39 protein-coding genes are annotated in these 43,131 nt (G+C 71.1%); 14 read left to right on the plus strand and 25 right to left on the minus strand.

Translation table 11 applies throughout. From position 1 onward, the window contains the following. Positions 1 to 24: 24 nt before the first annotated feature. The 3 genes from VLF38_RS12515 to VLF38_RS12525 are packed head-to-tail and all read right to left on the minus strand — an operon-like array spanning position 25 to position 3,815. Complete coding sequence (locus tag VLF38_RS12515; RefSeq protein ID WP_325271578.1) at positions 25 to 1,224, minus strand: ABC transporter substrate-binding protein; 1,200 nt, start codon at positions 1,222 to 1,224, stop codon at positions 25 to 27. Positions 1,225 to 1,254: 30 nt separating this feature from the next. After that, positions 1,255 to 2,331: an ABC transporter ATP-binding protein gene (locus tag VLF38_RS12520; RefSeq protein WP_325271579.1), complete on the minus strand. Its 1,077-nt coding sequence runs from the start codon at positions 2,329 to 2,331 to the stop codon at positions 1,255 to 1,257. A gap of 32 nt (positions 2,332 to 2,363) precedes the next feature. After that, positions 2,364 to 3,815 carry a gamma-aminobutyraldehyde dehydrogenase gene (locus VLF38_RS12525; protein WP_325271580.1) on the minus strand — a complete coding sequence of 484 codons (1,452 nt, stop codon included), beginning with the start codon at positions 3,813 to 3,815 and terminating at the stop codon, positions 2,364 to 2,366. 133 nt (positions 3,816 to 3,948) lie between these two features. Here VLF38_RS12525 and VLF38_RS12530 point away from each other — a divergent pair, with 133 nt between their 5' ends. Together VLF38_RS12530 and VLF38_RS12535 are read left to right on the plus strand one after the other, a co-directional pair. Further along, positions 3,949 to 4,695, plus strand: a complete 747-nt coding sequence (locus VLF38_RS12530; RefSeq protein WP_325271581.1) for a FadR/GntR family transcriptional regulator — start codon at positions 3,949 to 3,951, stop codon at positions 4,693 to 4,695. Further along, positions 4,692 to 5,432, plus strand: a complete 741-nt coding sequence (locus VLF38_RS12535; protein ID WP_325271582.1) for a cache domain-containing protein — start codon at positions 4,692 to 4,694, stop codon at positions 5,430 to 5,432. Before VLF38_RS12530 ends, VLF38_RS12535 begins: the two co-directional genes overlap by 4 nt. 4 nt (positions 5,433 to 5,436) lie before the next feature. Here VLF38_RS12535 and hrpA read toward each other — a convergent pair whose 3' ends face one another. Beyond that, a complete protein-coding gene (gene hrpA, locus VLF38_RS12540; RefSeq protein WP_325271583.1) occupies positions 5,437 to 9,408 on the minus strand; it encodes an ATP-dependent RNA helicase HrpA in 3,972 nt (1,323 codons plus the stop codon). Between the two features lie 97 nt (positions 9,409 to 9,505). Between hrpA and VLF38_RS12545 the strand changes: the two genes are divergently transcribed. Further along, positions 9,506 to 10,954, plus strand: coding sequence for an FAD-dependent oxidoreductase (locus tag VLF38_RS12545; RefSeq protein ID WP_325271584.1), 1,449 nt, complete (start codon positions 9,506 to 9,508; stop codon positions 10,952 to 10,954). A 15-nt stretch (positions 10,955 to 10,969) separates the two neighbouring features. On the opposite strand, the gene VLF38_RS12550 is transcribed toward VLF38_RS12545, so the two are convergent. Next, positions 10,970 to 11,575, minus strand: a complete 606-nt coding sequence (locus VLF38_RS12550; protein WP_325271585.1) for a TetR/AcrR family transcriptional regulator — start codon at positions 11,573 to 11,575, stop codon at positions 10,970 to 10,972. Positions 11,576 to 11,647: 72 nt separating this feature from the next. On the opposite strand from VLF38_RS12550, the gene VLF38_RS12555 reads away from it, so the two are divergent. Genes VLF38_RS12555 through VLF38_RS12565 form a run of 3 tightly spaced genes read left to right on the plus strand, consistent with a single transcriptional unit; the run spans position 11,648 to position 14,911 of the window. Beyond that, positions 11,648 to 13,189 carry an NAD(P)/FAD-dependent oxidoreductase gene (locus VLF38_RS12555; RefSeq protein ID WP_325271586.1) on the plus strand — a complete coding sequence of 514 codons (1,542 nt, stop codon included), beginning with the start codon at positions 11,648 to 11,650 and terminating at the stop codon, positions 13,187 to 13,189. Next, positions 13,186 to 14,016 (plus strand): SDR family NAD(P)-dependent oxidoreductase, encoded by an 831-nt coding sequence (locus VLF38_RS12560; RefSeq protein ID WP_325271587.1) that lies wholly within the window; start codon positions 13,186 to 13,188, stop codon positions 14,014 to 14,016. Before VLF38_RS12555 ends, VLF38_RS12560 begins: the two co-directional genes overlap by 4 nt. 52 nt (positions 14,017 to 14,068) lie before the next feature. After that, positions 14,069 to 14,911 carry an SDR family NAD(P)-dependent oxidoreductase gene (locus VLF38_RS12565; RefSeq protein WP_325271588.1) on the plus strand — a complete coding sequence of 281 codons (843 nt, stop codon included), beginning with the start codon at positions 14,069 to 14,071 and terminating at the stop codon, positions 14,909 to 14,911. A 98-nt stretch (positions 14,912 to 15,009) separates the two neighbouring features. Here VLF38_RS12565 and VLF38_RS12570 read toward each other — a convergent pair whose 3' ends face one another. Together VLF38_RS12570 and VLF38_RS12575 are read right to left on the minus strand one after the other, a co-directional pair. Next, positions 15,010 to 16,326: a threonine/serine ThrE exporter family protein gene (locus VLF38_RS12570; RefSeq protein WP_325271589.1), complete on the minus strand. Its 1,317-nt coding sequence runs from the start codon at positions 16,324 to 16,326 to the stop codon at positions 15,010 to 15,012. Positions 16,327 to 16,353: 27 nt separating this feature from the next. Further along, positions 16,354 to 17,499, minus strand: a complete 1,146-nt coding sequence (locus VLF38_RS12575; RefSeq protein ID WP_325271590.1) for an FUSC family protein — start codon at positions 17,497 to 17,499, stop codon at positions 16,354 to 16,356. 111 nt (positions 17,500 to 17,610) lie between these two features. Between VLF38_RS12575 and VLF38_RS12580 the strand changes: the two genes are divergently transcribed. Continuing rightward, a complete protein-coding gene (locus tag VLF38_RS12580) occupies positions 17,611 to 19,029 on the plus strand; it encodes a wax ester/triacylglycerol synthase family O-acyltransferase (protein WP_325271591.1) in 1,419 nt (472 codons plus the stop codon). A gap of 109 nt (positions 19,030 to 19,138) precedes the next feature. On the opposite strand, the gene VLF38_RS12585 is transcribed toward VLF38_RS12580, so the two are convergent. Together VLF38_RS12585 and VLF38_RS12590 are read right to left on the minus strand one after the other, a co-directional pair. Beyond that, entirely contained in the window at positions 19,139 to 20,359 is a 1,221-nt protein-coding gene (locus VLF38_RS12585; protein ID WP_325271592.1) for a site-specific DNA-methyltransferase, read from the minus strand. Positions 20,360 to 20,361: 2 nt separating this feature from the next. Next, positions 20,362 to 20,703, minus strand: a complete 342-nt coding sequence (locus VLF38_RS12590) for a hypothetical protein (RefSeq protein ID WP_325271593.1) — start codon at positions 20,701 to 20,703, stop codon at positions 20,362 to 20,364. Positions 20,704 to 20,757: 54 nt separating this feature from the next. Between VLF38_RS12590 and VLF38_RS12595 the strand changes: the two genes are divergently transcribed. Next, positions 20,758 to 21,075: a hypothetical protein gene (locus VLF38_RS12595; protein ID WP_325271594.1), complete on the plus strand. Its 318-nt coding sequence runs from the start codon at positions 20,758 to 20,760 to the stop codon at positions 21,073 to 21,075. A 12-nt stretch (positions 21,076 to 21,087) separates the two neighbouring features. Here VLF38_RS12595 and VLF38_RS12600 read toward each other — a convergent pair whose 3' ends face one another. Next, on the minus strand, positions 21,088 to 21,372 hold the full coding sequence (locus VLF38_RS12600) for a hypothetical protein (protein WP_107700705.1): 285 nt from the start codon (positions 21,370 to 21,372) through the stop codon (positions 21,088 to 21,090). Positions 21,373 to 21,551: 179 nt separating this feature from the next. On the opposite strand from VLF38_RS12600, the gene VLF38_RS12605 reads away from it, so the two are divergent. The 4 genes from VLF38_RS12605 to rocD all read left to right on the plus strand — a co-directional run bounded on the left by VLF38_RS12605 (position 21,552) and on the right by rocD (position 25,956). Beyond that, positions 21,552 to 22,595, plus strand: coding sequence for a prolyl oligopeptidase family serine peptidase (locus tag VLF38_RS12605; RefSeq protein WP_325271595.1), 1,044 nt, complete (start codon positions 21,552 to 21,554; stop codon positions 22,593 to 22,595). A gap of 21 nt (positions 22,596 to 22,616) precedes the next feature. Next, positions 22,617 to 23,807, plus strand: a complete 1,191-nt coding sequence (locus VLF38_RS12610) for a class I SAM-dependent methyltransferase (protein ID WP_325271596.1) — start codon at positions 22,617 to 22,619, stop codon at positions 23,805 to 23,807. 92 nt (positions 23,808 to 23,899) lie between these two features. Beyond that, entirely contained in the window at positions 23,900 to 24,751 is an 852-nt protein-coding gene (ddaH, locus tag VLF38_RS12615) for a dimethylargininase (protein WP_349255585.1), read from the plus strand. Next, on the plus strand, positions 24,748 to 25,956 hold the full coding sequence (rocD, locus tag VLF38_RS12620; RefSeq protein WP_325271598.1) for an ornithine--oxo-acid transaminase: 1,209 nt from the start codon (positions 24,748 to 24,750) through the stop codon (positions 25,954 to 25,956). Before ddaH ends, rocD begins: the two co-directional genes overlap by 4 nt. Here the strand turns inward: rocD and tsaD are convergent. The 10 genes from tsaD to glmS all read right to left on the minus strand — a co-directional run bounded on the left by tsaD (position 25,940) and on the right by glmS (position 36,194). Next, positions 25,940 to 26,980, minus strand: a complete 1,041-nt coding sequence (gene tsaD / locus VLF38_RS12625) for a tRNA (adenosine(37)-N6)-threonylcarbamoyltransferase complex transferase subunit TsaD (protein WP_325271599.1) — start codon at positions 26,978 to 26,980, stop codon at positions 25,940 to 25,942. The two genes, rocD and tsaD, sit on opposite strands and share 17 nt — an antisense overlap. A 13-nt stretch (positions 26,981 to 26,993) precedes the next feature. Continuing rightward, positions 26,994 to 27,599 (minus strand): GNAT family N-acetyltransferase, encoded by a 606-nt coding sequence (locus tag VLF38_RS12630; protein ID WP_325271600.1) that lies wholly within the window; start codon positions 27,597 to 27,599, stop codon positions 26,994 to 26,996. Then, the gene (gene tsaB, locus VLF38_RS12635) at positions 27,596 to 28,234 is read right to left on the minus strand and encodes a tRNA (adenosine(37)-N6)-threonylcarbamoyltransferase complex dimerization subunit type 1 TsaB (protein WP_325271601.1); all 639 of its coding nucleotides are present in this window, start codon (positions 28,232 to 28,234) and stop codon (positions 27,596 to 27,598) included. The genes VLF38_RS12630 and tsaB overlap by 4 nt, the downstream gene beginning before the upstream one ends. A 23-nt stretch (positions 28,235 to 28,257) precedes the next feature. Beyond that, positions 28,258 to 29,211, minus strand: a complete 954-nt coding sequence (gene tsaE / locus VLF38_RS12640; protein WP_325271602.1) for a tRNA (adenosine(37)-N6)-threonylcarbamoyltransferase complex ATPase subunit type 1 TsaE — start codon at positions 29,209 to 29,211, stop codon at positions 28,258 to 28,260. Next, positions 29,208 to 30,344: an alpha/beta hydrolase gene (locus VLF38_RS12645; RefSeq protein WP_325271603.1), complete on the minus strand. Its 1,137-nt coding sequence runs from the start codon at positions 30,342 to 30,344 to the stop codon at positions 29,208 to 29,210. The genes tsaE and VLF38_RS12645 overlap by 4 nt, the downstream gene beginning before the upstream one ends. After that, entirely contained in the window at positions 30,341 to 31,492 is a 1,152-nt protein-coding gene (alr, locus tag VLF38_RS12650) for an alanine racemase (protein WP_325271604.1), read from the minus strand. The genes VLF38_RS12645 and alr overlap by 4 nt, the downstream gene beginning before the upstream one ends. Before the next feature lie 26 nt (positions 31,493 to 31,518). Further along, positions 31,519 to 33,006 (minus strand): NAD(P)H-hydrate dehydratase, encoded by a 1,488-nt coding sequence (locus tag VLF38_RS12655; protein ID WP_325271605.1) that lies wholly within the window; start codon positions 33,004 to 33,006, stop codon positions 31,519 to 31,521. A gap of 73 nt (positions 33,007 to 33,079) precedes the next feature. Further along, positions 33,080 to 33,673 (minus strand): C40 family peptidase, encoded by a 594-nt coding sequence (locus tag VLF38_RS12660; protein WP_325271606.1) that lies wholly within the window; start codon positions 33,671 to 33,673, stop codon positions 33,080 to 33,082. 323 nt (positions 33,674 to 33,996) lie between these two features. Further along, entirely contained in the window at positions 33,997 to 34,353 is a 357-nt protein-coding gene (locus VLF38_RS12665) for a holo-ACP synthase (RefSeq protein WP_325271607.1), read from the minus strand. Beyond that, entirely contained in the window at positions 34,350 to 36,194 is a 1,845-nt protein-coding gene (glmS, locus tag VLF38_RS12670) for a glutamine--fructose-6-phosphate transaminase (isomerizing) (RefSeq protein WP_325271608.1), read from the minus strand. The genes VLF38_RS12665 and glmS overlap by 4 nt, the downstream gene beginning before the upstream one ends. 64 nt (positions 36,195 to 36,258) lie before the next feature. On the opposite strand from glmS, the gene coaA reads away from it, so the two are divergent. Then, on the plus strand, positions 36,259 to 37,302 hold the full coding sequence (gene coaA, locus VLF38_RS12675) for a type I pantothenate kinase (RefSeq protein WP_325271609.1): 1,044 nt from the start codon (positions 36,259 to 36,261) through the stop codon (positions 37,300 to 37,302). Between the two features lie 9 nt (positions 37,303 to 37,311). Here coaA and VLF38_RS12680 read toward each other — a convergent pair whose 3' ends face one another. The 5 genes from VLF38_RS12680 to rplM form a co-directional block, all read right to left on the minus strand. Then, a complete protein-coding gene (locus tag VLF38_RS12680; RefSeq protein WP_325271610.1) occupies positions 37,312 to 38,010 on the minus strand; it encodes a hypothetical protein in 699 nt (232 codons plus the stop codon). A 66-nt stretch (positions 38,011 to 38,076) separates the two neighbouring features. Continuing rightward, positions 38,077 to 39,102, minus strand: coding sequence for a GNAT family N-acetyltransferase (locus VLF38_RS12685; protein WP_325271611.1), 1,026 nt, complete (start codon positions 39,100 to 39,102; stop codon positions 38,077 to 38,079). Positions 39,103 to 39,142: 40 nt separating this feature from the next. Further along, positions 39,143 to 40,489: a phosphoglucosamine mutase gene (gene glmM / locus VLF38_RS12690; RefSeq protein WP_325271612.1), complete on the minus strand. Its 1,347-nt coding sequence runs from the start codon at positions 40,487 to 40,489 to the stop codon at positions 39,143 to 39,145. A 17-nt stretch (positions 40,490 to 40,506) separates the two neighbouring features. After that, positions 40,507 to 41,007 (minus strand): 30S ribosomal protein S9, encoded by a 501-nt coding sequence (gene rpsI / locus VLF38_RS12695; protein ID WP_325271613.1) that lies wholly within the window; start codon positions 41,005 to 41,007, stop codon positions 40,507 to 40,509. A 23-nt stretch (positions 41,008 to 41,030) separates the two neighbouring features. Continuing rightward, a complete protein-coding gene (gene rplM, locus VLF38_RS12700; protein WP_325271614.1) occupies positions 41,031 to 41,474 on the minus strand; it encodes a 50S ribosomal protein L13 in 444 nt (147 codons plus the stop codon). Between the two features lie 294 nt (positions 41,475 to 41,768). Here rplM and VLF38_RS12705 point away from each other — a divergent pair, with 294 nt between their 5' ends. After that, a complete protein-coding gene (locus VLF38_RS12705; protein ID WP_325271615.1) occupies positions 41,769 to 43,061 on the plus strand; it encodes a citrate synthase in 1,293 nt (430 codons plus the stop codon). Positions 43,062 to 43,131: the final 70 nt, after the last annotated feature.

Here is a 43,131-nt window from a genome sequence, read left to right on the forward strand (position 1 = left end):
CCTCCTCTCACGGGACGGGCAGGGTCAGCCCTTGATCTCGGTCCAGGCCTGCGTCCAGCGGGCGTAGTCGGTGCACGTCACGTCCGTGCGACCGTCGATGCACTGCTCGATGGGGGTCGTCCAGTACCAGATCTTCTCGGCGTAGGACTCGTCACCGGCGTGGAAGATCTCGCAGTGCTTGTCGTTCGCGGTGTGCTGGCAAGCCTGCGAGTTGGCCGGCGCCTCACCGAAGTACTCGGCGACAGCGGCGTTGGCCTCCGGGCTGACGATGTGGTTCAGCCACTGGTAGGAGCAGGTCTTGTGCTCGGACTTCGCACCGACCATCCAGGTGTCCGACCAGCCGGTGGCGCCCTCCGCGGGCAGCGTGGTCTCGACCGGCACCTTCTCCGACTGCGCCACGTTGGCGATGACCTGCCAGGTGGTGCCGACCACCGAGTCGCCGGTGGTGAACGCCTGGATCTCCTTGAGGTAGTCGGACCAGTACTCTCCGACGTTCACGCGCTGTTCCTTGAGCAGGTCGACTGCGGCCTCGAGCTGCTTCTCGTCGAGGGCGTAGGGGTTCTCGATGCCGAGGTCCGGCTCGTGCTCCATCAGGTACATCGCGGCGTCGGCGATGTAGATCGGCGAGTCGTACGCCGTCACCGCGCCCTTGTACGCCGACCCCTTGTCGAAGACGACGTCCCAGCTGGTCGGCGCGGGCTTCACCTTGTCGGTGCGCCACATCAGCAGGTTGGCGCCGTAGCCGTGGGGCACGCCGTACGCCTGGCCGTCGACGGAGTTCCAGTCGCGGTCCTTGAGGAAGTCGTAGACGTCGGCGTAGTTGGGGATGAGGTCGGTGTTGACCGGCTCGACGTCACCGCTCGCGATCAAGCGCAGCGAGGCGTCGCCGGAGGCGGAGATCACGTCGTACTCGCCCGACTTCATCAGGCTGACCGCCTCGTCGGAGGTCGCGAAGTACTTCACGTTGACGTTGCAGCCGGTCTCCTTCTCGAAGCCGGAGACCCAGTCGACCTTCGGGTCGTTGCTGCCGTCCTCGACGTAGCCGGGCCAGGCCAGCACGTTGACCTCACCCTCGCCCTTCCCGAGCTTCTCGAGCTGCGGGAGGTCAGGGGCGGTGAAGCCGGCAGAGGAGGACCCACCACCGCCGGACGAGCTGCCACAGGCGGAGGCCACCAGGACGGTCGCGCTGGCGGCGAGGAGTCCTGCGGTGCGGATGAGGGACATGGCGATCCTGCTTTCTGTTGCGGGGAGGGATCAGACGGCTGCGTCGACGGGGACGCAGTGGGTGCGCTGCCAGGTGAGGTGGGCGGTGCCGCCGCGCTGGCCGGCGCGCTCGGGCTGGGCGGAGCTGTCGTTCTGCCGCTGCACGATGAGGGAGCCGCCCTGGTCGAGGTCGACGATCGTGTGGGTGGCCGCGCCGAGGTAGATGACCTCGCTGACCGTGCCGCGGGCGTGGATGACGCCCGCGGCCACGACGTCCGGTTCGGCGTCGTGGAGCTGGATGTGCTCGGGGCGCAGGGCATGCGCCCCCTGCGACCCGAGCAGCTGGAGGGAGGCCTCGGCCCCGAGGAGGTTCGTCGTCCCGACGAAGCCCGCGACGAACGCCGTCGCCGGCTGTTCGTAGAGCTCCTGCGGCGAGGCGACCTGCTCGATCCGGCCACGGTTGAAGACCGCGATCCGGTCGCTCATGGTCAGCGCCTCCTCCTGGTCGTGGGTGACGAAGATGAAGGTGATGCCGAGGTCGCGCTGGAGCTGCTTGAGCTCGACCTGCATCTCCCGGCGGAGCTTGAGGTCGAGAGCGCCGAGCGGCTCGTCGAGCAGAAGCACCTTCGGCCGGTTGACGAGCGCTCGCGCCAGGGCGACGCGCTGCCGCTGGCCCCCCGAGAGCTGGGAGGGCTTGCGCTGGGCCATCGCCTCCAGCTGGACCCGCGCGAGGGCATCGAGGGCACGCGTACGCCGCTCGGCCCTCGGCACGCGCTTGACCCGCAGGCCGTACTCGATGTTCTGCAACACCGTCATGTGCGGAAAGAGGGCGTAGTCCTGGAAGACGGTGTTGACGTCGCGGCTGAACGGCGCCTCGCGGGTGACGTCAGCGCCGTCGAGGCGGATCTCGCCGGCCGTCGGGAGCTCGAAGCCCGCGATCATCCGCAGCACGGTGGTCTTGCCCGAACCGGAGGGGCCGAGCATCGAGAAGAACTCGCCGGGTGCGATGTCGATGTCGACACCGTCGACAGCGTGGACGTCGCCGAAGCTCTTGCGCAGGCCGCGCAGCGAGATCGCGGGGGTCAGTGCCGTGGCGGCGGGGTCCTCGGAGGTGAGGGTGGTGGTCATGGCTTCCTCGGGTGTCGTGGTCGGCGGCGGATTCATCGGCCGGTGGCGGACATGACGTGCTTGATGCGGGTGTATTCCTCGAGCGCGTACGCCGAGAGGTCCTTGCCGTAGCCGCTCTGCTTGAAGCCGCCGTGCGGCATCTCGGCGGCCAGGGGGATGTGGGCGTTGAGCCAGACGCAGCCGGCGTCGAGGTCGCGCGCCAGGCGCGTCGCCCGGCCGTGGCTGTCGGTCCAGACGGACGCGGCGAGGCCGAAGTCGACGCCGTTGGCGAGCGCGGTCGCCTCGGCTTCGTCGGTGAACGACTGCACGGTGAGAACCGGCCCGAAGACCTCCTGCTGCACGATCGCGTCGCCCTGTCGCACCCCCGTGACGACAGTGGCCTCGTGGAAGAAGCCGCCCACGGGCAGGCCAACCGGGCGACCTCCGCCCACCGCGACGGTCGCGTGGTCGGGGAGCTGCGCGAGGACGGAGGTGACCCGCTCCAGCTGCGCGGCGTTGTTGAGCGGACCGAAGAGGGCACCCTCGTCGTCGGACAGGCCCGCACGCGCCTCGGTGGCGACCCAGGCGGCCAGCCGGCTCACGAACTCGTCGTGGACGTCGCGGTGGACGATCGCCCTGGTGGCAGCGGTGCAGTCCTGGCCGGCGTTGAAGAAGGCTCCGACTCCGATGCCCTCCACTGCGGCATCCAGATCGGCGTCGGCGAAGACGACCGCGGGGGCCTTGCCACCGAGCTCGAGGTGGGTGCGCTTGACCGAGGTCGCCGCTGACGCGGCGACCTCGCGGCCGGCGCGGGTCGATCCTGTGATGCTCACCAGGCCGGGGACGGCGTGCTCGACCAGGGCACGTCCGGTGTCACGGCCGCCGCAGACGACGTTGAGGACGCCCGGCGGCAGCACCTCCTGAGCCAGCTCACCCAGGAGCGCGGCGGAGACCGGCGTCGTGTCGCTGGGCTTGAGGACAACGGTGTTACCGGCAGCGAGCGCGGGAGCGATCTTCCAGATCGCCATCATGAAGGGGTAGTTCCACGGAGCGACCTGGGCGACGACTCCGATCGGCTCACGGGCGACGTAGGAGACGAAGCCGCTGAGGTACTCCCCCGCGGACCGACCCTCGAGGACCCGTGCCGCACCCGCGAAGAAGCGGAGCTGGTCGATGCCGACCTCGAGCTCCTCGCTCCGGGTCAGGTGGCGGATCTTGCCGGTGTTGCGGCACTCGGCGTCGACGAGGCGGTCGAGGTTCGACTCGACGAGGTCGGCGAGCTGGAGCAGGGCGGCCTGCCGCTGGCCCGGTGTGGTCCGGCCCCACGCGTGGCGGGCCTCGTCCGCCGCCCCGCAGGCGGCGTCGACGTCAGCCTGCCCCGACAGCGGTGCCGTGCCGAACGCTGTCCCCGTCGCGGGGTCGATCACGTCCGTACGCCGCCCGTCGGCCGCTGCGGAGGCGACACCGCCGATGGTGTTGGCGACATCGAACTCGCGGTTCGTCACAGTCCTGGCTCCTGTCCTCGTGACTCCGGTCACAGTGGGAATGCTGGAAAACATATGACATCAGTTTTCAAAGCACAAGACTTTCGGGCACACTTTCCCGCAACCCCGTCGTACGCCCGTCAGGAGGAATCCGGTGGCCCTGCAGTTCCACGGACTCGGCACCGCAGCCGTGTTCGCCCCGCTGGAGTCCTCCTCCCGCTCGGAGCTCGTCGCCCGCCGCCTGACCGACGCGATCGCCCTCGGCCTGCTGGCTGACGGGGAGCAGCTGCCGGGCGAGGCCGACCTCGCCGCGACGTTCGGCGTCTCGACCGTCACGGTGCGCGAGGCGCTGGCAAGCCTCCGCCACGACGGACTCATCCAGACGCGCCGCGGGCGCGGCGGCGGCAGCTTCGTCCGCACCCCCAGCGATGGACCGGCAGCGATCGCGCGACGGCGGCTCGACTCCTTCAGCCTGCTCGACCTCCGCGACCTCGGCGACCTCTACGTCGCCGTGGCCGGCACCTGCGCCGCACTCGCCGCCCGGCGTTCGAGCCCGGAGGACATCGACCGCTTGCACCGCGCTGCCGAGCGGCTCTCCGCAGCCGAGAGTGCAGGCGAACGCCGCCGGGCCGATGCCCACTTCCACGTCGAGGTCGCCGTCGCGGCACAGTCCCCCCGCCTCTTCCACGAGGAGGTGGCACTGCAGGCCGAGTTCGGCACCCTGCTCTGGCTGGCCTTCGGCGACGACACGAGCCACGCCGACGTCGTCCGCTCCTGCCGCGCCGTGGTCGAGGCCGTCGAACGCCGCGACACGGCCACGGCGCGCACCGCGGCCGAGCAGAGGGTCGCCGATGCCACCGCCCGACTCATCGACTTCCGCCTCGGCCAGGAGGGCTCATGACCACCATCGCCAACACCGAGCTCGGCTCGGTTGCCCGGACCCTGTCCGGCGTCACCACCGAGGCCTTCGAGCTCGTCGACCGCATCCAGGCAGAGGCCGTGGCCGACCTGGACCTCGACCGCCCGCGCCGCCGCGCCGACCTGTCCGGCACCTCCGACCTGGTGCTCGCCGCCCTCGCCCGGCCCGGCGCACTGGTCCAGGGCGCCGGGGTCGTGCTCGAGCACCGCGCCCTCGCCGACGCGGAGTGGTGGCTGGAGTGGTTCGCGGTCGACGCCGAGGGTCGGCCGCAGCGCCTCCAGATCAGCACGGACCCGGGTGGTGTCAGCTCCTACGAGTACGAGCACCTCCCCTGGTTCGCCGGCCCGCGCGCAACCGGGCAGCGCCATCTCACCGGCCCCTACGTCGACTACCTCTGCACCGAGGACTACACGCTGACCTTCACGGCACCGGTGCTCGTGGGGTCATCCTTCCTCGGCGTCGCGGGTGCCGACGTTGGCGTGTCCGAGCTCGAGCGACGCCTGCTGCCCGCCCTGCGTGCGGCCGACACACGGCTCGCGGTGGTCAACGCGCACGGGCGGATCCTGGCCAGCAATCGTGGGCGCGACACCTGCGGCGAGCTCATCGACGACCTGCCGTCGCTCAAGGAGCACTGGGGACGCGACGACCGCGACCCGGTGACCCTCGTCGTCATCGACGACCTCCCCCTCGCCGTGGTCGCGCTCGACCGCCTCGGCTGACGGCTCAGGCGAGCGCCTTGCGGATCCGGGCGTCGCTGACCGCGAACGCCGTGCCGAGCTGCTGGGCCCACAGCGAGATCCGGTATTCCTCGAGCATCCAGCCCACCTGGCGCAGCTGCTCCCCCACCGGTCGTCCCTCGGGGAGCGCGGCGAGGCGGTGCAGGTAGGCCTCCTGCAGGTCGCCGACCGTGTCCATGAGCTGACGGTCGCGGGCGACCTGCGCCTCGAGCTGCTCGCGCCGGCGCTGGAGAGCCATCAGCTGCACCGGCATCCGGCGCAGCCACGCGGTGCCCTTCTCAGCGACGAAGCCCCTGTGGACAAGCCTTGCCAGCTGGGCCTTCATGTCGGTGAGCGCCGGCAGGGTGGTCATGTCAGCCCGGCCCGAGAGGAGGCGATCGACCGTGCGCGTCGCTTCGAGCACCCGCATCACGTCGTCGAGGACGGCGCGGGTGCGCTCCGCCAGGTCGCCGCCCGCCGCTTCCCGAAGGGTCGCGTAGTCGTCCGGCGTCCGCGCTGCCGGACGGGCATCGACGTGCTGCTGGAGCACGGCTGCCCGGCAGTCGTCGAGCAGCTCCGCCACCGTCGGGTAGGGCGAGCCGGCCAGTGCCAGCTTGGCCGTGTTGTCGAGCGCGTCGAGCAGCTGCCTGGTCGGGTCCGGCAGCTCGAGCTGCAGCAGGCGGCGTACGCCGAGCCGGTGGCGGGCCAGCTGCTCGTCCTCGGAGCCGAAGACCTGAAGTCCGACGGCATCGCCCTCGTCGACAAGGGCGGGGAAGCCGCGCACCTCGTGGCCGGCACGGGTCTGCGTGAAGGACGTCTCGATGACGCCGAAGGTCCAGCTGGTCTGCCCGGTCACGCTGACGCCGGACTCCGCGGCGACCTCGGCCATGGCGGCGGCGAACTTCGGGCGCAGCGGTGCCTTGAGCGCCTCGAGGTCCTTGCCACGTGCCTGCTCGCGGCCCTGCTCGTCGACGACGCGGTAGGTCGGCTTGAGGTGGTCGGGAAGCTTCGACAGGTCCCACGCGCCCCGTGGCACGACGACGCCCAGGGTCGAGCGCACGTGGCGCTCGAGTGCGTCGAGAAGGGGCTCCTCCCCCGGCGGTACGGCCTCGAGGAAGGCACGGGCGTGGTTCGGTGCGGGCACGAGGCTGACCCGCAGCTGCTTCGGCAGGCTGCGGATCAGGGAGGTCACCAGCTCCTCGCGCAGGCCGGGCACGAGCCAGGAGAACTCGTCGGCTTCCACCCGGTTGAGGGTCGCGAGCGGCACGTCGATGGTGAGGCCATCGTCCTTCGCGCCGGGCTCGTAGTGGTAGCCGATGCTGAAGGTGAGACCGCCCTCGCTCCCCTGCCACTCCGTGGGGAAGTCGCTCGCCGCGACCTCGCCCGCGGTGTCGTGGGTGAGCATCTCCAGGTCGAAGGTGAGCAGCTTCGGGTCGCGCTGCCGCGCCTGCTTCCACCAGGTGTCGAAGTGGGCGCCGCTCACGACCTCCCTGCCGACGCGGGCGTCGTAGAAGTCGAAGAGCGTGTGCTCGTCGACCACGATGTCGCGGCGCCGCGCGCGGTGCTCGAGCTCCTCGACCTCCTCGAGGAGCCGCTTGTTCTCGGCCCAGAATTGGTAACGAGCGGTGGTCAATTGATTCCACTCGCCGTAGACGAGGGCGTGGCGGATGAAGAGCTCGCGGCTCAGCTCGGGGTCGATCTTCCCGTAGTTGACGGGGCGGTCGGCGACCAGTGGGACGCCGTACAGCGTGACCTTCTCGTACGCCGTGACCGCCGCACGCTTGCGCGACCAGTGCGGCTCGGAGTAGCTGCGCTTGACCAGGTGCTGGCCCAGGCGCTCAGCCCACTCGGGCTTGATCGCGGCGTTCTGCCGGGCCCAGAGTCGGCCGGTCTCGACCAGCTCGCCGGCCATCAGGAACTGGGGCGACGAGCCCTTGAGCGAGGAGCCCGGGAAGATCGCGAAGCGTGTGCCCCGCGCACCGAGGTACTCCCGCGGGCCGGGGCGCTTCCCCTTGGCGGCCGGACCGTTGTCGCGCTTGTCGCGCTCCTCGAGCGCACCGATGTGCGAGAGGAGGCCGGAGAGCAGCGCCTGGTGGATGCCGTCGGCGTCGGGCTGGTCCGCAGGGCGTCCGATGTCGACCTTCATCTCCTTGGCGACCTGCCGCAGCTGCGACTCGAAGTCCTGCCACTCCCGCACGCGCAGGTAGTTGAGGAACTCCTCGCGACACATGCGCCGGAAGGCCGACGAGCCCATCTCCTTCTGCGAGTCCTTGATGTGCTTCCAGAGCTCGAGCCAGGAGAGGAAGTCGGAGCCCTCGACCTTGAAGCGTGCGTGCAGCTGCTGCGCCCGGGCCTGCTCGGCGGGCCGGTCGTCGCCCGGCCGCTCGCGCGGGTCCTGCAGCGAGAGCGCCGCGGCGATCACGAGCACCTCGCGCACGCATCCGAGCCGCTCGGCCTCGAGGATCATCCGGCCCAGGCGCGGGTCCAGCGGCAGCCGCGCGAGCCGCTGCCCGAGGCGCGTCAGGCGCGGGCCGCCGTGGGCCTGTCGGCCCCTCCCTGCGGGAGGCGGACCCCCGGCGGGAACCATCCGCTCGCTCGTTCCTCGCTCGCTCCCGCCAGACCCAGCCACCGCCGGGGGCTCCCCCTCCCTCCGGGAGGGGCCGACAGGCGCAGTGCTCAGCGCACCGAGCTCCTCGAGCAGCTGGACACCCGCCTGCACGTTGCGGGAGTCGGGCTTCTCGACGAACGGGAAGCGGGAGATGTCGCCGAGACGCAGCGACGCCATCTGCAGGATGACGCTGGCCAGGTTGGTGCGGAGGATCTCGGGGTCGGTGAACTCCGGCCGGCCGAGGAAGTCCTCCTCGGAGTAGAGCCGGATCGCGATGCCTTCGGAGACACGGCCGCAGCGACCGCTCCGCTGGTTCGCCGAGGCCTGCGAGATCGGCTCGATCGGGAGGCGCTGCACCTTGGTGCGCGCGGAGTAGCGGGAGATGCGCGCGACGCCCGCGTCGACGACGTACTTGATGCCGGGGACGGTCAGCGACGTCTCGGCGACGTTGGTGGAGAGGACGATGCGGCGGCCGGTGTGCGGCGCGAAGACCTTGTGCTGGTCGGCCGCCGAGAGGCGCGAGAAGAGCGGCACGATCTCGACCAGGCCGCGCTTGTCGTCCTTCTTGATGCCGAGAGCGGTGCGCAGCGCGTCCGCGGTGTCGCGGATCTCCCGCTCGCCCGGCAGGAAGCAGAGGATGTCGCCGGGCCCCTCCGCGGAGAGCTCCTTCACCGCCGCGACGATCGCCTCGGTCTGGTCCCGTACGACGGGCTCCCCCTCGCCGTCGAGCTCCTCCTGCATGAGCGGGCGGTAGCGGACCTCGACCGGGAAGGTGCGACCCGAGACCTCGATGACGGGCGCGGGCTTCCCGGTGCGCGGGTCGGCGAAGTGGGCCGCGAAGCGCTCGACGTCGATCGTCGCGGACGTGACGATGACCTTCAGGTCGGGACGCTGCGGCAGCAGCCGCTTGAGGTAGCCCAGCAGGAAGTCGATGTTGAGCGACCGCTCGTGCGCCTCGTCGATGATGATCGTGTCGTACTTCTCCAGCTTGCGGTCGCGCTGCATCTCCGCGAGCAGGATGCCGTCGGTCATCAGCTTCACCCGCGACGTCGCTGACGTGCGGTCGGTGAAGCGGACCTGGTAGCCGACGACGTCGCCGAGCTCGGTGCCCAGCTCCGACGCAATCCGCTCCGCGACCGAACGCGCGGCGATCCGGCGCGGCTGGGTGTGGCCGATGAGCTTCCCGTCGCGGCCGCCAAGGCCGCGGCCGAGCTCGAGGGCGATCTTCGGCAGCTGGGTGGTCTTGCCCGAGCCCGTCTCACCAGCGACGACGACGACCTGGTGGTCGCGGATCGCCGCGGCGATGTCGTCGCGGCGGGCACTGACCGGCAGGTCCGGGTACGTGATGGAGAGAGTCACAGCGCCGACCATTCTCCCGTACGCCGCCCCACTGCCGTGCGTACCCCTCGGGCCGATACCGGGGCTGCGGTCTCTGGCGCGGCGCTTCGCTGAGTTCTAGCGTCATCGCATGGGACAAACCGGACATTGGGATCTCGTCATCCTGGGTGCCGGCATCGCCGGCCTCAACGCACTGTCGGTCGCCACCGACCTCCTCGGCACCGACGGCCGCGTCCTCCTCGTCGACAGGCGCAAGCGCCCCGGCGGCATGTGGAACGACACCTACGACTTCGTCCGCCTGCATCAACCACATCCATTCTTCACCGCGGGCGACATCGCGTGGACCCAGGGCCATCCGCGCGAGCACCTCGCACGTCGCACCGAGGTCGTCGACCACATGGCGCACTGCGTCGAGGTCTGCAGCAACCGGTGCCGCGTCGACACTCGCTTCGGCTGGGAGTACGTCGCCCACGATGAGTACGACGACCGGGTCGAGGTGACGCTGCGTGATCCCGGCGGCGACCTCGCGACGGTCACCGGCGATCGCCTGGTCAAGGCGTTCGGGTACGACGTGCAGACGAAGCCGCCCTTCGCGGTCAGCAGCACTGCAGTGCGCTCGATCTCCCCCGACGACCACGGCATGACCACCGGCGAGATCGCCCGCGACTCCGCACCGGTGTGGATCATCGGCGGCGGCAAGTCCGGCATGGACGCGGCACTCGCCCTGATCCAGGAGCAGCCCGGTCGCGACGTCCGCATGCTCGTCGGCGGCGGCACCGCTTTTCTCTCCCGCGACGCATGGTTCCCGACCGGAGCACGCCGCTGGCTGGCCAAACGACCCAATCAGCACGCCATCGACTACACGCTCAGGTTCGACGGCACGAACGAGGCCGACGTGCAGCAGTGGCTCCTGGGGCCGTCCGGCTGCGGACACTCACCCGTCGATGACCCGCGTGACTCCATGCTCGGCCTGATGAGTCGCGACGAAGTCGCGGCGCTACGGACGGGAGTCGCGGAGTTCGCCCGAGACCACCTCATCGACGTCATCGACACCCCGGACGGTCCGGTGATGGAACTCCGCTCCGGCGCGACGAGGCCGGTGGCTGTCGGCACCTGGCTGGTGAACTGCACCGGATACATCGCCCGCGAGGAGACCCCGTACGAGCCCTACGTGTCGCCCGGCGGCCGGGTCGTCTCGGTCAACCCGCAGTCCGCACTGACGCACCTCACGTCGTTCTCGGGGTTCTTCCTCACGCACGCGCTCCTGCGCGGCCTGCTGCCGCTGCCCGACTTGTGCGCGGTCGACCTGGTGGCGACCACCACCAAGGCAAAGGCCGCAGTCGGCGTCGTGATGATGACGACGACACTGCACAACATCAGCGTCTTCTTCGACGCCCTTCCGGTCTCTGTCTTCACCTCGAGCAAGATCGACTTCGACGGCTGGCAGCCCCCGCCCCGCGTCCTCGCCGGCTCACTGCGCTTCCTCGCGACCCATCACCGTGTGCGCGCCCGGCACCGCGCCGCACTCGAGGCGTTCGCCCGCGAGCGGGGAGTCCGGGTCGGCTCGGTCAGCGACTGAGACCGTCCCCGGAACTCAGTCACGAGGGACGAGGCCCAGGATCGCCCCGAGCGAGACGGTCAGGGTCTCGATGACCTGCTCCTCGGAGAGGTCGCGAGGATCGTCGAGCCAGGACATGAAGACGTCCTCGACCATCGCGCTCCAGCCACGGGCGAGGAGGCGGGAGGCGGGTGTGTCGACGATGCCCACCTCCGCCAGCTCGTCGGCGGTGGCGGAGTCGAAGATCCGGTTGACCAGCGCCGCCCGCCCCTCCTCGTAGATCTCGCGGATCTCGGGACGGCCGCCGAAGGCTGCCTGCTGGAAGGAGCGGTACGACGCCTGGTGGGCGCGGACGTAGCCGATGTAGTTCTGCAGGGAGACGCGGAGCCGATGCACCAGGTCGGGGTGGTCGACGGGGGCGGTGGCCTCGAAGAGCTCGTCGGCCATCCGCCGCAGGACCGCGTGGAGGAACTCCCGGAGCCCGCCGAAGTAGTGGTAGAGCAACCCGCGCGACACCCCGGCCTGCTCGGCCAGCAGCTCGACCGAGAGCTCCTCGATCGGCCGGTCGGCGAGAAGACGGACGCCGAGATCGAGCAGTTGCTCACGACGCTGCTCGGGCGTGAGCCGGGTCCGGGTGGCCATGTGGCCCATGTTACTGAACCCGAGTCAACAACACTATTGACGGTCGTTCAACAAGGTCTCTACCCTCGACACATGACATCCCAGATCACCGAGGTCGACCACCTCATCGTCGGCGCCGGCTTCGCCGGTCTCTGTGCTGCCATCAAGCTCGACGAGGCGGGCGAGAGCGACTACGTCGTCATCGAGAAGGACAGCGACGTGGGCGGCACCTGGCACATCAACACCTACCCGGGTGCGGAGTGCGACGTCCCGAGCCAGCTCTACAGCTACTCGTTCGCGCTCAACCCGGACTGGTCGAAGGTCTACTCCCCGCAGCAGGAGATCTGGGAGTACACCAAGAAGGTCGCCACCGATGCCGGCGTCCTCGACCGCGTCGTCCTCGAGACCGCAGTGCAGAACTCGGCCTGGGACAACGCACGTCAGCGCTGGATCGTCACGACCGGCTCGGTCGACGGCACGACGACGCGCACCTACGCCTCGAGGACGCTGATCTCCGGCTCCGGCGGCCTCTCCGAGCCGTCACTCCCCGACATCAAGGGCATCGACTCCTTCGCCGGCGACACCTTCCACTCCGCCCGCTGGAACCACGACGTGGACCTCGCCGGCAAGCGGATCGCCGTCATCGGCACCGGCGCCTCCGCGATCCAGCTCGTCCCCGAGCTGCAGACGATCGCCGGCCGTGTCGACGTCTACCAGCGCACGCCGAACTGGATCATCCCCCGCAACGAGCGGCAGTTCTCCCGCATCGAGAAGGAGCTCTTCCGCCGCGTCCCCCTGGCCCAGCGCGCGGTCCGCGCCGGCGTCTACGCGACCCTCGAGGGCCGCGTGCCGGCGTTCGCGAAGTTCCCGACCCTGCTCAAGCTCGTCGAGCGCCAGGGCAAGGCCAACATCGCCAAGGCGATCAAGGATCCCGAGCTCCGCGCCGCGGTGACCCCGGACTACCGCGCCGGCTGCAAGCGGATCCTGGTCTCCAACAAGTGGTATCCCGCGATCGCCTCCGACAACGTCGACCTGATCACCTCGGGCATCGCCGAGATCCGGCCGAACTCGATCGTCGACAAGGACGGCGTCGAGCGCGAGATCGACGTCCTCGTCATCGCGACCGGCTTCCACGTCACCGACCAGCCGATCGCCGGCCACATCACCGGCACGGACGGCCGCACGCTCGCCGAGGTCTGGAGCGACAAGGGCATGCGTGCCTACAAGGGCACCACGATCAACGGTTTCCCCAACCTCTTCCAGATCGTCGGCCCCAACACCGCGCTCGGCCACAGCTCGATCATCTTCATCATCGAGTCGCAGGTCCGCTACATCGTCGACGCCGCCCGCACGCTGCGCCGCGAGGGCCTGGCTGCAGTCGAGCCGACGATCGAGGCCCAGGACGCCTGGAACGACGAGGTCCAGCGCAGGATGCAGCCCACCGTGTGGCTGACCGGCGGTTGCGCCAGCTGGTACGTCGACGAGTTCGGCAACAACACCACGCTCTGGCCCGGCCAGACCTTCAGCTTCCGCAACCACCTCTCGCGCTTCGACCTCGACAAGTACGCCGTCGTCCCCGCCGCCGCGCCCGAGGCGCCCGCCCGTGCTCGTCGTACGAAGAAGGTCTCCGCATGAAGTCGCTGAAGCAGAAGGTCGTCGTCATCACCGGTGCCGGCTCGGGCATCGGCCGCGCGCTCGCCGTCCACGCTGCCCGCGAGGGCGCGCTCGTCGCGATCTCGGACGTCAACGAGGCCGGTCTCGCCGAGACCGTGGCGCTGGCCAAGGACGCCGGCGCGGTCGACGTCCACAGCGCGAAGCTCGATGTCGCCGACCGCGCCGCCTTCCTGGCGTACGCCGACGAGGTCGTGCGCCACTTCGGGCGCGTCAACGTCATCGTCAACAACGCCGGCGTCACCATGACCGGCGACTTCGAGGACATGACCCTCGAGGAGTTCGACTGGATCATGGGCATCAACGTCAACGGCGTCATCACCGGCACGAAGGCGTTCCTCCCCCACCTGATCGCCTCGGGCGACGGCCACGTGGTCAACATCAGCTCGATCTTCGGCCTCTTCTCCGTGCCGGGCCAGTCGGCCTACAACGCCTCCAAGTACGCCGTGCGCGGCTTCACCGAGGCGCTGCGCGAGGAGATGCTGGTGGCCAAGCACCCGGTCGGCGTTACCTGCGTGCACCCGGGCGGCATCCGCACCGGCATCGTCCGCAACGGCCGGACCACCGCGCACGAGGACGGCGACGCCCTCAACGCGGCGTTCGAGAAGCTGGGCCGGATGGACCCGGCCAAGGCGGCGAAGATCATCTGGGGCGCCGTCCGCAAGGACCAGGCCCGGCTGCTGGTCGGCCTCGACGCCCACGCGCTGCACAACCTGACGAAGTTCGCCGGCTCGCGCTACCAGGACGTCTTCGCGCTGGGGAAGAAGTTCGTCCTTCCCGGCGGCCGCTGACCCCGGCACAATCACCCCATCTCTCTCCCCCACGCTGAGGAGCACATCCCGCATGAAGTCCCTCAAGGACAAGGTCGTCGTCATCACTGGTGCCGGCTCCGGCATCGGCCAGGCACTCGCCGTCGAGGCAGCCCGGGAAGGCGCGCTGCTCGCCATCTCGGACGTCAACGAGGTCGGTCTCGCCGAGACCGCGAGCCAGGCCAAGGACGCCGGCGCCGCCGACGTCCACACCGCGAAGCTCGACGTCGCCGACCGCGCCGCCTTCACGGCGTACGCCGCCGACGTGGTCGCCCACTTCGGCCGGGTCAACCTCGTCGTCAACAACGCCGGTGTCGCGCTCGCCGGTGACTTCGTCGACCTGACCTACCAGGACATCGACTGGATCCTCGGCATCAACCTGCACGGTGTCATCAACGGCACCAAGGAGTTCCTGCCGCACCTGATCGCGTCGGGCGACGGCCACCTGGTCAACATCTCCTCCCTCTTCGGGCTGGTCTCGATGCCCGGCCAGTCGGCGTACAACGCGACGAAGTACGCCGTGCGCGGCATGACCGAGGCGATCCGCGAGGAGATGCTGGCCAACAAGACCGGCGTCGGTGTGACCGTCGTCCACCCGGGCGGCATCAAGACCGCGATCGCCCGCAACGCCCGCGTCTCGGCCAAGGAGGACCAGGCCAAGACGGCCGAGCTCTTCGACAAGTACCTCGCGCGGACCACCTCGGAGTCCGCGGCCAAGCAGATCCTCAAGGCCGTGAAGAAGAACAAGGCGCGGCTGCTGATCGGGCTCGACGCTCACGCCGTGCACAACTTCGGCAAGTTCACCGGCTCGCGCTACCAGGACCTGATCGCCCTCGGCTCCGGCCGGGTCATGAAGGCGACCAAGTCCCAGCACTGACGCATCACGCGACCAGCAACTGGTCCTGAACGACAGGCTCCCGGCGCTCCGGGACGCTGTTCAGGACCAGTTGTTGCGCTTCCCGGGCTCGGACGGCGTCAGCGGCCGCCGGACTTGGCGCGCAGCGGGCCGACGAGGCGCGGGCCGGCGAGCCGGCGTTCGAGCTTGCGGGCCTCACGGGTGACCGGCTGGGCGACGTACTCGCCGAGGATGACCCCCGCGGCCAGGGCGAGCGAGATCGACGCAGCCGTGACCAGCGACAGGATGCCGGCCGCCGGGACGGCACTCTCGCCGCCGAGCAACGACAGACCGCCGTAGATCGAGAAGCCCGGCAGCATGGGCACGACCGCGGAGACGACGATCACGAGCGGCGGCACGGAGATCCAGCGGCTGACGGTCCAGGCGATCAGGCCCACGGCGAACGCCGCGACCCCCGTGCCCCAGGTCGCACCGAAGCCTCCGGCCTGGATCCCCCTCGAGATCACCAGCGCGAGCGCCGCGAGCGCGGCCACGGGCACGAGCGTCCGCTTCGGCGCGTACGACGCGTAGGCGAAGCCGGCGGCACAGATCGCGGCGCCGACGGCGATGATCGCCACGCCCTGGAGGCTCGTGTGCCACTGCTCGATCCGGCCCACGTCGACGTTGACCACACGGGCGAACGAGAGGCCTCCGCTGACTCCGCCGATGATGCCGGCGGTCGCGAGGAGCGCCTCGGTGATGCGCGCACTGCCGGTGACGTAGAAGCCGGTCAGACAGTCCTGCAGGGCGCCCATGAAGCCGATGCCGGAGAGGAGCATGACGATGTTGGCGGTGACGACGAGGGAGGGGTCGAGCGACGGGTCGAGCGAAGCGGTCACCACGGCGATCATCGTCGCGACCGCACCGCCGGCGACCTGCTGGTAGAACCGCGGCAGGCGTCGACGCGCCATCGCGCCCTGCAGCCGGTCGATCACGGCCGCCGTCACGAAGGCGATCACGCAGACCAGCACCCCGCCCCCGAGCATGAGCGCGACGCCGGCACACATCGCACCCCAGCCGAGGGTCACCTTGGTGCGACCACGTGCGTGTCCCGTCGAGCTGACCTTCGCCACGATGGCACGGGCCTCGGTCAGGTCCACCTCGTCCTCGAGGATCTGGCGCACCAGGTGGTCCACCCGGCTGAGGTCCTCGTAGTCGATCTCGCGCTGCACGACGTTGCGGAAGAGCGCGACCGGCGGCTCACCGGGGTCCGGTTGCCACGACATCGCCAGGGAGGTGAACGTGACGTCCACCGTCGCGTTGCGCAGGCCCAGGTGGCGTGCCACCGACTGCATGGTCGCCACGACGTCGGCCGCGCCCGCGCCGGAGGAGAGCAGCAGCTCGCCCACGCGCAGGCAGAGGTCGATCGTCATGTGCCGTTGCCGGGTCTCGCTCATGACCTCATCGTTCCAACCACCTGGTGATCAGCCGGGTTCCGGGCGGTCGGGACTGTCGATCCAGTTCCGGCTCGGGAGCGGGAGCGCGTCGGTCGCCTCGAGCGGTCGCATCCCGGTGAGCTCCAGCAGGTCGACCGTGAGACCGCGGAGCATCGCGAGGACGACCTCGATCGAGAGGGCGTGCGAACGGCCCAGCGCCGAGGTCCGGTGACCGATGGCAAGCAGCGCCTCCCGGGCCGGCAGCAGATCGGTGCCGTCGGCGAGCGATCTCGCCACCAGCTCGGCCGCGTCGGCGAGCTCGCGGCAGACCTCGGAGTACGCCGGCGGGACGGGCGCGCGGTGGTACGCAGCCACCGCCGTACGCCGGACCAGGACGCGCGTCGTGCGCAGCGCCTTGTCGACGGGGTCGGCCAGCTCCACCATCTGCTTCATGCGCTCGCGGTGGTGGTGCCGCAGCGGCGACACGGTGACCGCCAGCGCCTCGTCCGCGGCGGCACGGAGCTCGCGGACCATGCGATCGGTGGTCCGGGCGTCGGCGAGCAGCTCCAGCGCCGGCTCCACCTCGCCCTCGACCATCACGTCGGCCGCCGCCCGGAGCAGGCCCGCGACCTTGCGCACGACGACCGCGGCCTGCTCTCCCGGCCGGCGCAGCGCGGCTCCGGGCACCACCGCAGCGGCCAGCAGGGCGAAGCCACCTCCGATGAGGGCGTCGACCCACCGGTCGATCGGCTGACCGGTGCCGGTCTGGGAGGCGAGCGCGATGACGATGATCGACTGCACCGCTGCCTGCGTGACGATCAGCTGGCCACCGTCGAGCAGGATCGCGGTGCTCATCGCGATCAGGACGACCAGGCCGATCTGCCACCAGCCGCTACCGAGCCAGAGGACCAGCATGTCGCCGATGAAGACACCCAGGGCGACGCCGACCGCCACCTCGGCGACCCGCCGCAGCCGCTGACCGAACGACGTGCCAAGTGCGACGACAGCTGCCACCGGCGCGAAGAACGGCGCCTCGTGGCCGAGCACCTCGGCAGCGACGAACCAGGCCAGCGCCGCAGCGATCGCGCACTGCCCGATGTGCCAGGACTTCGACTGGAGCCGGCGGACCCGCGCCGCGACCGAGGTGCGCCCGCGGGTGCGGACGACGTCGAGCGGGGGCAGCGGCAGCTCCATGTCCGAATCCTTCCATCCCCGCACGGAGGAGCGACAGGTGGCTAGGCTGCCCTCCATCCGGCCCACCCGGCGTACGCCGCGGCGTACGGCTGGAGGAGAAGAGGCAGCAGCATGGCGACTCCCATCGACCCGCAGTCCCTGGCGTTCTTCCTGGCCGAGAGCCGGAACATGCCGATCCACGTGGGTGGCCTGCTCCTCTTCGAGAAGCCCGACGACGCGGGCGACGACTACGTGCGCCAGGTCTACGAGGAGCAGCTGAAGGTCGAGCGGCTCAAGCCGCTCTTCGCCAAGCGCCCGCACCGCTCGATCGCCACGGCCGGCCAGTGGGTGTGGACCGAGGACGAGAACTTCGACATCGAGCACCACGTCCGCCACAGCGCGCTGCCCTCGCCCGGCCGGATCCGCGAGCTGCTCGACCTGACGTCGCGCCTCCATGGCCAGCGGATGGCCAACGATCGGCCGCTGTGGGAGACCCACCTCATCGAGGGGCTCGCCGACGGTCGCATCGCGATGTACACCAAGATCCACCACGCGCTGGTCGACGGCGTCTCGGCGATGCGGCTGCTCTCGAGCAGCTTCTCGCCCGACCCCGACGAGCGCGGCATGAAGCCGCCGTTCGCGTGGGAGGAGCGGGCGCCGCGCGAGGCGCGGGACCGCAGCCGCGTCGAGCAGGCGAAGGCCCTGGCCGAGATCCCGCCCAGCGCGATCCGGTCGACGATGGCCGCGATCGCCGACGCCGCCGGACTGCCCGGCGCGACGCTGAAGTCGCTGGGCAACTCGATCGCCCTGCCGAAGGCAGGACCGGTCTCGTTCGCGGCCCCCAAGACGATCCTCAACCAGCGCATCACCGGAGCTCGCCGCTTCGCCGCCGACGACTGGTCCTTCGAGCGGCTCAAGCGCGTCGGCAACGCCACCGGCACGACGATGAACGACGTCCTGCTCGCCATGAACGGCGGCGCGCTCCGGGCCTACCTGAGCGACCTCAACGCCCTGCCCGACACCTCGCTGGTCTCGATGGTGCCGGTCGGCCTCAACGCCAAGCAGGTCGGTGTCGCCTCGACCTCCGGCGGCAACGCGGTCGGCACGCTCATGGTGCGGCTCGGCACCGAGATCGCCGACCCCACCGAGCGGCTGCAGTCGATCAACGCCTCGATGGCCGCCGGCAAGGAGATGATGGCGTCGATGACGAAGGCGCAGATCATGGCGATGGCCGGCCTCGGAATGGCGCCGTCGATGCTGACGCCGCTGCTGCGCCTCAACGGCGTGGTCAACCCGCCCTTCAACATCACGATCTCCAACGTGCCCGGCCCCAAGCAGCCGATGTACTACAACGGCGCCAAGCTCGTCGGCATGTATCCCGCCTCGGTGCCGATGCACGGCCAGGCGCTCAACGTCACCGCGGTCTCCTACAACGGTCAGGTCGGTCTCGGCCTCACCGGCTGCCGCCGCACGGTGCCGCACCTGCAGCGGCTGCTGACCCACCTCGAGGACGCGCTCGTCGACCTCGAACGCGCTGCCGGGGTCAACTGAGACGACCACAAGCCCCACCTCGCGTGACCACAAGCCCCACTTCGGCGCCGAGGTGGGGCTTGTGGTCCGCCGAGGTGGGGCTTGTGGTCCGCCGAGGTGGGGCTTGTGGTCAGACGAGGCGGTACGCCGCCACGGCGGCGCCGACAGTCGCCGCGGCGGCGCGGAGCCGGGCTTCGGTGATCTCGCTGACGCGCTCGAAGCCGGCGGCACGGGCGGGCGAGCCCGTGCGCGTCGGCTCGGGCGCGTTGACGCTGATCGAGAGTCGCGATCCCCCGTCGGCGGCATCGGCCAGCAGCGCCGCGTGCCCCGTCGTACCCGAGCCGGCGTAGAAGTCGAGGACGACCGCGTCGGAGGGGTAGGTCTCCAGGATCCGGCGCAGCAGGCCGGTCGGCTTGGGTGACTCGAAGACCTTGCCGACGAGTGCCTTGACCTCGGCGACCGCGGTGTCGGTCGAGCCGATCTCGTCGTGGGTCCAGATCGTGCGGAGCTTCTTGCGGCGCTCGGGGTGGAGCCAGTCGCGCTGGAAGATGTCGACCCGCTCCCCCAGGCGGCCACGGATGGTGCGACAGACGAGGTCCTCGGGCCGGGTCTGCGCGAGGGCGATCGACCAGCGCCAGACCGCGGGGGTCCCGTCGCCGAAGACCGGCCAGATCTCCTGCGCTCCCTCGAAGGGCGTCACGCCGACTGCACCGGTCACCGGGTCGCCGTACAACGGGTAGGCGAGGGTCCGGCAGGTCTCGGGGTTCGACTTCTTGTTGGTGTTGCGCAGCGGCAGGTGGCGGAAGCGGCGGCCGTCGTCGTGGACCTGCGGGAAGTCGAGCTCGCTCACCTCGTGCGTGCTCGTCGCGTCGAGCACGCAGTCGGCGAGCGAGCGCGCGTAGACCAGCAGGTACTCGTGGTTCGTGGCGAACCACGGCCCGAGCTGGCGTCCCTTCGCATTGAGGTTGACCACCACCTGCGCGACGAAGTTCCGCTCGCCGAAGATCTCGTCCAGGAGGAGCCGGAGGTGGGCGACCTCGTTGTCGTCGATGCTGACGAAGATCGCTCCGCGGCTCGCCATCACGTCGCGCGCCGCCTCGAGGCGCGGCCGGAGCATCGCTGTCCAGGCCTCGTGCCGGCCGCGTCCGTAGCCCTGCTTGTCGGCATAGGCGAAGCCGTTGCCGGTGTTGTACGGCGGGTCGATGTAGACGAGGTCGAACTCGCGGCCCGCGAGCTCAGGCAGCTTCGGGAGCAGCGGGAGGACGTCGAGGTTGTCGCCCTCGACGAAGACCGTGCGTGCACCGCCGGGGCCTGGCGCAGGATTGCCCGGGTCGGGGCGCAGCACGGCCATGCTCAGGCCCGGGGAGCCCGGACGCGCTTGGACAGGTCGGCGTGCGCGAGCAGCACCTCGTAGGGCAGGTTCGACGACGGGTAGGTCGCGATCGGCTGGTCACCGGTGAAGACGACGTACGCCGTGCTGCCGCCCGGCGCGACCTTCAGGATCGAGCCGTCCTTGAGGGTGGCGGCCTGCTTCATCGCCTTGCGGCGTGCCGTGACGGACCTGGCCCGCTTCGCCGCAGCGGAGCCGGCCTGCTTGCCCCCGTTGTCCCACGCGATCTTCGCCTGCGGTCCGTACTTCACCGCGAGCTTCGCTCCTGCGCCGAGCACCTTCGCGGTCGTGGCTGCCTTGCCCATGCCCTGCTCCCCTGCCTCGGACTGATCTGCACTGGCGACGATATCCTCGCGCCCATGAAGCTGCCTGCCGTCCCGCTGGTTCCCTCGCTCGACACCGTCGTGCTCGCAGCGAAGGTGACCGCGGCCGCGGTGCCTCCGGTCGTGCGGCACGGCGACCTGCGGGCGGTGAAGCACCTTCCGTTCGTGCTCACGCACCTCGACGACGCGGCCGTCGTGGCCGGCGCGATCTCCGACCCGGTCGGCAGCGCGGTGCGCGCGCCCGGCGCAGCGGCACGTCTCGGCGTACGCAGCGCAGTCGGCGGGGCGCGCCTCGGCGTGCGCGGCGGCAACGCGGTCCTGCGTACGCCGGGCCGGGTGCTGCGCCGCCGCTGACGCACGGGCCGTTCAGGCGGGGCTGTTGCCTGCCAGATCGGTGCCGGCGAGCGGGTCCTCGGGGAGGTCCTCGGGCTTCACCTGCTCGGGCTGCAGCCACTGCAGTCCGCGGCCCATGAAGGTGTGCACGAAGCCGCAGCGCAGGCAGATCGCGCCGTCGGCGGACTTGTTGGCCCAGTCGAGGTCGAAGAAGGTCATGCCGGTGGTGGTCATCTTGATCTCCCGCTGGAGGAAGCGGAGTCCCCCGCAGACCTGGCAGCCGAGGAACCGCTTCAACGGAATGACGTAGACGTGCATGCGGCCAGCGTGCCACGGCCGATCGCTGGCTGCGGGCACGCCGCCACGCGCCGGGCTACGCCGGATGGACTAGTGACGACCGCTCTCCATGTGACGTAGGGTGCGAGCACCGGCGTCTGGGGAGGGGCCGGACCGGTCGCCTGGGAGGGCTTCCGGGAGTCCTTGGGAGGGGACCCATCATGAGCGTCCGCATGCGCAGCGGAGCCGTCGGCTCCATCGTCGCCGCCGTCATCTCGGCACTGATCCTGCTCGCCGCCGCGAGCCTGGCCGGGCTCTCCGCCGCGACCGCCGAGGACGGTGTGCCCGAGCCGAGCGCGACCGTCACCGTCACGTCGGACCCGAGCACCACCCCGACGGGCACCCCCACGAGCAGCGAGACGGTGGACCCGACAGCGACCGCCACGGCGACGGCGAGCCCTGACCCGACGACGACCTCCGACCCGACACCGACCGCGACGGCGACCGCCACGCCGGAGCCGACGGTGACACCGACGCCGGTCCCGCCGGGCTGGGCGACGCAGCACTTCACCCTCGCCGACGGCCGCGCGTACTACGCGCGCGTCCCGGTCTGCGCTCCGGCGGAGACGCCGGAGTGCAGCAGCTGGCTCTCGACACCTCGCCAGCTGGTCGTGGTCGGGCACGGCTACGGTGCCGGCGAGACCCTCGACGTGGCCCGCGCGACGCTCGACATCTGGGCCAGCCTCCGCAAGGCGCCCGACACGCTCTTCGCCTACCTGGTCAGCAAGAACGGCACGAGGGCCTTCAACGGCGGCATCTGCTGCACCTTCAACGACGTCGACGACGTCAGCTACGCAGCTGCCGTCGTCGACGACCTCGCCCGCAACGCAGCGGTCAACACCGCACGCGTGGGCATTCTCGGCACCTCCAACGGAGGCATGCTCGCGCTCAAGGCGGCCTGCGAGCGGCCGGACGTCTTCGACGCGGGAAGCTCCTTCGCGGGGACCTTCCCGGGCCCCTGCCCGAAGGCCGGCGTCCGGGTCAGCCAGATCCATGGAGGCGCGGACAAGTACATCCCGGCGCGCGGCGGCACGGCGTACCTCGCTGGACACTGGTTCACGGTGCCGCCGGCGGTCGATCTCGGATCCTCGATGGCGCCGGGCAACGTCTTCCCGCTCACGATCGTGGCCGGCGTCGGCCACAACCCGACCTACCCGATCATCGTCGCGCAGCTGAACTGGGTCCTCGCCAACCTGCGGGGCTGACCGACCCCCTAGGCTCCCGGCGTGGACCTCGACGCCTTCCGTTGGCTGCTCACCGACGCCGGCCAGCAGCTGCTGGCCCGCGCCGCCCACGCGTACGCCGACACGGCAGGCGACCCGGTCGCCGCGGCGTCCGCGGTGCGCAGGATCGAGCCGGACGCCGCCCGGGCGACGGCTGCCTTGAGCCAGGTGCAGCTCCGGGTCCGCGCCGTGGCGAAGTTCGGCGACGACGCGCTGCGGATGTACTTCGTTCCCGACGCCCTCGAGCAGGCGACCCGGCCGCGGGTCGCCGCACACCGCGCCGCACGCCTGGCCGCGTGGCAACCGGACTCGGTCGTCGACCTCGGCTGTGGCATCGGCGGCGACCTCGCGGCGTTCGCGCGGGCCGGCCTGACGGCCGCAGGTGTCGACCTCGACCCGCTACGGGTCGAGGTCGCCCGCGCCAACCTCGAGGCGCTCGGCCTCCCGGGCGCAGTGCTGGAGGCCGACTCGACGATGCTCGACCTCGACGGCTTCGGCGCCTGCTTCGCCGACCCGGCGCGCCGGACCAGCTCGGGGCGGGTCTTCGACGTCAACGGCTGGACCCCGTCGTGGGAGTTCGTGCTCGGCCTCTTCGGTCGTGCCTCGGTCGTCAAGGTCGCACCCGGCATCCCCCATGACCTGCTGCCCGAGGGCGTGGAGGCCGAGTGGGTCAGTGAGGCCGGCGACCTCAAGGAAGCCGCCCTCTGGTCACCCTCGCTGGCGATGGCGCGTCGCCGTGCCACGGTGATCCCCGCCTCCGGTGGGCTGGCCACGCTGACCGACGAGGACGACCCGTGGCAGGGCGCTGCCGAGCGCCCGGTCCGGGCGATGGGCGGCTACCTCTACGAGCCCGACGACGCGGTGATCCGCTCCGGCCTGGTGACCGCCGTCGCTGCCGGCGTCGACGGCGGGCTCGTCGACGAGAAGATCGCCTGGGTCACCGCCGACAGCGCCTTCCGCTCCCCCTTCGCCCGGACCTACCGCGTGCTGGAGGAGCTCCCCTACCGGGAGAAGCAGCTCAAGGCCGCCCTGCGCGAACGCGGCATCGGGCGCCTCGCGATCAAGCCGCGAGGTGTCCAGGTGGTGCCCGAGCAGCTGCGCAAGCGGCTCGCGCTCGCCGGCGACAACGAGGGCACGCTGGTGATGACCCGCGTCGCCGGTGCGGGCGCGGCGTACCTCGTCGAGCCGCTCTGACGTCAGGAATCGGGTTCTGGTCCGTCGAGTCCCGGGTCTTGGCGACACGACCGGAGTAGCGTCTCTGCATGGCAGAGATGGCGACCCCGTCGATGCCTGTGACTGGCCCTCGCACCCGGACGGCCCGCAGGCGTCGCTACCTCATGTGTCCCCCCGACCACTTCGCGGTGACCTACGAGATCAATCCCTGGATGGACATCTCGCGGCCCGTCGACACCGCGCTCGCCCGGGCCCAGTGGGAGCACCTGCGCCGCACCTACCTCGACCTCGGCCACACCGTCGACGTCCTCGACCCTCTCCCCGGCCTGCCCGACATGGTCTACGCCGCCAACGGCGCCTTCATCCTCGGCGGCCGCGTCCTCGCCGTGCGGTTCCGGCATCCCGAGCGCGCAGCCGAGGCCCCCGCGTACGCCGCCTGGCTGGCCGCCGCGGGCCTCGAGGTGACCGAGCCGGTCGCGGTCAACGAGGGTGAGGGCGACTTCCTCCTGGCCGGCGAGGTGCTGCTGGCCGGCACCGGATTCCGGACCGATCGCGCGGCCCACGCGGAGGCACAGGAGCTCTTCGGCGTCCCGGTGGTCTCGCTGCAGCTCGTCGATCCGCGGTTCTACCACCTCGACACCGCGCTCGCCGTGCTCGACGAGGAGACGATCGCGTGGTGGCCACCGGCGTTCAGCCCGGGCAGCCAGGCGGTGCTGCGCCGTCTCTTCCCCGAGGCGATCGAGGCGACGGAGCCCGACGCCGTCGCCTTCGGGCTCAACGCCGTCTCCGACGGGCGCCACGTGGTGGTCGCAGCGGCCGCCCACGACCTCCGGGCGCAGCTCGCGGCCCGCGGCTTCGTGCCGGTGCCGGTCGACATGTCGGAGCTGCTCAAGGGCGGCGGTGGCGCGAAGTGCTGCACCCTCGAGGTGCGAGGACCCGACGCACGCGACGGGGAGGCGGCATGAGCACCGCCGCGCACCTCTCCCTGGCAGCAGCCCACGCCGCGCACAACTACGCGCCGCTGCCGGTCGTCGCCACGCACGCGGAGGGCGTCTGGGTGACCGACGTCGAAGGCCGCCGCCACCTCGACTTCCTCGCTGCCTACTCGGCGCTCAACTTCGGCCATGCACACCCGCGAATCCTGGCTGCGGCCCACGCCCAGCTGGACCGACTCACCCTCGTCTCGCGCGCCTTCTCGCACGACCGGTTCGGGCCGTTCTGCGCCGCGCTCGCGGACCTCGTCGGCAAGGACATGGTGCTGCCGATGAACACCGGCGCCGAGGCCGTGGAGACAGGGCTCAAGCTGGCCCGGCTCTGGGGCGAGAAGGTCCGCGGGGTGCCGTCGACCGAGTCGATCGTCGTCGTCGCGTCGGGCAACTTCCACGGCCGCACCACGACGATCATCAGCTTCTCCGACGACCCGGTCGCCCACGACGGCTTCGGGCCGTGGACGCCCGGCTTCCGGATGGTGCCGTACGCCGACGCCGCAGCGCTCGCGGCCGCCGTCGACGACCCGCGCGTCGTTGCGGTCCTCCTCGAGCCGGTGCAGGGCGAGTCCGGCGTCATCGTGCCCCCGCCCGACTACCTCCCGCAGGTGCGCGCAGCCTGCACGCAGGCCGGTGTACTCCTGATCGCGGACGAGGTGCAGAGCGGCCTCGCCCGCACGGGTCGCACGCTCGCCTGCGACCACTGGGGCGTCTCCCCCGACGTCGTGCTGCTCGGCAAGGCGCTCGGCGGCGGTCTCCTCCCGGTCTCCGCCGTCTGTGCCGACGACGACGTGCTCGGGGTCTTCCAGCCGGGGCAGCACGGCTCGACGTTCGGCGGCAACCCGCTCGCGTGCGCCGTCGGCCTCGAGGTCGTGACGATGCTCTCCGAGGGCACGTGGCAGGCACGCGCCGCATCGCTCGGGATCCACCTGCGGACGCGGCTCGACGCGCTGGTCGGAGAAGGTCTCACCGAGGTCCGCAGCCTCGGCCTCTGGGCCGGAGTCGACGTGGCGCCCGACGTCGGCACGGGCCGTCAGGTCTGCGAGCGGCTGCTCTCACGCGGCGTACTGGCCAAGGACACCCACGGCCAGACGCTGCGCCTGGCACCGCCGCTCGTGGTCACGCCGGACGAGATCGACCTCGCGATGGACGCGCTCGCTGGCTCGCTCAGGCGACGACGGTAGTCACCGGCAGCGAGGAGTCGGCGGGCAGGTCGAGCGCGGAGGGCACGCGACCCCGGGCGACGAGCTCGGAGCCGAGCGCCGCCACCATCGCACCGTTGTCGGTGCAGAGCCCGGGCCGCGGGACCCGGATCGTGATGCCCCGCTCGTCGGCACGAGCCTGGGCCAGCGCGCGGAGGCGCGAGTTGGCCGCGACACCCCCGCCGATCATGATCGTGTCGACATCGTGCTCGAGCGCGGCGTCCATCGCCTTGCGGGTGAGCACGTCGCAGACCGCCTCCTGGAAGCTGGCGGCGACGTCTGCCACCGGCACCGGCTCGCCGGAGGCCTCACGCGCCTCGATCCAGCGTGCGACGGCGGTCTTGAGTCCGGAGAAGGAGAAGTCGAAGCGGTGTCGCTCGAGGTCCTTGCGCGTGGAGAGCCCACGCGGGAAGTCGATCGTGATCTGGCCGTCCTTCGCCGCGCGGTCGATGTGCGGACCACCCGGGAACGGAAGGCCGAGCACCCGGGCGACCTTGTCGAACGCCTCGCCGGCCGCGTCGTCGATCGTCGCGCCCAGCGGCGTTACGCCGAGCGTGATGTCGTCGACCAGCAGCAGCGAGGAGTGGCCACCGGAGACCAGCATGGCCAGGCAGCGATCCGGCAGCGCACCGTGCTCCAGCTGGTCGACGGCGACGTGGGAGGCGAGGTGGTTGACGCCGTACAACGGCTTGTCGAGCGCGAGTGCCAGCGACTTCGCGGCCGCGACACCGACGAGCAGCGCACCGGCGAGGCCGGGCCCGGAAGTGACCGCGATGGCATCGACGTCGCGCAGGGCGATGCCGGCGTCGGTGCAGGCCCGCTGGATCGTCGGGACCATCGCCTCCAGGTGCGCCCGGCTCGCCACCTCGGGCACGACGCCGCCGAAGCGCGCGTGCTCCTCGACCGAGCTCGCCACCGCGTCGGCCAGCAGCGTGTGACCGCGCACGATGCCGACACCGGTCTCGTCGCAGGAGGTCTCGATGCCGAGGACGAGGGGCTCGTTCATGCCGGCCATTCTGTCAGCCACCGTCTCCCAGCACCTTCTCGAGGACCAGTGCGTCGACCTCGTGCCGGTAGTAGCGCGGACGCCGATCGATCTCCACGAAGCCCGCCCGTGCGTAGAAGGCACGCGCCGCCGCGTTGTCCTCCGCCACCTCGAGCAGGATCCGCTCCGCCCCCTCCTCCCGTACGCCGGCAATCGCCGCCGCGAGGAGGGCTGCGGCCAGCCCGGCTCGCTGCCGCGAGGGCGCCACACCGATCCGCTGCAGGTCGCTGACCTCGCCGACCGTGCGCATGAGCACGTAGCCGCTCAATGAACGTTCATGAAGGAGTGCGACCGCTTCGGCATCGCCGGGTCCACTGGGGGCTCCTGCGGGCACCTCCCTTGTGGGCTCAACTCGGGTTGAGCCCGCGTCCGGCCTCAATCCGGATTGAGCCGGCACGACGACCCAGCCGCGGCGGCCGTAGCCGGACAGCTCCTCGAGCACCTGCGCCTCGGACCAGGCTGCGTCCGGGAAGAGCTCGACGTCCAGCGCCGCGATCGCTGCTGCATCGGCGGCGAGGGCCAGCCGGACCCCCGCACTGGACGCGGGTGAGGCCTCGGGCCGGTCCGCGCTCGGGTTCACCGGGGCTGCTTCGGCGCAGCCGCGGCGACGGCGTCCGGCCGGCGCAGGTAGAGCGGCTCGGGGTCCAGCGGCTCGATCATGCCGGAGAGCACGAGGCGCGCCAGCCAGCCGGCGCTCGGGCGGGCCGGGCCCACGGCATGCGGGAAGTCGGACGGGTAGAGAACCGCACCCTCGCCCACCACGGGGCGTGACGAGGCAGCCTCTGCAGGGCGTACCACGGACGGCCCCGAGAGCCGCGCGCCCTCGGCCGTGTAGGAGGCGACGTAGACCTCCTTGCGGCGGGCGTCGGTCGCCACCAGGAACTCACCGACCACGGCACCGGAGGCGACGGCCTCGGCGGCGAGGACATCGAGCGTGCAGACGCCGTGGACCGGCACGTCGAGGGCCATCCCGAGCGTGCGGGCCGTGACGAGTCCGACGCGCAGGCCGGTAAAGGGGCCGGGGCCCACCCCGACCGCGACACCGGTGAGGTCGGCCATCGTCGCGCCCGCCTCGGCGAGCACGGCGGAGATCAAGGGTGCGAGGTGCTCACCGTGCTTCATCACCTGCTCCGACACCTGCTCCGCGAGGACGTCCGCCCCGTCGTGGACGGCGACGGTGACCTGAGCGGTGGCGGTGTCGAAGGCGAGGAGCACGAGGACAGGCTAACCAGCGTGCGTCAGCCGGGCCGGACAACCCCGGGCAGGGCCACCCCGAGCCAGCGCGTGCCCACCGGCAGGAACTCGACGTGGCGGGCGTCGTCGTCGCCGTCGCCTGCCCCCGGGTCGCCCACAGACCGGGCGATCTGCACGTGCAGGCGCTCGTCGGCAAGGGCCTCGGCCATCCCGGCGCCCCACTCGACGACAGTCACCGCCTCGTCGAGCGAGGTGTCGAGGTCGAGGTCGTCGAGCTCGTCGAGGCCCCCCAGGCGGTAGGCGTCGACGTGCACCAGCGCGGGGCCTCCGACGAGCGAGGGATGCACCCGCGCGATCACGAACGTCGGCGACGTGATGTCACCGCGCACGCCGAGCCCCTCGCCCAGTCCCTGGGTGAACGTCGTCTTGCCGGCGCCGAGCTCCCCGCTCAGCACGAGCAGGTCACCGGCACGCAGGACCTTCGCCAGGTCGCGGGCGAGCTCCCGCATCCCGTCGGCATCGCGCGCGTCGGCGGCAGCCGGGAGTGGCCGCACCATCTCGACGTACGGCGCGTGGCGGCCGACCTCGGAGAAGCCGCTGCTGTTCCAGAAGCCGATCGTCGCCTCGAGCTCCTGGCGGGCAAGGACGGTGAGGCCGGCGACGTGCAGCTCACGTGCCGCCTCGACGGCAGCGGCGATCAGCAGGTGGGCTACCCCGTGGTGCCGTGCCGACGGCACGACGCCGAAACGGCGGAGCGCGATCAGCTCGCCGTGCGCGGTGGTGACGGGGTCGAGGACCATGCCGCCGACGACGGCGCCGTCGATCGTGGCGAGGAGCCCCCCGGGGCCCTTGCCGAGCGCACCGGCGAGCGACTCCACGGTCTCGGCGAGCGCGTCGGCGGGCGGGTCGAGTGGCGGGCGACCTTCGAAGGCGGCGCGCACCACGGCGTACAGCTCGGATGCGGCCTCGGGGCCGATCCGCTGGATCTCGACGGTCACGGAGCCTCCACGCTCGCGTCGGGAGCGGTCTGGGCGGGCCACGTCGAGGGGTCGAGCGCGCCGCCGATCAACTGGTCGAGGGCGGCGTTGACCTGCTCGTGGCGCTCGATCAGGACCATGTGCCCGGCGCCTTCGCACTCGGTCAGCACGGAGCCGGCGATCGCCTTCTGCATCTTGCGGCTGTGCCCGATCGAGGTCAGCTTGTCGGACGTGCCGCAGATGATCGCCGTCGGCACCCGCTCGAGCGCGTTGAGCACGGAGAACTTGTCGAGCGCGTCGAAGTTCGGGAAGAACTCCGACAGCACGTCGAACGGTGTCGCCGAGATCATCTGGTCGACGAACTCGATGTACGCCGCCGGCACCTCGTCGCCGAAGGCGAACATGTCGGTGACCACGAGCGCGACCGAGGACGAGAGCCGGCGCATGTGCTCGATCACCCGGGACCCACGGGCCAGGCCCGCGATCACGCGCTGGGCGATGTCGGCACCGAAGCCCTCAGGGATGACCGGCACGATCATGTGGAGCGGACTCAGTCCACCGGCGGTCGTCGCGACGAGGCCGACGCCGGCGATCCGGGTGCCGAAGAGCTCGGGGTGCGACTCGGCGAGCGCCACGATTGTCATGCCGCCCATCGAGTGGCCGACGAGCACGACGGGGCCGTCGGGAGCGACCTCGTCGATGACCTGCAGCAGGTCCTCGGCGCAGTGCTCGATGGTGGAGTTCTCGCGGCTGGCGCGCCCCGAACGGCCGTGCGAGCGCTGGTCGTAGAAGACGGTGCGGACCTGCCCGCGGTAGCCGGCCCGCTGGAAGTGCCACGAGTCCAGGTTGAGCGTGAAGCCGTGCACGAAGACCACGGTCAGGTCGCCGACACGTGGTTCGTCGCTGCGCGAACGCCCGCGGTGGCGGGCCCGCTTGCCGGACTCCGCCGGGAGCTCGTCGACCTCGACGTGGAGCTCGACACCATCCGAGGCGACCACGATCCGCGGCTCCGAGTGCAGGGAGCCGAGGCGCGCGACGTCACCCGCTCCACGGTTGGCGATGATGTGGCGATGGCGTGCGACGCCGTAGGCGGTGCCCGCGGCGGCGACCCCTGCTGCTCCTGCCGCAGTCAGCATGCGGCTCTTCCAGCTCATGCGTGTCCTTCCGGCGAGCTGTCGACGACGACTCGCGCGAAGCGCCCGCCGATGCGGGTCACGATCTCGTAGTTGATGGTGGCGCACCACGCAGCCCACTCGGAGGCGGTGGGCTCTCCGTGGGTGCCGGTGCCGAAGAGCAGCACCTCGTCGCCGGCCGCCGCGTCCGATGCGGTGCCCAGGTCGACCACGAACTGGTCCATGCAGATCCGTCCGCGGACCGGGTGGCGCTCGCCGGCCACGGCGACCTCGAGCACGTTCGAGCCGTGCCGCGGTACGCCGTCGGCGTACCCGACCGGGACGAGGCCGACCGTCGTGGGTGCGTCGGCGACCCACAGGTGGCCGTAGGAGACGCCAGCGCCGGGCCCGATCTGCTTGACCATCGCAAGCCGGGCGCGCGCGGTCATCGCGGGCACGAGGCCGAGCTCTGGCGGGGACTCCCCCGGTGCCGGGTCCAGGCCGTACGACGCGATGCCGCAGCGCACGAGGTCGAACCGGGCCGCGGGGCGCAGCACGGCGGCGGCACTGTTGGCGAGGTGGCGCACCTCGGGCCGCAGACCGGCGGTGTCGGCCACCTCGAGGGCACCGAGGAACGCCTTCTCCTGCGCGTCGTTGGCCGGGTGCGTCGGTTCCTCCGAGGCAGCCAGGTGGGACCAGATGCCGGTGACGGTCAGCTCGCCGGCGAGCTCGGCAGATCGGGCGGCTGCCACCAGCGTGGGCCAGTCCGCGGCCGCGGACCCACCGCGGGAGAGGCCGGTGTCGACCTTGAGCTGGACCCGTGCGCGCTCGCCGGTCGCCCGGGCCGCCGCACGGATCTCGTCGAGCTCGGCGACCGTGTAGGCGGTCACGTCGACATCGGCGGCGACGAGGGGGGCGAAGTCCTGCCCCGGCACCCCCAGCCAGCAGAGCAGGCGTCCGGTGTCGCCCGCGGCCCGCACGGTGAGCGCCTCCTCGAGCGTGGCCACGCCGAGCCACTCGGCACCTGCCTCACGGGCGGCGCGCGCAGCCGGAACCATGCCGTGGCCGTAGCCGTCGCCCTTGACGACGGTCATCATCTGCACGCCCGGACCGACCCACTCCTTGAGTCGACGCACGTTGTGCCGGATGGCCGCGACGTCGACGACGAGCTCGGCGTTGGGCGTGTTCACGCGACTGATTCTGTCAGCAGCCGGGTTCACGGCGTCAGGAGGACGCGGCGTACGGTCCCGGAAAGGGCCTCGGCGACAGCCGATGCGGTGAGTGGTCCGCCGCCCGACGCCGTCGTCGCCGCAGCTCCGTGGAGCCAGCAGCCGACCGACGCAGCGTCGAACGGAGCGAGCCCCGCGGCGAGCAGCGATCCGACCAGTCCGGCAAGCACGTCGCCCGCGCCGGCAGTCGCCAGCCAGGGTGTCCCGGTCGTGTTGACCCGCACCGTCCCGGACGGCTCGGCGACGAGGGTGCGCCGCCCCTTGAGCACGACGACAGCCTGGAAACGGTCGGCAGCACGGCGTACCGAGGCGAGCTGGTCGGCCTCGACCTCGTCGCGGTCGGCGCCGAGCATCCGCGCGAGCTCGCCGGCGTGGGGGGTCAGCACGGCCGGCACCCCCAGCGGCCCGCCGACCGCAGCCAGCGCGTCGGCGTCCACGACGAGGGGTACCCCGTCGGCGAGCGCCTCGGCGAGTGCCTCCGTGGCCCGGTCTCCGCCTCCCGAGCCGACCACCCAGGCCTGCACGCGGCCGGGGCTCGTGACGATCTCGGGGTGTGTGGCGACAACGTGGCGCGCGGTCTGGTCGTCGCCGTCAACCGCGCGGTAGCGGACCATGCCGACCAGCCCTGACGCCGCTCCCGCGACACAGAGCCGGGCCGCCCCCGGGTACGTCGCCGACCCGGCCCGTACGCCGACCACGCCGCGCGTGTACTTGTGGTCGGCGCCCTCGGGCACCGGGAGCAGCGCCCGCACGTCCGGCTGCTGCAGCGCCTCGAGAGTCGCTGGCGGGAGGTCGAGCCCGATGTCGACGAGGTGCACCACCCCGCACGCTGCGGCTGAGGGGTCGACCAGGTGCGCGACCTTCTCCGTCCCGAACGTGACGGTCAGGTCAGCCGTGACGTGGGCACCCGTGACCCGCCCGGTGTCGGCATCCAGCCCGCTCGGCAGGTCGACGCTCACCACCCGTGGCCGAGCTTGCGCGTGTGGCCACCCGAACCTGCGCGTGTGGTCGCTCGAGCCTGCGCCCGTGGTCAGCCCGAGCGACGCGAGCGCCTGCACCGCCTCGGGCCGGAGCCCGGGCCGCCCACCGATGCCGACGATGCCGTCGATCACGACGTCCGCGCCTTGAGTGCTCAGCACGGCGGCAAACACATCAACGAGAGCACGCAAGGTGGTCACGCGACCGCCCGCTGTCCGCAGCGCGGCGAGACCACCCTGGTGCGCGCCCTCCGCCAGCATCCAGGCGTCGACGAGGGCGCCACGACGGGCGAGGTACGCCCCGGCGTACAGCGCGTCCCCTCCGTTGTCGCCCGAGCCGACGAGGAGGACGACCCTGCGCCCGTAGGCCCCTCCCACCAGGTCGATCACCGCGTGCGCGAGGCCTCGGGCGGCACGCTGCATGAGCGCCCCCGACGCCAGGTCGGGACTCGCTTCCTCGGCCGAGCGCACCTGCGCGACGGTGTGGGCGTGTCGCATGCCCTCAACGTAGCGGGCCCGCCGACCGGGAGAACCGGTCGACGGGCCTCGAGCGCACGTGGCCTGGCAAGGATCAGCGGACGCGGCCGTAGCGGAACGACGAGCTGTAGACCGGCGCGAGCTTCACGACGTCGCCCGAGTGCGGGGCGTGCCACATCATGCCGTCGCCGGCGTAGATGCCGATGTGGCCCGGCATGTAGACCAGGTCGCCCGGCTGCGGGTCGGAGACCGGCGTCATCACGGCGGCCTGCGCGGACGACGAGCGCGGCAGGTTGATGCCGACGGCACGGTAGGCCCAGCCGGTGAGGCCGGAGCAGTCGAAGGCGCTCGGACCGGTCGCGCCATAGACGTAGGGCTTGCCGGCCTGCGCGGCGGCAGCAGCGACGATCCGCTGGCCGATGGCGGCGGCCTCCCGCTCGCGCCGCTCGGCAGCAGCGCGCTCACGGCGCTCACGGCGCTCGGCGGCGGCCTGGCGGGCGATCGCGTACTCACGAACGGGGTCGATCCGCACGGGCTGCTCGTCCACGACCGTGGCGGTCGGCGTGCTCGCCGGGCGGACGGGACTGGCGTCGGCGGGGCCGGCGGCCTGCGACGTCACGAGGACGGTCAGCACGAGCGGGGCGGCGAGCAGGCGAACGGCGGCGCGCGAGGGCGTGGTGGAGAACATCGGACAACTCCGGCAGCGGCGCCTGCGAAAGATGACCTGTCGGGCGAGGACTGCTGGTGTCCCGGACGCGTCTGCGTCCTGAGCCCCGAGCCGGAGGTGCTCCGGCGTACTACCTGGGTCTTCCGTGCCCGCGCATACTTCTTCGTGCTTGGTTCACCCCCGTCGAGCGCGGGCCTCGGCGCGGCGCGGGTGGCCCTCCGGTGGGAGGACTCGTCCATTCAAGGCGCTTGCAATAGTTAGCGCCGTGACCGCGGCCACGATCGAGGCGTGGGCTGCCTCACGGCACCGTGGGCTGTGTCACCCCTCCGCACGCACCCTGGGGGTCACCCCTCCAGGATCACGTACGCCGTGGCAAGGCCACCGTCATGCGCCAGCGACAGGTGCGCGCAAGTCACCCCGAGAGCAGCGGCGGCCGCTTCGACCGTGCCGCGCAGGGCGAACTCGGGTCGGCGACCCTCGGAGCGCACCACTTCACAGTCGTGCCAGGAGAGGCCCGCGGGCGCACCGAGCGCCTTCGCGATCGCCTCCTTGGCCGCGAACCGCGCAGCGAGCGACTCGACCGGCAGCGCCGCCTCGGCCTCGGTGAAGAGCCGTGCGCGCAGGCCGGGGGTCCGCTGCAGCGATGCCGAGAAGCGCTCGATGTCGACGACGTCGACCCCGATCCCGACTATCGAGCTCATTCGACCGTGACGGACTTCGCCAGGTTGCGCGGCATGTCGACGTCGTGGCCCATCAGCGTCGCCAGCTCGCACGCGAAGAGCTGCAGCGGCACGGCAGCGACGAGCGGCTGGAGCAGCACCGGGACCTTGGGCAGCCGGATCAGCAGGTCGGCGTACGGCTCGATGGCGGTGTCGCCCTCCTCGGCCAGGCAGATCGTGCGCGCACCGCGGGCGCGGACCTCCTGGATGCCCGAGACCATCTTCTCGTGGAGCTGGTCGCGGCCGCGGGGCGGCACGACGCACCAGATCGGCAGGCCCTCGTCGACCAGCGCGATCGGGCCGTGCTTCAGCTCGCCGGCAGCGAAGCCCTCGGCGTGGATGTAGGCGAGCTCCTTGAGCTTGAGCGCGCCCTCGAGCGCGACCGGGTAACCCGCGTGGCGACCCAGGAAGAGCACCGACGGCGTCCCGACGAACTCCTGCGCCATCGCGTAGACCTCGTCCGCCTTGGCGAGCACGGTGGAGATGTGGTCGGGCATCTGCTCGAGCTGGTCCATGACCTGGGCGATCTCGTCGTTGTAGCGCGTGCCCTTGACCTGGGCCAGGTAGAGACCGAGCAGGTAGCAGGCGACGAGCTGGGTCAGGAAGCCCTTCGTCGAGGCGACGCCGATCTCCGGGCCGGCGTGGGTGTAGATCACGGCGTCGGACTCGCGCGGGATCGTCGAGCCGTTGCTGTTGCAGATCGCGAGCACCTTGGAGCGCTGGGTGCGGGCGTGCCGGATCGCCTGGAGCGTGTCGGCGGTCTCGCCGGACTGGGAGATCGCGACGACGAGCGTCTCGCGGGTCAGGATCGGGTCGCGGTAGCGGAACTCGCTGGCGAGCTCGACCTCGACCGGGATCCGGCACCAGTGCTCGATGGCGTACTTCGCCACCATGCCGGCGTAGAACGACGTGCCGCAGGCGATCACGATCACCTTGTCGATGTCGCGCAGCTCCTCGTCGGAGAGGCGCACCTCGTCGAGCTGCAGGCGGCCGGCGGCGTTGCGACGGCCCAGCAGCGAGTCGGCGACCGCGCGCGGCTGCTCGAAGATCTCCTTGCGCATGAACCAGTCGTGACCGTCCTTCTCCGCTGCGGAGAGGTCCCAGTCGACGTGGAACGGCTTGCCCTCGGCCGGCTCGCCGTCGAACGACGTCACCTCGACGCCGTCGCGGGTGAGGGTGACGACCTGGGCCTGGCCGAGCTCCAGCGCGTCACGCGTGTGCTCGATGAACGCCGCGACGTCGGAGCCGAGGAAGTTCTCGCCGTCGCCGAGGCCGACGACGAGCGGGCTGTTGAGACGGGCCGCGACGACCCGGTCGGGGTCCTGCGCGTCGATCGCAACCAGGGTGAACGCGCCCTCCATCTGGCGACATGCTGCCTGCATGGCGACCGTGAGGTCGACGCCCTTGAGCAGCTCGCGCTCGATCAGGTGGGCGGCCACCTCGGTGTCGGTCTCCGACAGCAGCTCGTGACCCTCGGCCTCGAGGGCGGCGCGGATCTCGGCGAAGTTCTCAATGATGCCGTTGTGCACGAGCGCGAGGCGCCGCTCCTGGCCCAGGTGCGGGTGGGCGTTGCGGTCGGTCGGCGCACCGTGGGTCGCCCAGCGGGTGTGGCCGATGCCGGTGGTCGAGGTCGGCAGCGGGTGCTCCATGATCGCCTTCTCGAGGTTGGCGAGCTTGCCCGACTTCTTGTCCGAGGCGATCGCACCGTCGTGGACGAGGGCGACACCGGCGGAGTCGTAGCCGCGGTACTCGAGCCGGCGCAGGCCCTCGATGACGACGCCCTGCGCCTGCTTGCTGCCCACGTAGCCCACGATTCCGCACATGCGCCGCAGTCTACGGTGAGGGACGGGCGACGCAGCGCCTGACGCGGACTGCAAGAATCACGGCATGTCACACGACCCCGTGCGTCCTCCGGCGCTGCCGGAGGAGCACGTGCGCGTCGAGAGCAGGTCCGAGCACCGGCCCGACCAGAAGGCCGAGCAGAAGGCCGAGCGCGACGCCTCGCCGTACGTCGAGCTCGACCGCACCGCATGGGCCGAGCTCGCCGCGGACATGAAGTCGCCGCTCACCTTCGACGAGATCCGCGCGCTCCGCGGCCTCGGCGACGAGCTCGACCTCGACGAGATCCAGCAGGTCTACCTGCCGATCTCCCGCCTGCTCTCGATGTACGTCGAGTCGGCCGGACGGCTCCACCGGCGCCAGGAGGAGTTCCTCAACCGGCCGCAGCCCCCGCGCACGCCGTTCGTGATCGGCCTCGCCGGCTCCGTCGCGGTGGGCAAGTCGACGGCTGCGCGCGTGCTGCAGCAGATGCTCGCCCACTGGCCCGAGCACCCGCAGGTCGCGCTGGTCACCACCGATGGGTTCCTGCTGCCCAACGCCGAGCTCGAGCGTCGCGGCATCCTGCACCGCAAGGGCTTCCCCGAGTCCTACGACCGCAAGGCGCTGCTCAAGTTCGTCATCGACATCAAGTCGGGCCGCGAGGCGGTCGAGGCGCCGACCTACTCCCACCTCGTCTACGACGTCGTCCCCGACGAGACCGTCGTCGTCCAGTCGCCCGACATCGTCATCGTCGAGGGGCTCAACGTCCTCCAGCCGGCCCGCTCGCGCGACGACGGCAAGACCGGCCTCGCCGTCGCGGACTTCTTCGACTTCACCGTCTACGTCGACGCCGCGACGACCGACATCAAGCGGTGGTACGTCGAGCGCTTCCTCAAGCTGCGCGAGACCTCGTTCCGCAAGCCGGGGTCGTACTTCCGCCGCTACTCGAAGTTCAACGAGGCCGAGGCGCGCACCGAGGCGGAGCGGATCTGGGACGAGATCAACGGCCCGAACCTCATGGAGAACGTCCTCCCCACGCGCTCCCGCGCCACCCTCGTGCTGCGGAAGGACGCCGACCACTCGGTCCGCTACGTCCGCCTCCGCAAGATCTGACCAGCCGCCCTACCGCGCGCTCAGCGACCCCACCACCCTTTCGTACGCCGCGTCCGGCGGCGCGCCGGGCACGTCGAGGTAGCGCGCCACGACGAGGGCGACCACGTCCGCGCCCGACTGCTGCGCGACGGCCGTCAGCTCGGCCCGCTCCCCCGCGCACCCCGAGCCCGCGCCCGCGCCCGCGTCCGCGCCCAGGTCGATCCTCACGCGCGACCACCCTCGTTGCCCGTCCTCGGTGGTCGCGGCACCCGACGCGACCAGCCCCGAGGCGATCGGCAGCCCGGCGTAGCCGCGCGCCCAGGCCAGCGCGGTCGCCTCGGCCACACCGCTGACGTTGGTCGAGCGGACGGGATCGGCGAGCACCGCCCAGGCCACGGGGCAGCCCTGGGCCGAGAGCACCGCCTGCCCGCGCCCCGAGGCGATGACCGCACCGTCCTCGCGATAGGCCACCCGCTCCGACACCGGGCGGCGGGACCACGCCGGTGGCACTGCGTAGGCAGCCTGGCCGACACCCACGCGCACCCAGGAAGCAGGCACCTCGCGATCGGCCTCCCGTGGCGCGTCCGCCGGTGCCCCGTGCCGCACCGCGCCGGTGCCCGAGGCAGCCCTGGGCCCGGAGCGCTCGACCACCGCCGCCACCAGCACGAGGGCAGCCACGACGACGAGGGCGGTCACCGCCAGCCCGAGCGCGATCCGTCGCAACAGCACCCGGCCATCATCAGCGCCCGGGAGACGGTCCGCACCCCGCCCGCCGTGGCCCTGTGGACAACGCCCTCAGAGCTGCTTCTGCATCTCCGCGAGGCGGCCGGAGGGGCGGTAGCCGAGCTGGTCGTTGATGGTGATCATCGGCCCGTTGACGGCGGCGTTCCAGGTCACCACCTGCTCCGTCGGCGCACCGTCGGCTTGCAGCAGCCGGTGATTCGCGACCTTCACCGCGACACCCAGCCGGTGCCCGCGGTGGTCGTGCCGCACCAGCGTCCCCCACTGGAAGCAGGCCGTCGGATCGTCGGAGGAGACCGCGATGCTCGTGTAGGCGACCACCTCGTCGCCCGCGAGGGCGATGGTGTGCCACAGCCGGCGGCCCTGCCGCAGCATCGCGGCCTCACGCTCACGCCAGACCGCCACCGAGGCGTCCTCCGGCTCGAGGACCAGGTCGCCCACCGGCGCCTCCACCATCAGCGAAGCCGCGAGCGCCGCGACGCCGGCGACCCGCGCTTCCGGCACCGGGTTGCCGAACGACTCCAGGACGTAGCCCTCGTGGTGCGGCGCTGCCTCCGCTGCGAGCCGGTCGAGGAGGTCATCGGGCAGCGGCAGCGTCGCGCGGCGTTCGATGTCGCCGAGCGCGTTCGCGTAGCCCCGCCCGGCAGCGAACGTGACCCCGGGCGTACCCGCGCCGTCCTCGGGGTCCTCGATCCGGAACTCGACCTCTGCGACGGCCACCGACCGTCCCCGGCCACGTGCCTCGCCCTCGAGCAGCTCCGCGATCGCGGAGCCCACGCCCGTACGTCGGGCCTCGGGCACGACCTGGACATCGAGGGTCGCCATGGCCAGGTTGTCGACGAGCGAGAGCTCGAGCTGGCCGGTGCCGACCACCGCGTCGTCGCGCGTCGCGAGCCAGGCTCCGCACCACAGGTAGCTTGTCGGCGTCGCCACCAGGTCGCGGATCTCGCGCAACGTGTACGGCGCGGCGTGGTCACGGCCGTAGGTCACCGACGCGACGTAGGCCGTGTGCCAGCGTCGCAGGTCCGCCTCGAAGGAGGTGGATGCCGGATCGAGCTGGCGAAGGTGGAGGGAGGACACCCCACGACGCTAGGACCGGGCGACGACGTCCGCCACCGATTTAGAGGGCGAGGCGCTCGCGGACGACGTCGGCGAGCTTGTCGGCGACGGCGTGCGCCTCGGTCTCGGAGGTCGCCTCGACCATGACCCGCACCAGCGGCTCGGTGCCGGAGGCACGCAGCAGGACCCGGCCCTCCTCGCCGAGGGTGGCCGACGCCTCGGCGACAGCAGCCAGAAGCGGCTCGTCGGTGTCGCACCGGTCCTTGTCGACCCCCTTGACGTTGACCAGCACCTGCGGGAGGCGGGTCATGGCAGCAGCCAGGGAGGCGATCGACTGGCCGGTGACCGCCATGCGCTCGAGCAGGTGCAGCGCGGTCAGGACGCCGTCTCCGGTGGTGGCGTAGTCGCTCATGATCACGTGGCCGGACTGCTCGCCGCCCAGCGAGTAGCCCGAGGCCTTCATCGCCTCGAGCACGTAGCGGTCGCCGACCTTCGTCGAGACGACGTTGATGCCTGCCGCAGCCATCGCGCGGTTGAAGCCGAGGTTGCTCATGACGGTCGCGACGACCGTGTCACCGGCGAGGCGGCCCTGCTCCTTGAGCGAGGCCGCGAGGATGCAGAGGATCTGGTCCCCATCGACGACGTTGCCCTCGGCGTCGACGGCCAGGCAGCGGTCGGCGTCGCCGTCGAGCGCGAAGCCGACGTGGGCACCGTCCTTGACCACGGCGGCGCGCAGCGTCTCGAGGTGGGTGGAGCCGCAGCCGTCGTTGATGTTGAGGCCGTCGGGCTGGGCGTGGATCGCCGTCACGGACGCACCTGCTGCCTCGAGCGCGGCAGGGCCGGCGTCGGAGGCAGCGCCCTCGGCGCAGTCGAGCACGACGCGCAGACCCGCGAGGGGCTTGGTGGTCGTCGACACCAGGTGGTCGACGTACTCCTGGACGGCGGTCTCGTGGACCGTCACGCGCCCGACGTCGCCGCCGGTCGGGCGCTGCCACTCCTCGCGCATGCGCGCCTCGATGGCGTCCTCGATGGTGTCATCGAGCTTGACGCCGCCGCGGGCCAGGAACTTGATGCCGTTGTCGGGCATCGCGTTGTGCGAGGCGGAGAGCATGACCCCGAGGTCGGCGCCGAGCGCACCCGTCAGGTAGGCCACGCCGGGGGTGGGCAGGACGCCCAGGAGCAGCACGTCGACACCGGCCGACGCGAGGCCCGCGACGACCGCGGCCTCGAGGAACTGCCCCGAAATGCGCGTGTCCCGACCGACCACGGCCAGCGGGCGATGCCCACTGAACTCGCCGAGGTCGGCCAGGACATGTGCAGCGGCGACGGAGAGGTCCAGGGCCAGCTCTGCGGTGAGGACACCGTTTGCCAGGCCCCGGACCCCGTCCGTGCCAAAGAGGTTTGCCATGAAGGCAGGTTGCCAGATCAGCGCTTGCTGAACTGCGACGCCTTGCGGGCCTTCTTGAGACCAGCCTTCTTGCGCTCCACGACGCGGGCGTCGCGGGTCAGCAGACCGGCCTTCTTCAGCGTCGGGCGGTTGGCCTCGACGTCGACGGCGTTGAGCGAGCGGGCCACACCGAGGCGCAGGGCGCCGGCCTGGCCGGCGATGCCGCCACCGTGGATGCGGGCGATGACGTCGAAGCGGCCCTCGAGGCCGAGCGCGGCGAACGGCTCGTTCGCGATCTGGCGGTGCAGCGCGTTCGGGAAGTAGTCGTTGAGCTCACGGCCGTTGATCGTCCAGACGCCGGTGCCCGGGACGATGCGGACGCGGGCGACGGCCTCCTTGCGGCGACCGGTGGCGCCGGCCGGGGCGATGGTGGCGGGCTTGAGCGGCGCGTCAGCCGACGCGTCCGACTCGGAGGTGTACGCAACGCCCTCGGCGTTGGTCTCGAAGGTCTCCTCGACCTCGGTCACGTTCTCAGTCACGTTGTTGTCCTCGATCTTGGAAGTCACTGGGAGATCTGGGTGATCTCGAACGGCTTGGCCTGCTGGGCGGCGTGGGGGTGCGCCGGGCCCGAGTAGACCTTGAGCTTCTTGAGCATCTGGCGACCGAGGCGGTTCTTGGGGAGCATGCCCCAGACAGCCTTCTCGATGGCCTTGCGAGCGTCCTTCTCCAGGACCTCACCGATCGGCGTGGCCGTGAGGCCGCCCGGGTAACCCGAGTGGCGGTACGCCATCTTGGTGGTCTTCTTGTTGCCGGAGAGGGCAACCTTCTCGGCGTTCACGATGATCACGAAGTCGCCCATGTCCATGTGCGGAGCAAAGGTCGGCTTGTGCTTGCCGCGCAGCAGGTTGGCGGCGGTGACGGCGAGGCGACCGAGGACGACATCCTCGGCGTCGATGATGAGCCATTCACGCTGGATGTCAGCGGGCTTGGGGCTGTAGGTGCGCAAGGCAGGTCACAGCTTTCTCGTTCGTTGGTCCCGACACACGGCTGTACGACGGGGGTGGAGCTGCGCCTTCTGACGAACACTGCCCGGCATCTTCACCACGAGGTGGAGCATCCGGATCTGCATCCGACTCCGAGAGGAGCCCGAACGCGGCAGGAGGCGCGACTTGCAAGGATACGAGTCGGCGTGTCGCACGGTCAAAACGAGCCCGCGGCCGTAGGACGTGAGGCAGTGAGGGTTCCCGTTGTCCGGACGCACCCTTCCTGCTCCTTCGCTCGTGCACCTAGTGTGGGGCCCGTGACTGATTCATTGACCATCAGGGACAACCGGACTGGCGCCGAATACGAGGTTGCCATCGTCGACGGAGCGATCAAGGCCGCAGAACTCGGCAAGATCAAGACCTCGGACGACGACCCGGGCCTGTGCACCTACGACCCGGGGTTCACCAACACGGCTTCCTGCAAGAGCGCCATCACCTACATCGACGGCGACAAGGGCATCCTCGAGTACCGGGGCTACCCGATCGAGCAGCTCGCGGAGAAGTCGACGTTCCTCGAGGTCGCGTACCTCGTGGTCTACGGCGAGCTGCCCACCAAGGAGCAGTACGAGTCCTGGGTCCACGAGATCACGTACCACACGTTCGTCCACGAGAACGTCAAGGGACTCATGCAGGGGTTCCGCTACGACGCGCACCCGATGGGCATGCTGATGGCCTCCGTCGGCGCCCTCTCGACGTTCTACCCCGACGCGCGCAACATCGACGACGCCGACAACCGGCACATGCAGATCGTCCGGATGATCGCGAAGATGCCGACCCTCGGTGCCTGGTCGTTCCGCCACGCCCAGGGCAAGCCGTACGTCTACCCCGACAACGAGCTCTCCTACACGGAGAACTTCCTCGCGATGCTCTTCAAGATGAGCGAGCTGAAGTTCTCGGCCGATCCGCGGCTGGTCCGGGCGCTCGACGTCCTCCTGATCCTGCACGCCGACCACGAGCAGAACTGCTCGACCAACGCGGTCCGCTCGGTCGGCTCGTCGCAGGTCGACCCCTACTCGGCCGTCGCGGCCGGCGTCGGCGCCCTTTACGGCCCGCTGCACGGCGGCGCCAACGAGGCGGTCCTGCGGATGCTCAAGCGCATCGGCACGGTCGAGAACATCCCGGCGTTCATCGAGGGCGTCAAGGCCGGCAACGAGCGCCTGATGGGCTTCGGTCACCGCGTCTACAAGAACTTCGACCCGCGCGCCAAGATCATCAAGAAGGCCTGCGACGACGTCTTCGAGGTCACCGGGGTCAACCCGCTCCTCCGGGTCGCGCAGGAGCTCGAGCGCATCGCGCTGGAGGACGAGTACTTCGTCAAGCGCAAGCTCTACCCCAACGTCGACTTCTACTCCGGCCTCATCTACGAGGCACTGCAGTTCCCGCCGGAGATGTTCACCGTCCTCTTCGCGATCGGCCGCACGCCGGGCTGGCTGGCCCAGTGGCAGGAGCTGATCATGGACAAGGAGCAGAAGATCGCCCGCCCGAAGCAGATCTACACGGGTGACCGCACGCTCACCTTCGTCCCGCGCGAGGAGCGCTGGGCGGAGTAAGTCCCCGAGGCGGCGCCAACCTGCGCCCCAGCGACGCCGAGGCGGCGCGAACCTGCAGTACTCCTGTAGG

This window comes from Nocardioides sp., assembly GCF_035481145.1.
Classification (GTDB): Bacteria; Actinomycetota; Actinomycetes; order Propionibacteriales; family Nocardioidaceae; genus Nocardioides.

What these genes read in the sequence shown, in the direction of transcription:
- VLF38_RS12520 (WP_325271579.1), bottom strand. Translation starts at nt 2,331, where the DNA reads ATGACCACCACCCTCACCTCCGAGGACCCCGCCGCCACGGCACTGACC.
- VLF38_RS12600 (WP_107700705.1), bottom strand. Translation starts at nt 21,372, where the DNA reads ATGCACGTCTACGTCATTCCGTTGAAGCGGTTCCTCGGCTGCCAGGTC.
- VLF38_RS12575 (WP_325271590.1), bottom strand. Translation starts at nt 17,499, where the DNA reads ATGGAGCTGCCGCTGCCCCCGCTCGACGTCGTCCGCACCCGCGGGCGC.
- VLF38_RS12565 (WP_325271588.1), top strand. Translation starts at nt 14,069, where the DNA reads ATGAAGTCCCTCAAGGACAAGGTCGTCGTCATCACTGGTGCCGGCTCC.
- VLF38_RS12655 (WP_325271605.1), bottom strand. Translation starts at nt 33,006, where the DNA reads ATGCGACACGCCCACACCGTCGCGCAGGTGCGCTCGGCCGAGGAAGCG.
- VLF38_RS12585 (WP_325271592.1), bottom strand. Translation starts at nt 20,359, where the DNA reads ATGGCCGTGCTGCGCCCCGACCCGGGCAATCCTGCGCCAGGCCCCGGC.
- tsaD (WP_325271599.1), bottom strand. Translation starts at nt 26,980, where the DNA reads ATGAACGAGCCCCTCGTCCTCGGCATCGAGACCTCCTGCGACGAGACC.
- VLF38_RS12535 (WP_325271582.1), top strand. Translation starts at nt 4,692, where the DNA reads ATGACCACCATCGCCAACACCGAGCTCGGCTCGGTTGCCCGGACCCTG.
- VLF38_RS12660 (WP_325271606.1), bottom strand. Translation starts at nt 33,673, where the DNA reads ATGTTCTCCACCACGCCCTCGCGCGCCGCCGTTCGCCTGCTCGCCGCC.
- glmM (WP_325271612.1), bottom strand. Translation starts at nt 40,489, where the DNA reads ATGGCAAACCTCTTTGGCACGGACGGGGTCCGGGGCCTGGCAAACGGT.
- VLF38_RS12555 (WP_325271586.1), top strand. Translation starts at nt 11,648, where the DNA reads ATGACATCCCAGATCACCGAGGTCGACCACCTCATCGTCGGCGCCGGC.
- VLF38_RS12595 (WP_325271594.1), top strand. Translation starts at nt 20,758, where the DNA reads ATGAAGCTGCCTGCCGTCCCGCTGGTTCCCTCGCTCGACACCGTCGTG.
- rocD (WP_325271598.1), top strand. Translation starts at nt 24,748, where the DNA reads ATGAGCACCGCCGCGCACCTCTCCCTGGCAGCAGCCCACGCCGCGCAC.
- ddaH (WP_349255585.1), top strand. Translation starts at nt 23,900, where the DNA reads ATGCCTGTGACTGGCCCTCGCACCCGGACGGCCCGCAGGCGTCGCTAC.
- VLF38_RS12580 (WP_325271591.1), top strand. Translation starts at nt 17,611, where the DNA reads ATGGCGACTCCCATCGACCCGCAGTCCCTGGCGTTCTTCCTGGCCGAG.
- VLF38_RS12605 (WP_325271595.1), top strand. Translation starts at nt 21,552, where the DNA reads ATGAGCGTCCGCATGCGCAGCGGAGCCGTCGGCTCCATCGTCGCCGCC.
- hrpA (WP_325271583.1), bottom strand. Translation starts at nt 9,408, where the DNA reads ATGGTCGGCGCTGTGACTCTCTCCATCACGTACCCGGACCTGCCGGTC.
- VLF38_RS12550 (WP_325271585.1), bottom strand. Translation starts at nt 11,575, where the DNA reads ATGGCCACCCGGACCCGGCTCACGCCCGAGCAGCGTCGTGAGCAACTG.
- VLF38_RS12515 (WP_325271578.1), bottom strand. Translation starts at nt 1,224, where the DNA reads ATGTCCCTCATCCGCACCGCAGGACTCCTCGCCGCCAGCGCGACCGTC.
- VLF38_RS12645 (WP_325271603.1), bottom strand. Translation starts at nt 30,344, where the DNA reads ATGAGCTGGAAGAGCCGCATGCTGACTGCGGCAGGAGCAGCAGGGGTC.
- VLF38_RS12570 (WP_325271589.1), bottom strand. Translation starts at nt 16,326, where the DNA reads ATGAGCGAGACCCGGCAACGGCACATGACGATCGACCTCTGCCTGCGC.
- VLF38_RS12560 (WP_325271587.1), top strand. Translation starts at nt 13,186, where the DNA reads ATGAAGTCGCTGAAGCAGAAGGTCGTCGTCATCACCGGTGCCGGCTCG.
- VLF38_RS12665 (WP_325271607.1), bottom strand. Translation starts at nt 34,353, where the DNA reads ATGAGCTCGATAGTCGGGATCGGGGTCGACGTCGTCGACATCGAGCGC.
- coaA (WP_325271609.1), top strand. Translation starts at nt 36,259, where the DNA reads ATGTCACACGACCCCGTGCGTCCTCCGGCGCTGCCGGAGGAGCACGTG.
- glmS (WP_325271608.1), bottom strand. Translation starts at nt 36,194, where the DNA reads ATGTGCGGAATCGTGGGCTACGTGGGCAGCAAGCAGGCGCAGGGCGTC.
- VLF38_RS12590 (WP_325271593.1), bottom strand. Translation starts at nt 20,703, where the DNA reads ATGGGCAAGGCAGCCACGACCGCGAAGGTGCTCGGCGCAGGAGCGAAG.
- VLF38_RS12545 (WP_325271584.1), top strand. Translation starts at nt 9,506, where the DNA reads ATGGGACAAACCGGACATTGGGATCTCGTCATCCTGGGTGCCGGCATC.